General features: G+C 38.6%; 46 protein-coding genes (2 of these 46 cut by a window edge). 22 read left to right on the top strand and 24 right to left on the bottom strand.

The genetic code is table 11. The features are described from left to right. From CXF76_RS17180 to CXF76_RS17155, 6 genes are all read right to left on the bottom strand, one after another. Positions 1-353 carry the 5' portion of a Na(+)-translocating NADH-quinone reductase subunit C gene (locus tag CXF76_RS17180; protein WP_007584890.1) on the bottom strand. 400 nt of this gene lie to the left of the window's left edge, so 353 of the gene's 753 nt are visible here — the first part of the coding sequence; the start codon lies at positions 351-353; the stop codon falls past the left edge of the window. Further along, positions 346-1,548: an NADH:ubiquinone reductase (Na(+)-transporting) subunit B gene (locus CXF76_RS17175; protein WP_007584889.1), complete on the bottom strand. Its 1,203-nt coding sequence runs from the start codon at positions 1,546-1,548 to the stop codon at positions 346-348. Before CXF76_RS17175 ends, CXF76_RS17180 begins: the two co-directional genes overlap by 8 nt. Before the next feature lie 4 nt (positions 1,549-1,552). Then, complete coding sequence (locus CXF76_RS17170; RefSeq protein ID WP_024608762.1) at positions 1,553-2,896, bottom strand: Na(+)-translocating NADH-quinone reductase subunit A; 1,344 nt, start codon at positions 2,894-2,896, stop codon at positions 1,553-1,555. A gap of 363 nt (positions 2,897-3,259) precedes the next feature. Continuing rightward, positions 3,260-4,453, bottom strand: coding sequence for an enoyl-ACP reductase FabV (gene fabV, locus CXF76_RS17165; RefSeq protein WP_101164210.1), 1,194 nt, complete (start codon positions 4,451-4,453; stop codon positions 3,260-3,262). Between the two features lie 107 nt (positions 4,454-4,560). Next, positions 4,561-4,872: a BolA family protein gene (locus CXF76_RS17160; protein WP_007584885.1), complete on the bottom strand. Its 312-nt coding sequence runs from the start codon at positions 4,870-4,872 to the stop codon at positions 4,561-4,563. 62 nt (positions 4,873-4,934) lie between these two features. Further along, positions 4,935-5,546 carry an alpha-ketoglutarate-dependent dioxygenase AlkB family protein gene (locus CXF76_RS17155; protein ID WP_024589283.1) on the bottom strand — a complete coding sequence of 204 codons (612 nt, stop codon included), beginning with the start codon at positions 5,544-5,546 and terminating at the stop codon, positions 4,935-4,937. 42 nt (positions 5,547-5,588) lie between these two features. On the opposite strand from CXF76_RS17155, the gene CXF76_RS17150 reads away from it, so the two are divergent. The 4 genes from CXF76_RS17150 to CXF76_RS17135 are packed head-to-tail and all read left to right on the top strand — an operon-like array spanning position 5,589 to position 9,345. Further along, on the top strand, positions 5,589-6,731 hold the full coding sequence (locus tag CXF76_RS17150) for a methyltransferase (RefSeq protein ID WP_010555194.1): 1,143 nt from the start codon (positions 5,589-5,591) through the stop codon (positions 6,729-6,731). Continuing rightward, positions 6,732-7,292: a YajG family lipoprotein gene (locus CXF76_RS17145; protein WP_101164209.1), complete on the top strand. Its 561-nt coding sequence runs from the start codon at positions 6,732-6,734 to the stop codon at positions 7,290-7,292. A 2-nt stretch (positions 7,293-7,294) separates the two neighbouring features. Next, on the top strand, positions 7,295-7,915 hold the full coding sequence (locus tag CXF76_RS17140; protein WP_101164208.1) for a peptidylprolyl isomerase: 621 nt from the start codon (positions 7,295-7,297) through the stop codon (positions 7,913-7,915). A gap of 50 nt (positions 7,916-7,965) precedes the next feature. Next, entirely contained in the window at positions 7,966-9,345 is a 1,380-nt protein-coding gene (locus tag CXF76_RS17135; protein ID WP_007584875.1) for an AmpG family muropeptide MFS transporter, read from the top strand. 70 nt (positions 9,346-9,415) lie between these two features. Here the strand turns inward: CXF76_RS17135 and CXF76_RS17130 are convergent, their stop codons facing one another. Next, on the bottom strand, positions 9,416-9,655 hold the full coding sequence (locus CXF76_RS17130) for a helix-turn-helix domain-containing protein (protein ID WP_007584874.1): 240 nt from the start codon (positions 9,653-9,655) through the stop codon (positions 9,416-9,418). 452 nt (positions 9,656-10,107) lie between these two features. On the opposite strand from CXF76_RS17130, the gene CXF76_RS17125 reads away from it, so the two are divergent. Beyond that, positions 10,108-10,296 (top strand): hypothetical protein, encoded by a 189-nt coding sequence (locus CXF76_RS17125; RefSeq protein ID WP_010555198.1) that lies wholly within the window; start codon positions 10,108-10,110, stop codon positions 10,294-10,296. Positions 10,297-10,345: 49 nt separating this feature from the next. Here CXF76_RS17125 and erpA read toward each other — a convergent pair whose 3' ends face one another. Next, positions 10,346-10,684: an iron-sulfur cluster insertion protein ErpA gene (gene erpA / locus CXF76_RS17120; protein WP_002958911.1), complete on the bottom strand. Its 339-nt coding sequence runs from the start codon at positions 10,682-10,684 to the stop codon at positions 10,346-10,348. A 321-nt stretch (positions 10,685-11,005) separates the two neighbouring features. On the opposite strand from erpA, the gene CXF76_RS17115 reads away from it, so the two are divergent. The 5 genes from CXF76_RS17115 to CXF76_RS17095 all read left to right on the top strand — a co-directional run bounded on the left by CXF76_RS17115 (position 11,006) and on the right by CXF76_RS17095 (position 17,603). Further along, the gene (locus tag CXF76_RS17115) at positions 11,006-12,688 is read left to right on the top strand and encodes a chloride channel protein (protein ID WP_007584866.1); all 1,683 of its coding nucleotides are present in this window, start codon (positions 11,006-11,008) and stop codon (positions 12,686-12,688) included. A gap of 15 nt (positions 12,689-12,703) precedes the next feature. After that, a complete protein-coding gene (locus CXF76_RS17110; protein WP_007584864.1) occupies positions 12,704-13,138 on the top strand; it encodes a CopD family protein in 435 nt (144 codons plus the stop codon). A 114-nt stretch (positions 13,139-13,252) separates the two neighbouring features. Continuing rightward, positions 13,253-14,269 carry an aspartate carbamoyltransferase gene (locus CXF76_RS17105; RefSeq protein WP_007584862.1) on the top strand — a complete coding sequence of 339 codons (1,017 nt, stop codon included), beginning with the start codon at positions 13,253-13,255 and terminating at the stop codon, positions 14,267-14,269. 33 nt (positions 14,270-14,302) lie between these two features. Further along, complete coding sequence (gene hemL, locus CXF76_RS17100; RefSeq protein ID WP_024589288.1) at positions 14,303-15,583, top strand: glutamate-1-semialdehyde 2,1-aminomutase; 1,281 nt, start codon at positions 14,303-14,305, stop codon at positions 15,581-15,583. Between the two features lie 178 nt (positions 15,584-15,761). Further along, positions 15,762-17,603, top strand: a complete 1,842-nt coding sequence (locus tag CXF76_RS17095; RefSeq protein ID WP_101164207.1) for a methyl-accepting chemotaxis protein — start codon at positions 15,762-15,764, stop codon at positions 17,601-17,603. Between the two features lie 65 nt (positions 17,604-17,668). Here CXF76_RS17095 and mrcB read toward each other — a convergent pair whose 3' ends face one another. From mrcB to CXF76_RS17075, 4 genes are all read right to left on the bottom strand, one after another. Continuing rightward, positions 17,669-20,011, bottom strand: coding sequence for a penicillin-binding protein 1B (mrcB, locus tag CXF76_RS17090; protein WP_024589290.1), 2,343 nt, complete (start codon positions 20,009-20,011; stop codon positions 17,669-17,671). A 150-nt stretch (positions 20,012-20,161) separates the two neighbouring features. Next, a complete protein-coding gene (locus tag CXF76_RS17085) occupies positions 20,162-21,391 on the bottom strand; it encodes an ammonium transporter (protein ID WP_010555509.1) in 1,230 nt (409 codons plus the stop codon). A gap of 9 nt (positions 21,392-21,400) precedes the next feature. Next, a complete protein-coding gene (locus CXF76_RS17080) occupies positions 21,401-21,739 on the bottom strand; it encodes a P-II family nitrogen regulator (RefSeq protein ID WP_004587162.1) in 339 nt (112 codons plus the stop codon). 220 nt (positions 21,740-21,959) lie between these two features. Next, positions 21,960-23,183: a response regulator gene (locus CXF76_RS17075; protein WP_024589291.1), complete on the bottom strand. Its 1,224-nt coding sequence runs from the start codon at positions 23,181-23,183 to the stop codon at positions 21,960-21,962. A gap of 365 nt (positions 23,184-23,548) precedes the next feature. On the opposite strand from CXF76_RS17075, the gene CXF76_RS17070 reads away from it, so the two are divergent. Continuing rightward, positions 23,549-25,066 (top strand): S10 family peptidase, encoded by a 1,518-nt coding sequence (locus CXF76_RS17070; RefSeq protein WP_101164206.1) that lies wholly within the window; start codon positions 23,549-23,551, stop codon positions 25,064-25,066. Between the two features lie 39 nt (positions 25,067-25,105). On the opposite strand, the gene CXF76_RS17065 is transcribed toward CXF76_RS17070, so the two are convergent. The 4 genes from CXF76_RS17065 to CXF76_RS17050 form a co-directional block, all read right to left on the bottom strand. Then, a complete protein-coding gene (locus CXF76_RS17065; protein ID WP_101164205.1) occupies positions 25,106-27,337 on the bottom strand; it encodes an ATP-binding protein in 2,232 nt (743 codons plus the stop codon). Further along, positions 27,324-28,133, bottom strand: a complete 810-nt coding sequence (locus CXF76_RS17060; protein WP_024589294.1) for a phosphate/phosphite/phosphonate ABC transporter substrate-binding protein — start codon at positions 28,131-28,133, stop codon at positions 27,324-27,326. The genes CXF76_RS17065 and CXF76_RS17060 overlap by 14 nt, the downstream gene beginning before the upstream one ends. An 87-nt stretch (positions 28,134-28,220) precedes the next feature. Next, positions 28,221-28,886: an START domain-containing protein gene (locus tag CXF76_RS17055; RefSeq protein ID WP_024589295.1), complete on the bottom strand. Its 666-nt coding sequence runs from the start codon at positions 28,884-28,886 to the stop codon at positions 28,221-28,223. Continuing rightward, positions 28,887-30,410: a CYTH and CHAD domain-containing protein gene (locus CXF76_RS17050; protein WP_101164204.1), complete on the bottom strand. Its 1,524-nt coding sequence runs from the start codon at positions 30,408-30,410 to the stop codon at positions 28,887-28,889. 307 nt (positions 30,411-30,717) lie between these two features. Between CXF76_RS17050 and CXF76_RS17045 the strand changes: the two genes are divergently transcribed. Then, the gene (locus CXF76_RS17045; protein ID WP_002958928.1) at positions 30,718-31,323 is read left to right on the top strand and encodes a TIGR04211 family SH3 domain-containing protein; all 606 of its coding nucleotides are present in this window, start codon (positions 30,718-30,720) and stop codon (positions 31,321-31,323) included. A 32-nt stretch (positions 31,324-31,355) separates the two neighbouring features. Here CXF76_RS17045 and CXF76_RS17040 read toward each other — a convergent pair whose 3' ends face one another. The 5 genes from CXF76_RS17040 to CXF76_RS17020 all read right to left on the bottom strand — a co-directional run bounded on the left by CXF76_RS17040 (position 31,356) and on the right by CXF76_RS17020 (position 37,311). Then, the gene (locus CXF76_RS17040) at positions 31,356-32,417 is read right to left on the bottom strand and encodes a DUF21 domain-containing protein (RefSeq protein ID WP_024598984.1); all 1,062 of its coding nucleotides are present in this window, start codon (positions 32,415-32,417) and stop codon (positions 31,356-31,358) included. Between the two features lie 55 nt (positions 32,418-32,472). Further along, the gene (locus CXF76_RS17035; RefSeq protein ID WP_101164203.1) at positions 32,473-33,825 is read right to left on the bottom strand and encodes a magnesium transporter; all 1,353 of its coding nucleotides are present in this window, start codon (positions 33,823-33,825) and stop codon (positions 32,473-32,475) included. Positions 33,826-34,273: 448 nt separating this feature from the next. After that, on the bottom strand, positions 34,274-34,888 hold the full coding sequence (locus CXF76_RS17030) for an RIO1 family regulatory kinase/ATPase domain-containing protein (protein ID WP_231388419.1): 615 nt from the start codon (positions 34,886-34,888) through the stop codon (positions 34,274-34,276). A gap of 133 nt (positions 34,889-35,021) precedes the next feature. Further along, positions 35,022-35,537: a MarR family winged helix-turn-helix transcriptional regulator gene (locus tag CXF76_RS17025; protein ID WP_232785131.1), complete on the bottom strand. Its 516-nt coding sequence runs from the start codon at positions 35,535-35,537 to the stop codon at positions 35,022-35,024. Positions 35,538-35,643: 106 nt separating this feature from the next. Next, positions 35,644-37,311: a methyl-accepting chemotaxis protein gene (locus tag CXF76_RS17020; protein WP_101164202.1), complete on the bottom strand. Its 1,668-nt coding sequence runs from the start codon at positions 37,309-37,311 to the stop codon at positions 35,644-35,646. A gap of 485 nt (positions 37,312-37,796) precedes the next feature. On the opposite strand from CXF76_RS17020, the gene CXF76_RS17015 reads away from it, so the two are divergent. Genes CXF76_RS17015 through pelG form a run of 7 tightly spaced genes read left to right on the top strand, consistent with a single transcriptional unit; the run spans position 37,797 to position 49,459 of the window. Next, the gene (locus tag CXF76_RS17015) at positions 37,797-40,505 is read left to right on the top strand and encodes an endo alpha-1,4 polygalactosaminidase (protein ID WP_101164201.1); all 2,709 of its coding nucleotides are present in this window, start codon (positions 37,797-37,799) and stop codon (positions 40,503-40,505) included. After that, on the top strand, positions 40,505-43,792 hold the full coding sequence (locus CXF76_RS17010) for a tetratricopeptide repeat protein (RefSeq protein WP_101164200.1): 3,288 nt from the start codon (positions 40,505-40,507) through the stop codon (positions 43,790-43,792). The genes CXF76_RS17015 and CXF76_RS17010 overlap by 1 nt, the downstream gene beginning before the upstream one ends. 14 nt (positions 43,793-43,806) lie before the next feature. Next, positions 43,807-44,322, top strand: a complete 516-nt coding sequence (locus tag CXF76_RS17005; RefSeq protein WP_007584808.1) for a hypothetical protein — start codon at positions 43,807-43,809, stop codon at positions 44,320-44,322. After that, positions 44,319-45,617 carry a PelD GGDEF domain-containing protein gene (locus CXF76_RS17000; RefSeq protein WP_101164199.1) on the top strand — a complete coding sequence of 433 codons (1,299 nt, stop codon included), beginning with the start codon at positions 44,319-44,321 and terminating at the stop codon, positions 45,615-45,617. Before CXF76_RS17005 ends, CXF76_RS17000 begins: the two co-directional genes overlap by 4 nt. Then, the gene (locus CXF76_RS16995; RefSeq protein WP_101164198.1) at positions 45,614-46,597 is read left to right on the top strand and encodes a protein PelE; all 984 of its coding nucleotides are present in this window, start codon (positions 45,614-45,616) and stop codon (positions 46,595-46,597) included. The genes CXF76_RS17000 and CXF76_RS16995 overlap by 4 nt, the downstream gene beginning before the upstream one ends. Next, positions 46,590-48,107, top strand: a complete 1,518-nt coding sequence (gene pelF, locus CXF76_RS16990; protein WP_101164197.1) for a GT4 family glycosyltransferase PelF — start codon at positions 46,590-46,592, stop codon at positions 48,105-48,107. The genes CXF76_RS16995 and pelF overlap by 8 nt, the downstream gene beginning before the upstream one ends. Continuing rightward, on the top strand, positions 48,095-49,459 hold the full coding sequence (pelG, locus tag CXF76_RS16985; protein ID WP_007584803.1) for an exopolysaccharide Pel transporter PelG: 1,365 nt from the start codon (positions 48,095-48,097) through the stop codon (positions 49,457-49,459). Before pelF ends, pelG begins: the two co-directional genes overlap by 13 nt. A 48-nt stretch (positions 49,460-49,507) precedes the next feature. On the opposite strand, the gene CXF76_RS16980 is transcribed toward pelG, so the two are convergent. Further along, positions 49,508-50,482, bottom strand: a complete 975-nt coding sequence (locus CXF76_RS16980) for a DNA topoisomerase IB (protein WP_101164196.1) — start codon at positions 50,480-50,482, stop codon at positions 49,508-49,510. A 217-nt stretch (positions 50,483-50,699) separates the two neighbouring features. On the opposite strand from CXF76_RS16980, the gene CXF76_RS16975 reads away from it, so the two are divergent. Together CXF76_RS16975 and purU are read left to right on the top strand one after the other, a co-directional pair. Continuing rightward, the gene (locus CXF76_RS16975) at positions 50,700-52,586 is read left to right on the top strand and encodes a hypothetical protein (RefSeq protein WP_007584801.1); all 1,887 of its coding nucleotides are present in this window, start codon (positions 50,700-50,702) and stop codon (positions 52,584-52,586) included. A 205-nt stretch (positions 52,587-52,791) separates the two neighbouring features. Beyond that, on the top strand, positions 52,792-53,622 hold the full coding sequence (purU, locus tag CXF76_RS16970; protein WP_101164195.1) for a formyltetrahydrofolate deformylase: 831 nt from the start codon (positions 52,792-52,794) through the stop codon (positions 53,620-53,622). Between the two features lie 181 nt (positions 53,623-53,803). Here purU and CXF76_RS16965 read toward each other — a convergent pair whose 3' ends face one another. Both CXF76_RS16965 and acs read right to left on the bottom strand, forming a co-directional pair. After that, positions 53,804-54,454 (bottom strand): response regulator transcription factor, encoded by a 651-nt coding sequence (locus CXF76_RS16965; protein WP_007584799.1) that lies wholly within the window; start codon positions 54,452-54,454, stop codon positions 53,804-53,806. A 104-nt stretch (positions 54,455-54,558) separates the two neighbouring features. After that, positions 54,559-56,499: an acetate--CoA ligase gene (gene acs, locus CXF76_RS16960; RefSeq protein ID WP_101164194.1), complete on the bottom strand. Its 1,941-nt coding sequence runs from the start codon at positions 56,497-56,499 to the stop codon at positions 54,559-54,561. A gap of 440 nt (positions 56,500-56,939) precedes the next feature. Between acs and CXF76_RS16955 the strand changes: the two genes are divergently transcribed. Continuing rightward, positions 56,940-57,671: the 5' portion of a DcaP family trimeric outer membrane transporter gene (locus tag CXF76_RS16955; RefSeq protein ID WP_010554447.1), read on the top strand. The gene runs 435 nt beyond the window's last position; only the first 732 of its 1,167 coding nucleotides appear in the window; its start codon is at positions 56,940-56,942; the stop codon falls past the right edge of the window.

The following is a 57,671-nucleotide window of genomic DNA, read 5'->3' as shown; positions in this document are numbered from 1 at the left end:
ACACGTTGAATACCAGCAATATCTTTAACGCCTTTCTCTTGAAGAGAAACACTTAGCGCTGCATCATATTTGCTTTTTTCAAAATCAAAAATTGTTGGGTCTGTATCTACAAACTCACCTGTAGTCATGTTTACAACGCGCGCTTCGATTTTTGCATCAAATGTTTCTAAAACATTTTCAACTTTATCGATACCCGCAGCAGCCAAGATATTGCTTTGAATATCTTTGTTTTTATTAGCTTGCTGTAAAGGACGAAGCTGTACAGAAGCAAACGATACAATGATTGCACACACTAAACATAGTGCTACAACAACTGATAACGTTTTACCGATTGATTCGTTATTACTAGACATTACGTGCCAACCTCCGCTTAATATTAGCCTGCACTACAAAGTGATCGAACAGTGGAGCGAATAAGTTAGCAAATAAGATTGCTAGCATCATACCTTCTGGGAAAGCAGGATTCACAACACGTATCATAACCACCATAAAGCCAATTAATAGACCATATGCCAATTTACCTTTGTCAGTAAATGCAGCTGATACAGGGTCAGTAGCCATAAAGAACATACCAAACGCAAAGCCACCGAGTACTAAATGCCAATACCAAGGCATTGCAAATACAGGGTTAGTTTCTGAGCCAACAGCATTTAGTAAAAATGCAGTTGCTACCATACCTAGGAATACACCTAGTACGATGCGCCAAGAAGCGATACGAACGTAAATTAAGAACAAACCACCTACTAACAATGCAAGTGTAGATGTTTCACCTACAGAACCTTGAATGAAACCGTAAAACGCATTCCACCATAATTCCATGTTTGCAAAGTCTAGTTGCCCGATGAAAGCTTGGCCTAGCATAGTTGCACCAGAGAAAGAATCTACTGCTGTCCATACTGTGTCACCCGAGATTTGAGCTGGGTATGCGAAGAATAAGAACGCACGACCGGCTAAAGCAGGGTTTAAGAAGTTACGGCCAGTACCACCAAAGATTTCTTTAGCGATTACTACACCAAACGTAATACCTAACGCAACTTGCCATAAAGGGATCGTTGCAGGCAAAATAAGTGCGAATAATACTGAAGTAACGAAGAAACCTTCGTTAATTTCATGCTTACGCACAGAAGCAAATATTACTTCCCAAAAACCACCTACTGCAAATGTTACCGCGTAGATAGGTAGGAAGAAACATGCTCCATAGAACATCTTAGCGCCCCAGCCTGCATCAGCGGTTAATTCACCACCGAATAACTGGAACAAACCAACTTGCCACGTGTTTGCTAGTTCAAAACCTTGTGCTAAAGCACCTGCGGCCTGATGACCGATATTGAACATACCAAAAAACATAGCTGGGAACGTCGCCATCCACACTAAAATCATCATGCGTTTTAGGTCGATATTATCGCGTACGTGTGTCGCGCCTTTATTTACGTAGCCTGGTGTATAAAAAATAGTTGCAGCTGCTTCATACAGCGCATAAAACTTCTCATATTTACCACCGGCTTCAAAATTCGGCTCGATATCTTCTAGATATTTTTTTAAACCCATCTCTCTAGCCTTCCTTCTCGATCGTAGTTAAGCAATCGCGTAGGATAGAACCATACTCGTATTTGCCTGGACAAACGAAGGTACATAACGCTAAATCTTCTTCATCAAGTTCAAGCGCGCCCAATGAAATTGCACTGTCTAAATCGCGTGCAATTAAGTCACGTAATAATAGAGTAGGCAAAATATCTAGCGGCATTACGCGCTCGTAGCTACCAATTGGTACCATGGCACGTTTTGAACCCCCTGTTGACGTTGTCATTTTAAATAAACGACTCGGCGCAAGGTGAGAAAGGAATGTACGCGTTACAGAGAATTTATCACTACCTGGTGCAATCCAGCCAAACAATTCTTTTTCGCGACCCTCAAGTAAAACAGATACTTGAACGTGGTAACGACCTAAGAATGCATGAACACCGTTTGAAATAGAACCTGATAGAACAGAACCAGAAATAACGCGGTTATCTCCGTCTTCTAGCTCACCAGCCACTAAATCATCCAATGAAGCACCTAATTGTGTCTTCACTAAACGTGGGTTTTTAACGCGAGGACCTGCAAGCGAAATAACACGATCTGTGTAAATTTCACCAGTAAGGAATAGGTGACCATACGCAATAACGTCTTGGTAACCAATATGCCAAACTTGTTTGCTAACAGAAACTGCATCAAGATGATGGATATGAGTGCCAACGAGGCCAGCCGGATGCACACCACCAAACTCATGTACTTCTACTTGAGCTATAGATGAGCTAGGAACTTGGCTACCTGCTTTTTTACACACAAATACTTTGCCATCGGTCAAACGCGAAATAACAGCAAGACCCGCTTCAAATGCTTGCGCATTTTCGGCAATTATCACTGCAGGATCTGCAGCTAATGGGTTTGTGTCAGTTGCGGTCACGAAAATAGAACTAGGATTTGCATCCACAGCCGCTACTTTACTGAATGGGCGAACACGAAGTGCTGTCCATTGACCAGACTGGATAAGTACTTCTTTGGCTTTTTCACGCTCTAAGCTCGCAAGCTCGTCTGCTTTGAAAGAGTCAAAGGTGATTTGCTCACTGCCTGCTACTTCAATAACAACAGATTGCAGCACACGTTTAGCACCACGATTTATTTCTTTTACTGTGCCAGAAGCTGGAGCAGTAAATAGGACGCCTGGGTTCTTTTTATCTTCAAAAAGTACCTGGCCTTTTTTGACTTGGTCATCCACACGAACATGCATGGTTGGACGCATACCGATAAACTCTTCGCCAAGCACAGCTACACGTTTGACAGCAGAACCGTCATGTATAACTTGCTGTGGCGCGCCCTCTAAGGGTAAATCCAGACCTTTTTTTATATTGATCATACGCACTTGCATTACATTAAAGGAAAGAAACTGAAAAATCGTATCAACCACGTCGCCATTTGAGTTATTCCAAGTTATATCAAGGTACAAAAGAGCAGCTTGCTAGAAATATCAAACAAGCAACGTAGTAAAACTCATCACATATTGTCGAGATTTTAACATCATTTTAGATGACTATGCGAGTGTATTTATGAAAATTATACGACAGAAACACTTATTTAGTTTTGTTAAGTGATTTAAATAAAAATCAAGGTAGACCAAAGTGGTAGCCTAAGCAATTATCGTTCCTGATTTCATCGCAAATTAAACAAATCGCATAATACAAAAAAAGCCGCTATTGCGGCTTTTTATAACTAAATTCTGTTAGTCAATCATATTAGCAATTGGCTTAACTGAATCTATGTCTTGATCATAGTCAACACCGTCTATACCAAAACCAAATAAGCGTAAAAACTCATTATGGTAACCAACATAGTCTGTTAGCTCATCAATGCTGCTTGTATCAACACTATCCCATACAGCTTGAACGCGTGCTTGCACATCGTCTTCTAGCTCTTTATAGTTTTGGAATAAATGCCCACCGTCGTCAAAGCGAGGCGATTCACCATATAGGTTTTCACTAAATAATGCGTGAATTTGCTCAATGGTGCCTTCATACGTGCCATCTGCTTTCATAACTTTAAATAAAGCAGAAATATATAACGGCATAATAGGAATAGCAGAACTTGCTTGTGTCACTACTGCATTAAGTGATGAAACATACGCCTCACCATTTAAATCTTTTGTCGATTCTTTAATAGCAGCCGTTGCACGGTCTAAATCTTCTTTAGCTTTACCAATAGTAGCGTGTCCGTATATTGGCCATGTTAGCTCTTTACCAATATAAGTATACGCTGTAGTTTTAAAGTTATCGGCTAATACATCCGCTTCTTTTAATGCGTCAATCCACATTTCCCAATCTTCACCACCCATTACTTTAATAGTGTTGTCGATATCGCCTTGATTTGCAGCTTCAACCGTAATTTCATCAATTTCACGCTTTGATGTATTTAAATTTTTAGTGGTTACTGCATTACCTATTGGCTTAAGTGTAGATGAGAACACTTCGCCTGTATTTGGATCAGTACGACGAGGAGACGCTAGGCTGTAAATAATACAATCTACTTTACCCAAATCTGCTTTAATAGTGTCGATTGCTTTTTGCTTGATTTCGTTAGAAAACGCATCGCCATTAATATTTTTAGACCAAAGACCCGCTTCGTCTGCAGCTTCTTGAAAAGCAGCAGTATTGTACCAACCAGCAGAACCTGTTTTACGATCTGTACCTTCTTTTTCAAAGAAAATACCTAATGTTTTAGCACCACCACCAAACGCAGCAGTAATGCGCGATGCCAAGCCGTAGCCTGTTGATGCGCCAATAACTAATACATTTTTTGGTGCACTTTTTAATGCGCCTTGTTGTTTTACATAGTTAATTTGTTCTTGAACATGCTCTGCACAACCAGCTGGGTGTGCGTTTGTGCAGATAAATCCACGAATTTTAGGCTTAATGACCATTGATCATCCTATATCTTTTACAATAAAAATTAGCGCTAGTTTAAAGGCTAATACTAAAAACACTGATCTGATCAGTTAAACACTCATCAAATACTCTAAAACATTACTTAGCTAATTTTAGAGCCACCCATACAATTAGGTGAATCAGGCGCTTCACCGCCCTGCTCTGCATACTCATCGGGTGTATATGTATGAATAGCGAGTGCATGAATATGATTTGCTAACTCATCTTTTAAAATTTCATTAATTTCGCGATGACGTTGTAATAAACGCTTACCCGCAAAACCTTCGCTAACCACTACTACTTTAAAGTGTGATTCAGTGCCAGCACTGTGCATATGGCTTTCGTTAATCACGTTTAAATGTTTACACGCAATGGCGTTGCTTATTTTTTCTTGGATCTGTTGCTGCATTGACATAAAAAGACCGTTTTAATTAGCTAATTTATACACTTACTATAACAATTTAACGCAGCGATTGGCTAACTAAATTGCTTTTGCTTAATGTGCTTTATAAATCGGTAAGTTAAACTTATTCGCGGATGCGCAAGCGTGGTTTGCTTAGGTATTGCATGTTGATAATCTCGTTGGCTATGTCCATTCATTATTAAACAGCTGCCACTTTGTAATTTTAAGTCGGTTACTTTATTGCTCGCCTTGTGCTTTAACTTTAAAACCCGATCAGCTCCTAGAGAGACACACACAATTGTTGGTTTATCACCAAGCTCTATTTCATCATCACTGTGCCATCCCATCGTATCATTACCATCTCGGTAATAATTAACGAGCAATGAGTTTAGAGGCTGGTTTAAATGTGCTTCTAAACGCTTTCGCATATTAAGTAACAATTCATCCCATGGTTCTACTATTTGCTTACTACTTGAATAGCCGTATTCAATATTTAAATCACTCATGAAACATTGCAGCCGTGGAATAGGCCCCGTTTTGCCATAAACGGTTACATCGGGTTGCTGCCAACGTAGGTTTTTTTGCAAATAATAAAATAGATCGAGGCTTTTTTGTGCACTAAGTGCCCTACTTTGATAAGAAAAGCCATTTGGTAACTGTTGGGGGTTGGCGTTTTGCCGTTGCATGTTAGAATTTACCTACATTAGATTACTGATCAACGAACCATTATGACGACGCAAGCCCAGCTAGGCGATAAAACCTTTACTCTTGAACGCTTTCCATTGGATCAAAAAAACCGCAGCTTACAAGCGTGGGATTCGGCAGATGAGTACCTTATCAATTATGTTAACGAACATCACCCAGATTGTCGCTCATTGCTTATTTTAAACGATAGCTTTGGTGCACTTGCTTGTTATTTTAATAAGTTAACGGTTTGTTCAGTTAATGATTCTTATATTAGCCACCAAGCTGCGGCTTATAACTTACAAGAAAACAAGCTACCTACAGCAGAGTTTACGCAAGTAGATAGTTTGTCGGCATTACCAGAGGATGTTGATTTAGTACTTATTAAAATCCCTCGTAATGTGGGTTTTTTACAGTTCCAATTAAGTGAACTCAGTGAAGTACTTGCACCTGGTACGCCAGTAATTGCCGCAGGTAAAACAAAAGAAATTCATAATTCAACAATAAAATCATTTGAGCAATTTATTGGTGAAACAACAACAAGCCTAGCAGTTAAAAAGTCTCGTCTTATATTAAGCACAGCTAAAGGCGGATATAAAGCAGCAGACTTCCCTATAACATGGGAGCTTGAAGGTACTGAGTTTAATATAACAAATCATGCAAATGTGTTTTCGCGTGATTCGTTAGATATTGGTGCGCGCTTCTTTTTTAACTACTTACCAGAAACACCAAAAGCTAAAAGCATTATTGATTTAGGCTGTGGTAACGGCGTTGTTGGATTAATGACGCTTGCTCGTTGCCCTAATGCATCAATTACCTTTGTAGATGAGTCTTACATGGCAGTAGAGTCAGCCCGGTTAAATGTAGAAATTAACCTAGGCGATAAGTTTGATAACTGTGAGTTCATCGAAAACGATTGTTTAACAGGCTTTGAAAGAGACAGTGTGGATATGGTGCTTTGTAATCCTCCATTTCACCAAGCTCAAGCTGTTACCGATCACATTGCTTGGCAAATGTTTAAACAAGCAAAAGATACTTTAAAAGAAGGCGGCGAGCTGCGTATTATTGGTAATCGTCATTTAGATTATCACGATAAATTAAACCGTATGTTCGGAAACTGTAAGTTGTTAGGCTCAAACAAAAAGTTTGTCGTTCTAAGTGCAACTAAAAATAGTGGAATGCTATAAATGAAATTAACAAACATTATAATTGGGTGTTGTGTATTACTAATACTTGGTGGCTGTGCGAATCAGCCTAGCCAAGTAATACTCAATCCTGTTTATAAAAGTGGTCAAATAAGCACTATAAATAGTAGCTTAAGTACCAGCGTAATTGATTTACGTGGCGATTCGTCAACACTTAAACTTATTGAGTCAGACAAAACTAAAACCTTTGCAAGCCAAGGTCTTACTGAATCAGTTAAAAGTGTTTTAGACAGCGCCCTTAGCCGCAATGGTGCCAGCATTTCTAATTTAGCGTCTGTACGCTTTGAAGTAGATATTCATGCACTACAAGCTGTTGTGACCGAAAAACTTGTGAGCCATACCAGCGAAGCCCATATAGAGCTTGGCGTGCGCGTTATTCGCGCCTCAAGTAATTTTAGTAAAGTGTATAGAGGCAGTGCTAATTTAGAAGGTCCGTTTAGTCACGAGCGAGTAAAAATAGAAGGTCAGCTCAATAAGTTGACTGAGCAAATTATTACCCGCATTGTATCTGACCCTGAATTAATAGAATTTTTAGAAGGTTAACTATGAAACGACTTTTTTTAATCTGCTTAGGCCTATTTTTTAGTGTAAGTAGCTCGGCAGCCCAAGAAGGCCGCTTTGTGCAAAAAGACAATATTTTTCCACGCGTCGAAATCGTAACAACGATGGGCAGTATTGTTGTTGAACTGGACCGTTCAAAAGCACCCATTACGGTCAATAACTTTTTAACTTACGTGTCAGATAAGAGCTATCAAGGCAGTGTTTTTCATCGTATTGAGCGCGATGTAGAAAACGACCGCGACTTTGTTATTCAAGGCGGTGGATACGATAAAGACTACGACGGCTTACACGAAAATGACCCTATTTTTAATGAAAGCGGTAACGGTATGAAAAACGATATGTATAGCATTGCTATGGCGTATCAGGACCGTGAACCGCACTCTGGTACTCGTCAGTTCTTTTTTAATATGGATAACAACGATCACTTAAACCCAGGTAAAGATTGGGGATTCGCTGTATTTGGTAATGTAATGGATGGCTACGATACCCTTGATAAGATCATGGCTGTTGAAACAGGGTTTAATGAAAAGATTGGTTACGATTTTGTTCCTAAAAAACCGGTGATCATCTTAAATATTAAAATGCTTGAACAAGTTCCACTGTAATTTATTTAAGAGCAGCTTAGCTGCTCTGCATCAAAGCCAATGAAGGCCCTATGAGCAAATCTCTCTCTATTAGCGAATATTTTTCTTACTTTAAAGACAAACGCTTAATCCATATTTTTATATTTGGTATGAGTAGCGGCTTTCCGTGGGTATTAATTGGCTCTGTTATGTCGGCTTGGCTAAAGGATGAAGGGCTAAGCCGCAGCATGATTGGCTTATTCGGCATTGTATTTGGCGCTTACAGTATAAATTTTTTATGGTCGCCGCTCATTGACCGTACAAAACTCCCTATTTTATATAAATGGCTAGGCCAACGTCGTAGTTGGATACTATTTTGCCAGAGCTTTATTTTTATTGGCACCTTATTATTAGCAGGGCTTGATTTAAAAGCTAATTTAGCAATTGTTGCTGCAATTTGTTTGTTAATTGCCATTGCTTCTGCAACGCAAGACATTGCTATTGATGCATTCAGAATAGATACACTTAAAGCAAACGAATCTCACAAAGCAACAGCTGCAGCCGCTATGGCAACGTCTGGTTGGTGGACAGGTTATGCGCTTTTAGGTGCAATTCCATTTTATATGGCTGATATCCCCTCGCTCGACTGGCCACAAATTTATTACTTTTTAGCTGCTGTAATGCTGCTGCTAATGAGTGGAGCATTGTTTGCAAAAGAACCTGAATCAAATAGAGAAGCGGTACATGCAGAGCTTGAACGTGTGTACCTTGAAAAACTGTCCTCTACAAAACAAACCCCTCTTACAAAAACTGTTGCGTGGCTCGCGGTAACCGTTATTGATCCCTTTAGAGCTTTTTTTACTAAAAATGGCGTTAAAACGGCACTGGCATTACTTGCGTTTATTTTCTTATTTAAAATAGGCGAAGCGTTTTTAGGGCGAATGTCGATTGTTTTTTATAAAGAAATTGGTTTTAGCAATAGCGATATAGCTACATTTTCAAAGGTAGGTACTGCCGTACTTACAATCATATTCACCTTTGTTGGCAGTTTATTTAATCAAAAATATGGCATTGTTAAGGGTTTATTTGTTAGTGGCATTGCGATGGCGGCCTCAAACTTAGCCTTTTCATGGATTGCTTTAGTTGGCCCAGATTTAAGACTGTATGCCTTTGCTATTGTTATTGATGGGTTTACGCAAGCATGGTCGCTGGTCGCTATGGTGGCCTTTATATCGATGTTATGCGATAGAGCATTTAGTGCAACACACTATGCATTACTGGCGTCATTAGGGAATTTAGGACGAACGTTACTTTCGAGCTACAGTGGTGTAGTAATTGATGATTGGTTAATGGGAAATTGGTCGCTGTTCTTTGTTTTAACAGCCTTGATGGTTATACCTTCGCTGATATTTTTATACCTGATTAGGCATAAATTATATGAGCTTGAGAAAAATTATCATAAAAATATTTAATGCATCCCTGCATTAACGTATTGCTTAGCACTATCAAGTGCCCCTTAAAGTGTACTAAGCAATGTTTGAGTTAATCTACTTTTAGCAAGCTAAGTGCTTCATGTGGATCAACTTCTAGAGCTGTACAATAACGAACAAACTCAATCACATCTAAACGGCGTTCTTGATTTTCAATCTTGCCGATAAACGAATGAGGCGTTCCCAGCACTTGTGCTAGGCTTCGCATTGTATGACCCTTTTCGTGGCGCTTACTTTTAAGCCACTTTGTTAGCTTTGCATTTTCTTCAGAAGAAACTGTTTTGCCCATCATTTTACATCTCCTACTAGATGATTTGACGTACCTATTAAAGCAGTAGTCTCTATCAATAGCTGTAGGCAAGTAAGCAGTCATACCATATTTTCAATAGCAAGCTATTGCTTAACAAAGCATGTGTTGCTACTCACTCCACCAATATAGCTAAAAAACTACGCTAATAATGTGGTAAAGATTTGTTTTTATTGAGAATGAAATTTTGCCCGTCTCATTCTTGGATACATTATATACTATTAACACTTTGGTTAAATAACTAATTACATACTCGGTACAAATATGAACACGAGTGAATATTTATAAACGCTGAATATTGACCTAAGTACTCAAAAAGTATTAATAAATTAATTTCTAGTTATAAAATATTTAAATGAATTTTTATAACAATTTTGTTCCAATTTATCGTCACATGTTTATGATTAAGCAATAATTAGCACCAAAAAGGCCGAATAATGTTCAGACTTCTTTTTTTATTACCGATTGTGTTGTGCTTGGGTTGGTACTTTTTTTTGCGCCACAACGGCGTACCAATTAAACAAGGCAAAAAAGGCTTCATATACATTTTAGCGTTTTCTGCTTTTGTACTTGGCTTTTTTGTATTGATAATGCAAATAACCGAATACGCCCCAACCGATTTGTAGGCATTAAAAAAGCCGCAAAAGCGGCTTCATTCTATTTAGCGTTTGGCTGTTAAACGCTAAAGCTTGCACCACAACCACAGGTTGTTGTTGCATTAGGATTAGATACAAAAAAGCGTGCGCCTTCTAATCCTTCAGTGTAATCAACTTCACCGTCAACCAAATATTGAATGCTCATTGGATCGATAACGAGTGTTACACCATTTTTTACAATTTCTAAATCGCCAGGATTCGCTTTTTCATCAAAAGTAAAACCATATTGAAAACCAGAACAACCACCACCTGTTACATAAACACGCAGTTTTAAATCTGGATTTTCTTCTTCGTCGATTAACTGTTTAACGCGAACAGCAGCTGCATCGCTGAACTTAATTGGTAATTCTTCAGACATTTTAAAACCCTCAATATCGCAATGGCGTGATTATCTAATACCCGAGTGTTTTAATCAAGTATAGTAAAACAACTCTTTACTCTAAGTTATACCTATAAATTAGAGTAAAGTGGCTAAACATTAGCTCACTAAAATAATACTTAAGCAAACTAAAAGCGACCCTTGTAAACTATAAATTCATTAAAAATTTTAGTTATAAAAAATAGGTCTTAATCTTTACTGCAAATTGTTAATATAAGTTACGAAAAATTCAAAATCACAAGGACTTAACTAAACTCTTTTGCTAAAATGCTGCTGAAAAATGCGGCGAGGAAATAATGCATGTGGCTTGAGCAACTCAGGCGTCGACTGGCAAAACCTAAAACATCTGTACAATTATGCTTATTAGGCGTAGTTGCCGGATTAATTGCTGCATTTTTTATTATTTTATTTCGCTTAACTATTTTGTTTTTTCAAAGCTTATTTTTGGAAACACCTGACGACTTTACTACCCTACCCACTCTTGAACGCGTTTTAATGCCATTAATAGCCGCATTTTTAATTGCGTGCTTTGCTGCATTTACTGGCTTTAAACATTACCGTTTAGGCATTCCTTTTGTTATTCATCGTATTAAACGCCATTACGGGCAAATGCCTTTATACAATACGGTTAATCAATTTGTTGGTGGCGCACTTGCACTCATTAGCGGTTTTTCGGTTGGCCGAGAAGGGCCTTCCGTACATATGGGCGCAACAGGTGCGAGTATTTTAGCGGATAAACTACATTTACCGCATAACGCCATGCGTACTTTAAGTGGTTGCGGCGTTGCAGCAGGTATAGCCGCTTCGTTTAATACCCCACTTGCAGCCGTTATTTTTGTAATGGAAGTGGTACTTCGAGAATACAAAGTACACATATTTGTGCCAATCATGCTTGCTGCTGTTACTGGTGCACTCGCTACGCAGTTTGTTTTTGGTGAAGGCTCTGAACTTGCACTCATTACAATAGCGCCATTAAGTGGTTGGCATTACCCTTATTTAATATTATGCGGTATGGCGCTGGGCGCTATAGCATTTAGCTTTAATCAAAACTTAATGCTAATTATTAAAACATTTAAACCTTTAAGTATGTTTCCTCGTTTACTAATCGCAGGCTGTATTGCCAGCTTGATAGCTTACGCGGTGCCTCATGCTATGGGTTCTGGTATGAGTGCGATTACTATCGCGGTTGAATCGCCTGATAACGTAAAGCTGCTTACTACCATTTTAATAGCTAAACTACTTGCCACATTGTTTGCTATTGGTTTGGGTATTCCGGGCGGTTTAATTGGTCCGGTAATTGGACTTGGCGTATTAATTGGTACATTAATGGCCTTTTTTGCTCAATATATTAGCCCGGGTACTGATATTGCGGGTACGTATGGGGTTTTAGGTATGGCTGGATTATTAGCGGCTACACTGCATGCACCACTTGCTGCATTAACAACAGTAATGGAGCTTACATCATCACCTGAAATAATCGTTCCTGCGATGATAGTTATAACCACTGCATATGTAACTGCATTACAATTTTTTGGAAATCGCTCCATATTTTTGCAGCAATTAGATTTTCAGGGATTGCCGTACCATGTATCTCCCGCTACCGAAGCATTACAAAAAGTGGGAATAATGGATGATATGGATGAAGACTTTAAATTGCTTTACTCAGACGATAAAGAGCAAATAAAAAATACGCTTGATGCCATGGATAGCCAAACACCCTTGATTGTTTTTGACGAAGAAAATGGCTATCGCCTCGCTGAATACGATTTAACGCTAATGTCTGATGAAGCAATAAATATAAATTACATTAGCTTGCAGGGCATCAGCAGCCAAGCCACCCTAGCCGATGCATTCGATATACTAAAAGATAAAAGAAGTGGCGCGCTTTACGTTTATAACCTTTTAGATAATCAACAAATTATGGGGCTATTACGCTGGGATCAAATTCATCATATTTTAACCATTCGTAACAGCTTACTTTAAGCAATAAGGACTATTATGAGCGCATTATTGATTTATAAAACACTCCACATATTTTTTATGATTGCGTGGTTTGCCGGTATTTTTTACTTGCCTCGATTATTTGTATATCACGCAATGAGCGAAGAAAGATCATGTAACTCTATGCTTAAAGTTATGGAGCGCAGGCTACTTTATTTCGTAACCCCATTTGCTGTTTTAACGGCTGTATTTGGTGTGTTAACCATTGTTGAATATGGTCGTGATTGGTTTAAATACAGTATGTGGCTACATTACAAACTTGTACTGGTAATTATTTTATACCTATACCACGGCTACTGTTTTAAGTTATTAAGTGACTTTAAACATGACCGAAACACTAAAACAGACCGCTTTTACCGTATTTTTAATGAGCTCCCTGTTATTGCGCTGCTCATCATAGTGGCACTTGCGGTAATAAAACCTAATTTATAAGCGTTTCGGTGCATGTTAAACTGCGCTGCAATTTACAATACTTGCTATAACACGCGCGATTGCGTGCTCCATTTATGGATTATCGCGCCCATTTGATTGATTAGGAATTACCCCATGTTAAGTTTCCAAGGCGAACATATACTGTCTGTAAATCAGCTAGACAGAGACTGCATTGAACGTATTTTTGCAGTAGCTAAAAAAATGGAGCCTTATGCTAAAAAACAAAAGCAAACAACGGTGCTTAAAGGCGCTATTTTAGCAAATTTGTTTTTTGAACCAAGTACTCGCACGCGAGTTAGCTTTGGTACAGCCTTTAACTTACTAGGCGGTGGTGTACGTGAAACTACAGGTATGCAAAGCTCAGCGCTTGCAAAAGGTGAGTCACTTTACGATACCGCGCGCGTTATTTCAGCTTACGCCGATGCTGTTGCTATGCGTCACCCTGACGCAGGCTCAGTAAGTGAATTTGCTGATGGCTGTACTGTGCCGGTTATTAATGGCGGCGACGGTCCAAATGAGCACCCGACTCAAGCATTGCTTGACTTATTAACCATTGAGCGTGAATTACACCGTTTTGATCAAAATATTGATGGGATGCATATAGCGCTTGTGGGTGATTTAAAATATGGTCGCACAGTGCATTCTCTATCAAAGCTATTGTGCCATTATAAAAACGTAAAGTTTTCGATGGTCGCGCCTGATGGCCTACAAATGCCAACGAGCATTTTAGATGCCGTAGAAAATGCAGGACACAAAATTGAGCTAGTAAACAAGATGGAAGGTAATTTAGCAGCCGATATTGTCTACCAAACACGTATTCAAGAAGAGCGTTTTCCTTCACAAGAAGAAGCAAATAAATACCGTGGCGGTTTTAGAATTAGCCAATCTATTTACAGCGCTCATTGCAAACCTAACTCTGTATTAATGCATCCGTTACCACGCGATAGTCGCTTAGAAGCCAACGAGCTTGATAACGACTTAAACAGTAACGATAATTTAGCAATATTCCGCCAGGTACAAAATGGCGTATTAATTCGTATGGCACTGTTTGCTTTAACACTCGGCGTAGAAAATAAAGTCGATAAGTATGAAGTGGACGTACCTTGGTTTAGCCGCAAACGCGACAGCTAAACCCTCTTTAAGTGACAATTTATAGGATTTTTCATGACAATTAGCCAAGACTTATTTGAACGCGCTCAAGCCTCTATTCCAGGTGGCGTAAACTCGCCTGTTCGTGCTTTTAATGGTGTAGGCGGTACGCCGCTATTTATTACAAAAGCAGAAGGCGCGTTTACATTTGATGCCGACGGTAACCGTTATATTGATTATGTTGGCTCTTGGGGGCCTATGATCATGGGCCATAACCACCCTGCAATTAAACAAGCCGTGCACGAAGCCGTAGAAAATGGCCTTAGCTATGGCGCGCCAACTGAAGCCGAAATATTAATGGCTGAAAAAGTAAAAGAGCTGGTACCATCAATCGAAAAAGTACGCATGGTTAGCTCAGGCACTGAAGCAACGATGAGTGCAATTCGTTTAGCACGTGGCTTTACCGGCCGCGATAAAATATTAAAATTTGAAGGTTGTTACCACGGCCATGCTGACTCGTTATTAGTTAAGGCAGGCTCTGGTGCACTAACAATGGGCGTACCTAATTCTCCTGGTATTCCTGAGGACTTTGCTAAGCATACACTTACTGTATCGTTTAATAACCTAGATGAAGTAAAAGCTATTTTTGCAAAATACGCTGACGAAATTGCCTGTATTATTGTAGAGCCAGTAGCCGGTAACATGAACTGCATTCCACCAGTGCCAGGCTTTTTAGAAGGTTTGCGTGATGTGTGTGACGAATATAAATCAGTACTTATTTTTGATGAAGTAATGACGGGTTTTCGTGTTGCACTTGGCGGCGCTCAAGCTTATTACAACATTAAACCAGACCTTACGTGTTTAGGTAAAGTCATTGGCGGCGGCATGCCCGTTGGCGCGTTTGGTGGTAAAACCGAAATAATGGATTACATTGCGCCTGTGGGCCCTGTTTACCAAGCGGGTACTCTTTCTGGTAACCCTATTGCGATGGCTGCAGGTTTAAAATCACTTGAGCTATTATGTGAGCCAGGTCTACACGATAAGTTAGAAGCAACGTCTAAAGCAATTTGTGAAGGCTTTGAAGCTGGCGCTAAAAAAGCAGGCATTGCATTAACAACTAATTATGCTGGCGGCATGTATGGATTCTTTTTTACTGATGCTGAAAAAGTAACGACATACAAACAAGCTACTGAATGCGACCTAGAGCGCTTCAAACGTTTTTTCCACCTTATGCTTGAAGAAGGTGTGTACCTTGCTCCATCAGCATTTGAAGCTGGTTTTGTATGTGCTGCGCATACTGAGCAAGAAGTAAAAGAAACAATAGCGGCAGCAGAACGCTCGTTTGCTAAACTTTAAGTTAAAATTACTTTTTATATTTTATAAGCGCTTGTTTTTACAGTGTGTAATTAAGACTAAAGATTGAAAAAAGCCCGAAAGGGCTTTTTTTATTTGTAAAGTACTATAAATGAATGATAATTAAGCATAACAAGGTCTATTCACCTTTACCCTAATTACAAAAATACAAGAGAGCCTTATGTCAGGATTACGCCAATTTTCTTTTCCCGCTATCCAGCTAATGGCAAATTTAAAATACAAAACTAAAATCAGCTTAATGTTTGGAATTTTACTCGTTCCTCTTGCACTTAGTTTGTTTTTTTTAGTCTCATTATTAAGTGAAAGTATCGCTGTTTCAAAAATGCAGCAACAAGGTTTAAAAGGCTACAGGTCAATACTCTCAAATCAAATGCAGGGGGAAGCAAATAAAAATATAAAAATAGCTCGCTTACTCGGTTTTGATATAAAAGACGATCAAGCAAATGATGTACTTGAACTTGTTTCTATTCAGTCTAACTTAGCATTAGATAGCCAGTTAGCTAGTGCTTATGTAAACCGCTCTTTAGTCACGCCAATTCCTGCACTTATAATGCAAATAAACTCGACAGCGCAAAGCGCAAACACTGTTTTGGCAAGTAATCGTTTTACGCCAGATACGTTTATAGCACTTTCAAATTTTAGTAAGTCACTTCCTTTATACGAAAAACAACTCGATAAAATACTCAATGTAGCCACCAATGCAGATAAATCAGTAAATAAAGCGCTCATGCCCTCGTTAGATAATTTACACAGTGCTGTTGGTGCATTTAAAAAAGCGATAGATGAAAAACTACTTGAGCCAGACGATATTTTATTAACTCAATCAGAATTTACTAAACTAACAAACAATGTTCACAGCAGTATTAATCAACTTGTTAGTAAGAGTATTCCAACGCTTGAGAGCCTTATTGAAGCAAAACTGCAAACTCAACAGTGGACTCGAAATCTTGTTTTAGCTGCTTCATTAATTAGTTTGTTATTTGCATTTTATTTGATGATTGGTTTTTATTTTGCAGTTGTTGATACCATTAATCGCTTTGCTGATGCAGCGAATAGAGCCGCGAATGGCGACTTAAATGCAACTATCGATTCGAGCACTAATGATGAAATGGGAATTATTGCATCGCGCTACAACGCATTACTTAATGCATTTTCACATTTATTAATTGATGTTAAAGCAAGTACAGAAGAGCTATGCGGCGCAACTAAATCGCTATCACATGCGAGTAGCCAAACAAGCAATGATGTTTCAAAACAGCAAATCCGAGTAAATGCCATTTATAATGCACTCAGCGAAATGGCTCAAAACGCACTTGCAGTTGAAGAGTCAGCGCATCAAGCAACGCTTACCGCGCAAGATGCTGCTGCGCATGTAAAACAAGGTTCAGACAATACAATGGAGCTTGCTAAATATATGCAAGATCTACAAATTGAATTTGCAGAGAGCCAACAAGCGCTCGATAAGCTAGCACAAGATAGCCAAGAAATTAGCAAAGTAAGTAAAGGTATTAGTGAGATAGCCGATCAAACAAACTTGCTTGCACTAAATGCCGCTATTGAAGCTGCACGAGCTGGCGAGCATGGTCGAGGCTTTGCCGTTGTAGCTGATGAAGTAAGAACTCTTGCTCAGCGTACACAAACACAAACACAAGAAATTCACCAAATTATTAGCTCCTTACAACAAGCATCTGACGACACTCAGCAAAAAATGCGTTCAAGTGTTGAAAAAATGGAGCAATCGGTAAAAGCAGCCAATCAAACCAATGAAGTATTGCAAAGCGCAGAGCAAAGTATGGGCGACATTAAACATCAAGGTGAAGTTATTGCAGAGCGTGTTAAACAGCAGTCAAATGCGACAACACAAGCATTGAATGATTCGCAAGAGGTGAGTAATTTAGCAGATCAAACGCTAACATCAGCTCAATCAACGCTGCAAGATGCACAGCAGCTAAGTCGCTTATCTAATGATTTAACCAAATCAATGCAGTTTTTTAAATCTTAAGCGTTAACTACAACTCACAAAAAAGCCGCTAAATAAGCGGCTTCGTTGTTTAAAGTAGTCTTAGATTAACGAATACATTGTGGTCTTGGCTCAAACTCACTCGCTCTAAGTGGTAGCTGAATCACCTTGCCACATCCTGGTGGTGCCTGCTTACCCGTTTTCTCATTTACAAATGCCCAGCGTATTGATGGCGGACGCGTATCGGCTATTGCTTGTGGATTAAGTGGCTTTAAGTAGCGAATATATGCTTCTAATGCACCTACGCTGCCCGTTAAACCCGTGCTTTTGTTGTCGTCTCGACCAAGCCACGCAACAGTCACTGTATTTTGATCAAAGCCTGCAAACCAACTATCACGTAAATCGTTACTAGTCCCTGTTTTACCTGCTAGTTGGATTGATGGGAAGTGTAAATTTAAGCGTTTAGCAGTGCCGTCTTTCGTTACGCGTTTCATCGCGTATTTAGTCATATACATTGCAGATTTATCAAAACGAGGCTCTGCATTTACTTTATGCTTATAAAGTACTTTACCAACCGAGTCAGTTAATGCCGAAATTGCAGTAAGCTTTTTATATTCGCCATCTGCAGCAATTGTCGTATAAAGCTGAGCAACTTCAAAACTCGACATTTCAACAGCCCCTAAAAGCAACGATGGGTATTCGTTTATCGCCCCTTTAGCGCCTAATCCTTTTAGTGTATTCGCGACTTTATCAACACCTACATCGAGGCCTAAATTAACCGCTGGAATATTAATACTGTTACTAAATGCTTTATAAAGAGGTATTGCACCACGGTATTGATGATCAAAATTTTCTGGTTGCCACACTTTTCCCTGCTCATTTGTAACCTGTACTGGCGAGTCATCAAGCAAAGTAGCTAAATTATAATGTGGTAATTGCAATGCGGTTAAATACACAGCAGGTTTTACCAGCGAGCCAATATTACGTTTTGTATCTAAAACACGGTTAAACCCTGAATAACGAACATCGCGCCCTGCAACAAGTGCAGATACACCGCCCTTTTCTACATTAACAGAGATCATGGCTGCTTCTAGTTTTTCGGTTCTAGGACGATTCTCCAGGTACGGTAAGCTCTTTTCAATAGACTCTTCCATTGCTGTTTGCTTTTGTAAGTCAAAATAAGTAAATACTCTTACGCCTGCATCAAGTGTTTGCTGATCTGGCAATAATTCATTTAGTTCTCTGTTTACTAACTCTAAATAACCTGGATATGATTTTTGTAAACTCGCTTTCATTGGCGCAATATCAATTGGGCGATTAAGCGATGCACGGTACTCTTTTGTGCTAAGTAGCTTGTTTTCAACCATAAGGCGAAGCACTAAGTCTCGGCGCTCCATTGTGCGCTCTTTATAGCGACGTGGGTTGTAATAAGATGGACCTTTAACCATTGCCACCAGCAAAGCAATTTGATCGTACTCAAGCTCATCTACCGGCTTTGAAAAGTAAAAGTCAGCAGCAAGCCCCATACCGTGCACACCTTGGTTGTATGACTGCCCTAGGTATACTTCATTTAAGTAAGCTTCTAATATCTGATCTTTTGAATAACGATAATCTAAAATAAGGGCAATAAATGCCTCATTTATTTTTCGTACTAAAGAGCGCTCACGCGTTAGGTAAATATTTTTAGCTAATTGCTGAGTAAGCGTACTACCACCTTGAACGGTGCGCCCTGCTTTAATATTAGAATAAAGCGCGCGTAAAATAGAAAACACTGATACACCATGATGTTCGTAAAAATCACGGTCTTCAACCACCAATAGCGTATCTTTTAGCATTGCTGGAAACTTATCTAGTGGTACAAATTCTCTATCTTGTTTAGAGTCATTACCAATACGCGCTATTTGCACAGGCTCTAGACGAGCAGAATTTAAACGCCTACCAAACTTATCTTTAATGGTCGCAACTTTTTGCCCTGCAAAGCGAAGTTCAATAATATGTGATTCTTCAAGGCCATCATAAAATTCAAAATCACGACGATAAATCTTGATGCTATCTGCTGTTTTAACAAACTGTCCTGTGCGGCTTAATCTATTAACCGATGAATAATTTAAACGCTCTAGCTCAAACACTACTTCCTGGCTTGATAAAAATTGCCCCGGATAAAACTCCATAGAACGAGCATACACTTGCGCTGGAAGTTGCCATTTATTACCTTCAAATATACGCGTTGTTTTTGAATCTAAATAAATGAAATACATTGCCATTGCAATAAAAACAGCCAAGCTTAGTTTCCAAAACACTGACCATGTTTTTCTCATAAAAGAGCGTTTAACAGTGGTTTGCACTGTTTTTTTACTGCCCTTTGAGGTGCTTTTTTTTGTCTTGCTTGACGATTTACTTGCACGTTTAACTGCAGGTTTACTGGTAGGTGTTTTTTTATTGTCGGCCATTTAAGTGTAATTTATTCCAAGGGTTATTCACGAGTGTGAGCTTAGCATATTGGGTATATCGTAACATCCGAAAAGTTAACCCCCCCTGAAACAAAAAAAGCCCTACCGAAGTAGGGCTTTGTGTAAACACACTATTATTTAAATAAACTATTAGCTATTTCGAACAGAAACAAACTCTGGGTAGGCTTCAATACCACAATCGTGTTGATCCATACCGTTTAGTTCTTCTTCTTCGGTTACTCGTATACCCATTGTTTTGTTAAGCACAGTCCAAACAATAAATGATGCTACAAATACAAAGGCAAGAATACATACTAGACCCGTTAACTGATTAACAAAGCTTGCGTCACCATTGGTTAGCGGTACTAACATAATACCTAATGCGCCACACGTACCATGAACAGAGATAGCACCCACTGGATCGTCAATCTTAACTTTATCAAGTGCTATGATACTAAATATAACAAGTGCACCACCAAGTAGACCAAGTAGACATGCCATTAATGGTGATGGAGATAGAGGGTCTGCTGTTATAACAACTAAGCCAGCTAATGCACCATTTAAAACCATGGTTAAATCTGATTTACCCCAAAGTACTTTACATACAAACAGTGCTGCAATAGCACCCATTGCAGCTGCTGCATTGGTGTTAAGTAATATTTGGCCTACTGCAGTTGCGTTTTCTTTATCCGAAAGTAGTAATTGAGAACCACCGTTAAAGCCAAACCAACCCATCCATAAAATAAATGTACCTAGTGTAGCAAGTGGTAAGTTTGAACCTGGAATTGGGTATATTTCACCGTTCTTACCATATTTACCTTTACGAGCACCTAAGATTAATACACCAGCTAGTGCAGCCGCTGCACCTGCGCCATGCACAATTGCAGAACCTGCAAAATCAACAAAGCCCATTTCAGATAAGAAACCACCACCCCATGTCCAGTAACCTTCAATAGGGTAAATAAAACCAGTTAGTACTACAGCAAAACCTAGGAAAGCCCACAGTTTCATACGCTCAGCAACAGCACCCGATACAATCGACATAGCGGTTGCAACAAATACTACTTGGAAGAAAAAGTCAGATTCTAAAGAATGGTCAGCATCGGCAGCTTGTGTACCAATTAAAGCGCCTATTGAAGGAATAAAACCACCTTCGGCATTGTCTACATACATAATGTTGTAGCCAACTAATAAAAACATCGTACATGCAATTGAATATAGCGCGACATTTTTAGTTAAAATTTCAGCTGTGTTTTTAGAGCGAACTAAGCCCGCCTCTAACATGGCAAAACCTGCTGCCATCCACATTACTAATATACCTGATATTAAAAAATAGAAGGTATCGAGTGAAAACTTTAGTTCTATTATTGTATTTTCCATGAGACCCCCTTAAATTGCTTCTTCGTCTAGTTCGCCAGTACGGATACGAACAATTTGATCCAAGTCGTACACGAAAATTTTACCGTCACCAATTTTACCTGTTGATGCAATTTTAGTGATTGCTTCAACAACGCGTTGACAATTTTCAGTACGAGTTGCAATTTCAAGTTTGATCTTAGGAATAAAATCTACTTGGTATTCTGCACCACGATATAACTCAGTATGACCTCGTTGACGTCCAAAACCTTTAACATCAACTACTGTCATCCCCTCAATTCCTAAATCAGCGAGTGCTTCACGCACGTCGTCTAATTTAAATGGTTTTATGATTGCACTAATCATTTTCATAGCGGCCCCCTCGGACTCTTTATTGTTATCCTATTGGGTTAAACAATCCAACCTTTGTGCCACTATTTTATATCAATTAAAAACAGCCACTTAGTAAAAAATACAAACTCAAGATCAAAAAAAACGCACCAATTAGGTGCGTTAATTTAACAAGTCAGCTACATTGGTGCGTGCTATATCTCTATATATTTATCACGTACCTAGTTTTGTTTAAGAAGGGTTATACCACGCAGTTTCTGCCTTGGTTTTTAGCTTCGTATAATGCTTTGTCAGCAACACGCATAGCCTGCGTTAGACTAGTGTCTTGAAAGTCAGCCAAGCCTATACTGGTGGTAATTTTAATTGATTTATCGCTAATAGAAAAATCGTAACTAGCCATCTTTTTCCTAAATGCTTCAAAGTATTCACGACCGCGTTCTAGCTCTATTTCAGGTAATATTATGGCAAACTCTTCCCCGCCAACCCGTGCAACCGTAAACTTTGAAAACGTAGATCGTATTAATGAACCAACCTGCTTTAAAGCCTGATCGCCGCCTTCATGGCCTAATGTATCGTTAATGTTTTTGAAAAAATCGATATCAAGCAATGCCAAAGTATTTTTCTGGTTTTTACTTTTAAGGAGCTTTTCTGCATATTGATAAAAGTAGCGTCGGTTATGAAGCCCTGTTAAGTGATCCCTATGTGCGCTTTCTTTAATATCTGAAATTAACGACAGTTGCTCCATTGTTTGAAGTACTCGACAATGAAACTCTTCATTCATAAATGGCTTTGTTAAAAAGTCATTGGCGCCATATTTAATAAATCGTGCTGATAGGCCATGCTTTCCCGCGCCCGACAAGCCAATAATTGCTAAGTCGTCTCGTCCTCTAAAATTACGTACCGCTTTGACTAGTTCAAAGCCATCCATAGAGGGCATAGCATAATCGGTCATAAGTAGCTTTATATCAGGGTTAGCTTTTAATATTTCGAGTGCTTGTTGTCCATCATGGGCATCTGTTACATCAAACAATTGCTTTTCTAGCATTTGCTTCATTAACGAGCGGCTAAGTAATGAGTCATCTGCTATTAGTGCTTTACAGCCTTGATTTCTGAGTAATTGCGCAACGAGCTTAACGGCATAATGGTAAGAATCGCGATTATCTTTAATAACATAATCAACTACGCCCAATTCAAGCATTTGTTGGCGCTTGTACTCATCTATTTTTGAGGTTAAAACAACCGTAGGAATTTTTTTAGATAAAGTATATTTTGCAACTTCACCGTGCGGAGCATCTGGCAAAGTTAAATCAACTAACGCAAGCGTATAATCGTGCTTTTCTACGAACGTAGCGCATTCTGCTAAAGACCAAGCAAAATCAATTGCTACATCAAGGTATTGTGCAGTTAAGTGGCGAAGCACCTGCTGCACTACTTTACTGTCTTCAACCACTAATACTCTTTGCATAAAGCTTCTCTTTACCTTTAATTAATTTTGTAACAAAACGACAAATACAACGCTATTACTGCAATAGCATTAGTCATAAACATCCGGTGTAGAGTGCACTTATGTGCTTGAAAGCGTAATCCATTAGATTTTTTTGGTGATAGCCTGTATATAAAATCAATACAAGTAGGCCCGCAATATACCTGAATTCTGTGATTAACTAAATAAAGAAACCAAATCCCAAATAACTATAAAAGTGGTTAGCGTGCGTCTCTAAGCGCATTAATACCTTACTTAACTAGTATTATCGGCCACTAGTCTCAATACTTTTGTTATTTAACTCATTAATGTCTTTAATGGTGTATCAACAATAATAAGGACACCTAATGAAGCTTAGTCGTATTATCAGTTTACCGATAACTGTTATTGCATTAATAATCAGTACAAGCACGCTTGCCGATAACCAACGTCGTATTGATGTAGACAGCAAAGTTGTTACTCAACATAAAGCTAAAATCAACGGTCAACGCTTTAATTACACCGTTGCCACAGGCACACAACCTGTATGGGATGATAAAGGCGACGCGGTTGCGACATTGCAATACACCTACTATACACGCGACAAAGTTGACGACAGGACAACTCGCCCATTACTTATTTCATTTAATGGCGGGCCAGGTTCGGCTTCTGTATGGATGCACCTTGCTTATACTGGCCCTCGCGTATTAAAAATTGATGACGAAGGCTATCCAATTCAACCTTATGGCGTAAAAGACAACCCATATTCTGTACTTGATATTGCCGATATTGTTTACGTAAACCCTGTAAATACAGGCTACTCTCGCGTACTTGAAAACGAAAAAGGCGAACTTCCTTCTAAAGCAAAACAAAAAGAGATATTTTTTGGTGTTAATGCCGATATTAAATACCTTGCTGAGTGGTTAAATACTTTTGTAAATAGAGCTGAGCGCTGGCGATCGCCTAAATTTTTAATTGGTGAAAGCTACGGTACAACACGTGTATCAGGTCTTGCTCATGAGCTTCAAAATAGTCAATGGATGTACATAAACGGTGTTGTTCTCGTATCACCTACTGATATTGGTATTAAGCGCGACGGCCCGATTAAAGCCGCTAACCGCCTACCTTACTTTGCAGCGACTGCTTGGTATCACAAAGCACTTAACGCCGATTTACAAGCTAAAGATCTTGATGAGTTATTACCTGAAGTTGAAGAGTTTACTGTAAATGAGTTAATCCCTGCGCTTACTAAAGGTGGCTTTATTAATGCTGATGAAAAGCGACGCATAATTACAAAAATGGCGCACTACGCTGGCTTATCAGAAAAATTTGTTGAACAAAATAACTTAGATATTCCAACTCAGTTTTTCTGGAAAGAGCTACTACGTGAACGTGGTCAAACTATAGGTCGCTTAGATTCTCGTTATTTAGGAATGGATAAACGCGACGCAGGTGAGTCCCCAGACTACTGGGCTGAACTTACCTCTTGGTTACACTCTTTCACTCCTGCAATTAATCACTACTTACGTGAAGAGTTAAACTATAAAACTGATGTAAAATATAACTTATTTGGTAATGTCCATCCATGGGATAGAACCGGTAATAATACAGGCGAAAATCTACGTTTAGCAATGGCGCAAAACCCTTACTTAAACGTGATGATCCAATCAGGATACTTTGATGGCGCAACCAATTACTTTGACGCTAAATATACGTTATGGCAATTAGACCCAAGCGGTAAAATGAAAGACCGTTTGAGCTTTAAAGGCTACAGAAGCGGACACATGATGTACCTTCGCCACGCTGATTTAGAAAGCTCTAATAACGATTTACGTGACTTTATACAGCACGCTTTACCCAAAAAAGGGCAAGCGGCTAAATACTAATATACCTAAAACAAAAAATGGCTCTTTAAGAGCCATTTTTTATGTGCGTTTTTCATATCGTAAACAATAGCTTTTAAGTTGTGTGACTACATCGTTAAAGCGCTCTTCCAGCTGCTGTATATATTCATTTTTGACTGTTTCGTTTTCTGCCTGTGTTTCTATCTGCTGGCATATATTTGCCAACTCAATAGCCCCCACAGACTTTGAAGACGACTTTAATGCATGAGCCTGAAAAGCTAAATCAACATAGTTTTTACTCTTAGCATACGCGTTAGCTAATTTAATTTGCTCCCCTGCTGTTTGTAAAAACGCATTAAATACCATGCAATGTACGCTAGGATCATCACCAAGCATTGCTTTTAGTAGCGTAATATCTAATTGATCAAAACTATCTGAAGCTATATTTTCACCATCTGATTTTTCTGAACGTGTATTGACCATAGTTTGAGAATGCTCCATCAATAACGACTTTAATTTAACAAGCTCAATGGGCTTTGTTAAAAAGCCATTCATTCCACAAGCATAACAATTATCTATGTTGTTTTTGGTAATGTTGGCCGTAATTGCAATTATAATCAGTTCATCAAAATGAGTGTTTTCGCCTATTTTTTTGGCTAACCCTAACCCATCGAGTAAGGGCATTTGAATGTCGGTTAGTAAAAAATCAAAGCGTTTATTTTGTATGGCCTCCCAAGCTTGCTCACCGTTACTTACAAAAGTAGAGCACACTCCAAGCATAGTTAATTGCTGTTTTAACACTTGCTGATTTGTAACTTGATCTTCTGCCACTAAAACCTCAAGCGTAGGAAGCGTTACCGCATTTAAGCTTTGCTGTGTTATTTGAGGGGCTTGCACTTGTGCTGGCAAGTCAGTTTGATCAAAACTGTTAAAGTTTAGCGTAAAACAAGAACCTTTGTGCTGCTCGCTTTGTGCGCTCAAAGACCCTTGCATACGCTCTACCAGCTGCTTAGTTATCACTAAACCAATACCGGTTCCATTTACTTTACTGGTTTCAGCGCCTAAGCGGTCAAAAGGTTTAAATAGGCGAGAAATGTCATCTGGAGAAAATCCACATCCGGTATCTATTACATCTATTTCGCATTGTTTATTACTTAACACCCGACAATTAATATTAATGCTGCCATTTGGTTTGTTGTATTTAATCGCATTTGAAAGCAAGTTAAGCATCACTTGTTTAAAGCGGCGCTGATCAATATAAATACTCAATCCTTCTAAGGACTCAAAACCGTGAGTTTGCAGTGTTATTGATTGCCCTTTAATAAGCTCAGTGACAAGCTCTACTGACTCTTCTAATATGCTTTTAATAGGCACATAAGAAAAACTAAACTGCATATTACCCGACTCAATAGCCGTTAAATCAAGCACATCGTCTATAAGTAATAGTAAATGCTCTCCAGCTTGATAAATGCTTTTCGCGTTTTCTTTTTGTACTTTATTAGCATTCTCATCATATCCATACAGCTGGGCTAAGCCTAAAATTGCATTTAATGGAGTTCTTAATTCGTGGCTCATACTGGCCATAAAATCTGACTTTGCTTTACTTGCAGACTCAGCTTGAATTCGTAATGCATTTAATTTTTGATGGTTATTCGCAACCTCATCAACCATATTATTAAATGCATTTATTACACTGCCCACTTCATTTTGTTGTTGTTTGTCTATATGGCAATCAAAGTCGCCTTTGGCTAAACGTGAAAACCCAAGTTTTAGCGTCCTCAAAGGCGATGTAACCCTGTAATCCACCAGCCAAGCTAAACCTATAAAAACGATAACTAAAATAATAAATTGTATATATATTAAGGTGTAATGAAGTTTTGAAGATTCGTTAATTTCATTCGTAAAATTAACAACCAAGCTAATATTAGCCAGCGGTTTGTCTAAAAACTCCACCTGTTGAGATAACAGCATGTCGCCGTTTTCATTTGCTCCAACCCAATTCTCAAGCGGATACAATTGGTTTTTTGAATCAACATCAACAATTTTAATACTTTTCCAATTAGGGCGAGTTTGAAGTTGACTGTCTATTTCTTCATATAGCTCTGCATATTGCCTAGTTAACAACGGAGTCGTTATAGAAGTCGACAACTGCGCTAAAGAACGCTGAGCAGCCTTTGAAAGGCCATCGTTTACCCAACGCGCTTGCTCAGGTAAGGCGTAAAACATAAAAAGACAGGCCATAAGCAAGCCACAAAGCAATACCACAATAAAGCTTTGCGCCCTTAGGCTACGAAACCCTCTAATTTTCAACATAAAAAGAGCGTAAGCCCCACTGAGTTAACTGCTGATACTCAGCTAAAGTTGCAATATTAGGTTTAATAATTGGGATACCTGCAAGCAAATGTTTATGCTCTGGGCTTTGCCCTATATCTAAAATAGCTTGTTGCACTTTTAACTGTATTGCAGCATCAACCCTTGGGTGGGCGACAATTGGGTGGCGACTAATTTCACGCGTTTTATAAAGAATTTTGAGTTTATTTTGTAAGCTTTCTGGTTGTTGTTTAAATGTGCCCATTACACCACCGCCCGCCATTGTTGAGTGCAGTGCAACATTTAAATATACCGATGGATGAGTTTGGACATATACAGGCTTTATTGTTAGCCCGTATAACAATGCTAAATCAGCTCTCATTAATAATGACGCACCTAATGCGTTAGGTGCAGGGAATGCTATTTCGGCGCCCTCTAGTTGACTTAAATTATCAATATCACTGTCTTTGTTTACGAGCAAAATACCTTGCAGCTTTCGCCCTGCATCTTTTATTAATGGTAAATATCCCTGTTTTTCGTATGCTACAACACTATGCCATGGGTTCATGTATGCAAAGTCGTACTCGCCATTAGCAAAGGCTTTTTCAAATACAGGAATAGACTCAACTGTAATTAGCTTTATTGTTACTCCCGTTTGCTTACTTACTTGCTTTAACAAAGGTTGCCAAATAGTATTTAGCTTTTGCGGCTCGTATTGCGGCACTACACCAAAGGTATATTCTTGAGCTAATAAGAATGAGCTGTGTATCAAACATAATATAGCCACTAAATACTTCATCAATTCTCCAAATAATAGCGTGTCATTATTGCTTAAGCGTAGTTAAAGACTACTCAACACACCATTAAATTATTATATATTCGATATTTAGCATTGACCTGCTTTGATTACAGGTAGTTTTGGAGTGTATTTTTTATCTGTGAGCATATGATGCAAGTTCATAAATGTGGTGTAAGTACTTTTCAATCCGACCTTATTGCTTAGCCAAGTAGGTATTGCCCCATCAGGCAAAGCATATACTTGGTACTCAATATCAAGGCGGCCTTTGTCCTCACTCAGTAGCCAGCGTGCATTTAAAGTAGTAATTCTTATAACGCCATTATTTCTGGGCAGCTTATTAGGGCGAGCATTAATAAGCAATTGGCTTTTATTTGCAGTTAACTGTGAATAACAAGAATAAGTAATGCTATCTCTATCTCTAACAGGCCAAGGAGAATTAAAATAACTGTACACTAAATTTTCTGATGGGCTTATGTGCTTAATAACCTTTACCTGAGATATATTTTCGAGCCATTGGGGTGCGGCATCGGTATCACTAAGTAATTCTAAAAACTCATTGGTGGATACGCCTGTCACGCTCATCTGCGCTTTTACTTCAAAGGTATTATCACTGTGGCTTTGATAATACACACTTACGCCATTTTTGTTTTTATACAAATGCCACATGGGCTCAGCGTAAGTGTTAAAACTAACTAATAAAAAAATAACGAATAAACACTTTTGCAATTGAATTTTATTACAAAAGCGCATCATTTATTTTTGCCAGTAAGGTTCTATGTCAAGTGAAGCAAGGCGACTTTGCTCCATGGCACTGACCAAATATTCAGACTTTTGTTCAAGCCATGACTGGATTTTAGCAAGCTGTTCGTCTTCTTGCCCTGCACATAATTGCTTTAAATACTCAAGCGTACTTAATTCATAAATACCATGAGAAATATCAAGCCAAGGCAATCTAAACTCTAGGCGTTCTTCTTTATCAAATAACGATCCTAAACAGTTACCGCTCAGTAGGCTATTTTCAAGCTGAGTTCGCAGGTTTAAATACGAAGCGACATCGAGTGTTTGCTCCTTTGGAAGCAACTCGTGCAGGTTTTTCCAGTCTTTATTAAAAAGCCTATTGGCAATAGACGACACATTTTGCTCAGCCGCTTGAAGCTCTGCTTGCCCCCAGTCTTTACGCCATTGCTTATCGATTAACCAGGTAGTTAACGATAGTAATAAACGATTATAACGTGCGCTGTGAAACAGTGCATTTATATCGTCAATGCTTGGCTGTAACTCTTTTAAGTCGCCAATGACTTGAGCAAGTGCTGGCGCCGCATTAATTTTTTTATAAAAAGCATGGCGTTTAGACGTGTAGGTTTTTAATTGAATCGCGTTTTCTACCCACGCTAACTCACTTAATAACCATTTAAGTTCGGTACGTAAGTGCTCTGTACTTTCGTTAGATACTATATCGTCGTATAGCCAAAAAGTATGGCGGATTAAACTGATACCGTCAGTTACGCGTTTAAGTGTTTTTAAACTTGGCTTATCGAAATAGCATTGCTCGTGCTTTTGTACAAAGCGAATGCCAAAGTTCATGGCTTCAACTAAAGCACGTTCTTGAGTAGTCGACTTTGGTAATTGTACAAAACCAATAGATTTGCTTGGCATTAAAGGTTTTTCATCAGCAAGTCGATAACCACGCGCGGCCTTAGAATACAAACCTAAGCGTATGCAGTTTTGGCTAACTAGTATATCTGCAAATGCAAACAGCTCATTACGACTGCCCTCAACAAGCTCAATTTCTAGCTCGCTAATAATTTCAATTTTACCCGAAGCCGCAATTTCACCTTTATCGAGTACGACTTCAATTTTAGCGCCACTTTCGGTTTCAATTAACCAAGTACGACGAATAAAGTTAGTACTAAATATTGGATACAGGTTTTTTGAGATGGCGCTTATTTGCATGCCATGAGGCCAAATATCAGCATCAAACGCCATTAAATTAGGGCGGCTTGATTCAATTGGTAAATTGTACTCTGGACGTTGGTGTAAACCACCTACCACTTCACCTGCAAGCTTTATAGTTTGCTCGCATTCGCTGTCAGAACAACGCGTTCTAAAGCCTATATCAAGCGCTCTAAGCTCTCTGCTTGGCGTATCGTAGTATGCATTTTGTAAGCTGCGAGACGGTTTATTCTTCACCGTTTTTGCAAATTGAGTAATTAACGAGGGGATCAGTGGAATAACGGCATCTGATACCAAAAATTTCAGTTCTATCTCAGTATCCATTCGGTTTGCGGATTACCTTTAAAATAAATAAGTGCTCAAAATAAACAAAGCGCCTTAACAATGCAAATTTTTTAACCTTATTTTAGGGCCTGATGACCTTTGTGGATTAAATTTCGTTCTATCTAGGAGCAATTTAATCATAGCGTGAGGCTTGTAACCTAGTGGACTCGATAACTACTCCTGCGTTACCGTACTGGGTTACAATATCAGTCTTGCTATTGATCTATTTAATCCATACTATCTAACTACTTATGTGAAATAAAAATCACGTTCATAACGGACGCAGTTAGATCAACAAGGTAGATAAATGCTAAAACATTGTTTATTAGGGCTACTTTTAACAGCCACCACATTCATGAGTTATGCACAAGAAGCACAACCTGCAAATTCAACGAATGCAAACACCGCTTATATTATCGATAATCTATACACTTTTATGCGCTCTGGGGCGAGTAAAAATTATCGACTACTCGGCTCTGTAGATGCTGGAACAAAGTTAACCTTGTTATCAAATGAAGAAAACGGCTTTATAAAAATTAAAGATGATAAAGACCGCGAAGGCTGGATAGAAACTAAGTTTATTACTAAAACAGCGGGCTTACACCAACAGTACAAAACACTAAGTAGCGAAATGAGCACTATGCAAGAAAAGCTACGCCAAGCTCAAATAGAACTTCCACAGCTACAAGAACAAAACCAAACTTTAACAGATCAAAATCTGCAGTTATCTGCTCAAATTACTAAGCTTAAAACAACGCTAGAGCAAGAGCGCACTCAAAAAGAAGCTGCTAGCTCAAAAGAGAAACGCCAGCTACTGACTTACGGTGGTGCTATTGCGTTTTTAGGCCTGTTTTTAGGTATTATATTAACGATAGTGCTGTCACGTCGTAAGCGCTACGAAGGTTGGGCGTAAAGCTCCATCCAACTAAATACAAAAAAGCCGCTTTATAGCGGCTTTTTATTCTCTGTATTTTCATGCAGTTCGAGTTTTGGTGCACTCATACCTTTGAGCAACCGACCAAATATATCAGCGCCGGTAATAATGCGTTTCACGTCGCTCCACACTAATACCACATCGTGATCAATGGCCCCATCAAACGATTTATCTAAAGAATGATTAGCTCGTATTTTTAAAATCACTTCACTCAAACGCATCGCTTCATCAGCAACAATTATAGGTCTGTGACAATAATGATAAGGGTCAAACGTATCTGGCTCAAATAACGCTGATCTTAAAAAACCGTCAGCATCTACCACTAATAAAGGCCAACCGTCTTCATTGGTAATGATCACCCAGTTATAACCTGACTTATGTAGTTTGCGTAAAAACTCATTATCAGTTGTTAATGTAAGGTCTGGGAAAATAGGTAAATCAAGCTTAGTAGGCAAAGCAATAATAGAGTCTGGATCAATTACCTCACCCTCTTTGGTTACGCTTATTTCATCTAAGCTAAAAAAGTTAAGTGCGCCTATTCCCTCAACATGTTGAACATCAGCTTCTTCAGCCTCTATGTGTTTGCGAATAATACCTCTGAGCTCACTTTCAGCAAAGTACGTAATCCCCTCTTTGCCTAACCATGCATCGAGTATTAAAGCCGTTGGCTTAGCAACTATATAAAATAGAATCTGATAAAACTTAATTAACGGCGAAAGTAGGCTCGCCATTTTTAACGCATTACGCGAAAAATAGGCCTGCGGTGTTATTTCACCAATAATAGTAATTGCGATAGTTGAGAATAAAAACGAACTTGCGCCCATTAATACCGAATCAGAAAGTAGTGTAAGTAGTACGTTAATACCTACGTTGCCCCACAAAATAGTCGACAATAAAAAGTTAGAGTCGTTTCGAAGGGCCATGACTTTTATGGCCGCCTCGTTCCCTTTTGCACTTTCCATTTCAAGCTGAAGCCTACTTAGTGAAAAAAACGCTAAGTTTAAGCCCGAAAATATTGCCGATTGTGAAATACACAAAGCAATTGCACACCAAATCATGACTTCAAAGGTCATTGTATTTTCCTGTTAGTAATACCAATTCACTTAATTAAGCGAATTGGTATAAGGCTTATAAAAGCAATAAACTGCCTAAACCTAAAAAGGTAACAAACCCAACAATATCGGTAACGGTAGTTAAAATTACCGAACCAGATAACGCAGGATCAATTTTCATTTTGTCTAAAATAGACGGAATAACAACACCTGCTAGTGACGCGGCCACTAAATTCAATAATATGGCTACCGTAATCGTAATACTAAGCATTAAGTCGTTAAACCATAAAAAGGTAAGTAGGCCGATTACAAACGCCCATACCAAGCCATTTACAGCGCCAACACGCAGCTCTTTTTTAAGCAACGCATTACGGTTTGAATCTGTAACCTGTCCAAGCGCTAAACCTCGCACAATAACGGTTAATGTTTGACTACCTGCAATTCCCCCCATAGAAGCGACCACTGGCATTAATACAGCTAGTGCTACAACTTGTTCTATCGTTGCGCCAAATAAACCGATAAACCACGACGCTAAAAAGGCAGTTGCTAAGTTAATACCTAACCATATACCACGGTTTTTAGCACTTTTTCGCACACTTGCGAACAGGTCTTCGTCTTCACGTAAACCACCGGCTTTAGCGGCTGCTTCATCAGCAACTTCTTGTCGTAATTCATAAGCAGAGGCAATGGTTAATCGCCCAAGTAATTTGTTATCAGCATTAACCACTGGCAGTGCCATTTTTTCACTGTGGATCACCACCTCTGCCGCTTCATATAAATCATCATCAGCATGGAGCAATGAAAAGTCATGATTTGCCAATGTCATTAAGTTATCGGTGTCGCTGGCTTTTATTAAATCATTTACCGCAACCTCACCTATTAAACTACCCTTGCGGCTTACTAAATAAATAACTTCACTGTATTGCGGTAAACCTTTGTGTAGCAATTTTTTAGCACCACCGGCTGTTAGCTTCTCCGATACTTTTAAAAAGTCAAAACCTAACCAGTGACCTAATTGTTCTGGCGGGTATTGCTGCGCTAAATCATATTGTTTGGTTTGCGCTTCATCGAGTTGCTTTTTTGCATACTCAACAAATCGCTCTGGTATAACTTCTTCAAGTTCCAGTAGCTCTTCTACATTAACTTCATCAAGAAGTTTAAAAGCCTCAGTGTCTTCTAGCGTTTGCAGCAACCACAAACAACTATCTTCACTTAAATTAACAAAAATTTCGTGTTGCGTGTCTTCATCAAGCAACTGCCAAATTTCAAGTCGTTGTTCTTTTGGTATCGCCTCAAAAAGTAATGACAGGTGCTCTGTTGAAAGCGTTAACTGCGCATCTGCTAATAATTTATTTTTGCGTTCTGTTGTATCGCATTGCAATAAATCATTTATGAGCTGTGGAAGTTGGTCTACCGGATACTCAATCATCTTAAAACCTTAAAATTTAAAAGCGCACATTATTTATAGTCTACTTGAACAATAAAAAATTGCAGAAAAAACGTGAACTTATTAAGCATGCGCAAGCTATTTTTGCGCATTGTATGGGCAAACTAAATGCAGTACTAATATTTATTTTAAAAAATTAAAAAAACAGTAAAAGGAATTGTTTTTGAGGGATTAAACAACAAGTAAGCAAACCAAAGGGATTACTTATAATAAAAAAAATCCCATATTAGCTAGGCTAATATGGGCAAAATCACACAATGAATTAGGTGTTTTTAAATTACGGTTTATGCTTTAAATTAAAGTCTATCAGTAATATTTCGTACTAAGTCAGAATCTACAAATTGAGTAATAAGTGCAGCGCCCCACGCATAGCCTCGCTGTATTGGGTAACCTTTAAAAATCCAGCGTTTACGCACGTGATTAAAGCGCTCTAAATAGTCTTGTTTTTTTGTGGCAGAGGTTGCTCACCCAATTTATTCCATGCTTTATATACGCCTGACATGTCAGATCCTCGCATAAAGCGTTGCAACCAACGTGGAAAACGAGAAAAGCTAATAGTGGACTGAAAATCAATAAAATAAGGTTTACCGTCTGCGCCGCATAAAATATTACCCATATTACGCAAGTCTAAATGCACGATGCCTTTGCGATGCATTTTTGCTACTTGACGCTCAAGCTCACTAAAAAAGTTAACAGGTAGTGTTTTGTCTTCATGAATTAAAGCGCGCAGTGGCGTGCCTTCAATATAGTTATAAGCAACCGCTATCGGCGACAATCTACAAAAGCGGTTAGCAACTGCATCAAGCTCAGCTAAACGGCTCAACCCCTTGTACTCTTGATTTACCGACATTCGTGCAAATGTTTTGCGGATAAACCACGGGCTTTGGCTAAAATCTTTAACAATTAAATCAAATTCATTATCTTTATATCGATACACAATCGCGTTAGCAAAACGTCCCTTATGGACAACACTTAAGTGATGTTGCATAAAAGTATGTTCTGGATATTGCTGCTGTAATTGTACTAACAAATTATTTTCAATCATAACAAACCTAACAAGATGATAACTTTAATTGCCTAGGCAACTATATTATCAAAGTTAGATTCTGCGCACAATCAGATCAACTAATTAGCACGCTAACTTTCTATTGAAACAGTATCGCTATTTTATTGATAATCTACTTTTGGGGCGAGTCTGGCAGTGAATCAAGATTATTTATAGCTTTGAATAGTAAGTCGATTATTTGGTTTTTTTCTGGCTCTGAAAAACCACTTAATGCTTGCGCATAGACTTCGTTCACTACAGGCATAATTTCAGGACAAAGAGCTTTACCTTTTTCACTTAAACACAAAATAGTTGAGCGCTTATCAAGCTCACATTGCGTTTTAATAATGAGTCCTTTTTCTTCAAGTCGGTTTAGTAAGCGGCTCATAGCGCCACGATCATAAACCATATACTCGCAAAGTCCTGCAAGCGTATTAACCGACTCTCTCGCAAGTAGTACAACCACAATATATTGCGCAGAAGTTAAGTCCATAGGAAGTAACTTGGCATCAACATGAATGGCTAATCTCGAACGTAAAAAAGAGACTAAACGCCCCAAATCTTGCTCTGGCGCTAACTCTTCTCGAGTACAACGTTTAATTGATGGCATGTTTTGCATGGTTATTTCACTGTATAGGTATATTTGCATGCTGATAGACCTTAACGCATGCAAAAAATTCAATAATTTTTATAAAAAATCGCCCACAAAAATAAAGCCGCTATTAGCTGCTTTTAGTGTAGGGCTTTGAGCTTTGTTAAATCTTAAACTGGCCAACTAAGTGTCCTAAGCTTTCACCACGCCCAGCTAAATGCTGACCTACCGAAGAGGTAGTTTTACTTGAAATAGTTAGCTCATTAACTATTTCTTGAATAGCAAATACATTACGGTTTATTTCTTCTGTAACGCTACTTTGCTCCAGCGCCGCTGTCGCAATTTGCGTACTCATATCGTTAATTGATCTAACTGAGCTTGTTACCGCGCCTAAACTTTCTGAAATAGCACGAGAGGATTCAACAGAGCGATTACAACTACTTTGGCTTGCTTGCATTGCTGCAACTGCATCTGATACTAAGTTATGTAGCTCACTCAACATTTCACTAATCTCTAATGTGCTAACTTGAGTACGACTTGCTAGGCTTCTTACTTCATCAGCAACAACTGCAAACCCTCTGCCTTGCTCACCTGCTCGCGCAGCTTCTATTGCAGCGTTGAGTGCAAGTAAGTTTGTTTGCTCAGCAATTCCACCAATTACACTTAGTACGCTATTAATCTTTTTAGATTGATCACTGAGTGAATCAACCTGTTCAGCAGCTAGGTTAATTTCGCCCATTAAGTTTGAAACCTCACTGAGTGAAATATCAACACACTCTTGAGCTTTAGCAACTTCTTGCGTTGCCGCTTGAGTTGACTCTGCCACTTGGTTTGTATTTTGAGCCACCTCATGAGAAGTAGCCGACATTTCGGTAATAGCCGTCGCAACAAGATCTGTTTCATGATTGTGATTAAGTAACTTGTCTTCAATTAATCGTGTTTGTGTATTTATGTCACCAGAAGCTGTCTTTACATCGTGTGTTACATCAACCACATTAGCAATAATGCCATGTAACTTACTTACAAACATATTAAATGCTTCGCCAAGTTGACCTATTTCATCGTTAGTATCAATGTCTAGACGCTTAGTTAAATCGCCCTCACCTTTTGCAATATCGTCAAGGCTTTGCGCCATGCGCTGTATTGGTTTTACCATTGTGTTTGCGGCAACTAACGCACATATAATTGTTAAAACAACCCAAAACAAAGCAATTAATAATAAGGTCATTACCTTATCATTCATGTGCTCTTGCATTGTTGTTTGGTATTTAAGTAGCTCTGCATCTATATCATCCATATATGCGCCAGTACCAATCATCCAGTTTGTGCCTGGTATCATTGCTGCATAGCCCATCTTTTCAACTAAGCCTGTGGTATTTGGTTTTTGAAAATGATAGTTAAAAGCGCCGCCGCCTTTTCTAGCTTGATCTAATAAGCCCACTATTATTTTTTTACCGTTAGGGTCAGTCATCCCTATTTTGTTTTGCCCTTCAATAGCATCACCTAGTAATGCATGAAAAACACTAATGCCATTGGTGTCGTATATAAAAAAGTAACCACCTTGACCAAATGTTAAGTCTCTTAAAGCGTTTTTAGCATCTTGCTCAGAGCCATTTGCTAATTGATAGCGAACAATTTTGCTAGCAATTTCAATTTCGGTACTTAGTAACGTTTGCTTGTCACTTATTAACTTAGTTTGAAATGCTTCAAAATTTTGTTGCTGATTTTTATTCTCTAAATAATAAGAACTCAGCATTAAGCTGATCAAAAGTAGCATTAGCGGTAAAATAGCTAGTAACAGCAATTTGTTTTTCAAGCTTAAATTACTCATTTTTTCTCCGGGGTGTATAAATGCATATATAACGACAATTGCCAAAGTTATATTACGACTGTTTACTATGTTTTATTGGGTTTAAAACATAGTTAATAAAAAATTTGGTGGGAGTATACTCATACCATGCTCTGCGTGCTGATATTATAGTCACAAGGGAGGTATTTGAACACTAAAAACACTGCGACCTTTGTATTAATCTATATATTATTTACCACCCTTTTTGTTATATTCAAAATTCTAACGGCTGTATTGATCTAAAATTAATTTGATAGCGTGTTAAGCGGCCCAATTGCTTCGTATGTAATGAGTTAAGTCATTAGCCATGTTAATATTGGTTTTAGGTTCATATAAATAATGAATATATAGATATCAAACTTCCATTAACATATAATAGTCCTATATTCCTAATACCAAACAACTAGATAAAAATTGGAACACATCACTTTGAGTCACAGTTATAATCAAATAAAAATGAATTATTAATGAAGTATATTTTATACCTTGCACTTTTAGTGTCGGCTCACGCATTCGCAAAACCTGTAAATAATAGTATCGCTTTTTACTACTCAGCGCCGATGCCACTAGCCGAAATGACCTTTTATTCTCGCGTTGTAGTTCAGCCTAACCTTGTGACTGAGCACGAACTCAATTGGTTTAAACAGCGTGACATAGCTGTTTATGCTTATTTAAGTGTTGGTGAGTCGTTTCTTGAAAGTGAGTATTCACTCGCAGTTAACCCTAATTGGAATAGCCACATTGCCGATTTAACATCTACGCATTGGCAACAGCATGTGCAAAATAACGCAGCTACTTTAAAAGCACGAGGCTTCAGTGGCTTGTTTTTAGATACTCTAGACAGCTATCAACTTTTAGATGATAAGCACAGTAAATCAGACCAACAAAATGGCTTAGTCGCAATTATAAAAAGTCTGTCTGGCACGTTTAATAAACACCTTATCCTCAACCGAGGCTTTGAGTTACTACCTAGACTTACCGGTTTAGCCAGTGATTTAGTGGCTGAAGGTTTATATAGCCATTACAACCCAATCAATAATAGCTACAAATTAACCACCGAGAACGATCAAGCTTGGCTAAGTACACAATTAAAAACGGCACAAAAGCTTGGTTTTAAAGTACAAGTTATTGATTATGCACAGCCTGACAACCGTCTTGCTATGGCGCAAAAAATAAAACAGGCAGGTTTTATTCCCTGGGTAACTGATGGGCACTTACAAACATGGGGTACATCAACTATATCACCAGTACCAAGACGCATCCTCATTCCGTACAACAGTAACGTTAAGCCACTCATTTACACTACCGTACATTTAAAGCTTGCGACCATGATTGAGTATTTGGGGTACATACCTGATTACATAGATATGGCAAAGCGCGATTTACCTTTAGTTGATCCTAGCTTACATGCTGGTATTATTTCGTGGACCTCAAGCGACGCATTTTACACACCCACACTAAACAATTGGCTTGAAGCTAATTTAGGTGTGGTGCCAGAGCTTATTTTAGGCGAGTTACCACAATCAACTAAATTATTATTAAGCTTAGGTATTGAGTCGTTAAGCACACTACCTGAAGGTCCATATAAACAAGATAGCTTTGCACCTTGGCTCAAAGGGGAGTCCACAACACCTCCCCCTATTGTTAAACCATACTTACTCAAATTATCAACTGATGCGACTCCTTTAATTACAATAAAATCATCGGATGACACAATAGTTGTACAAGCTGCTAAAACTAAATATGGTGCAGTAGTAGTTGCTCCTTGGCTAATTGATACATTTCCGATGGAAGGCAGCAAATGGGTTATTGATCCGCGTACATTGCTTACTCAAGCAATGGGGTTACCACCTATATTAGTGCCAGATACAACCACCGAAAGCGGCAGGCGAATGCTTACTTTGCATATCGATGGAGATGGATTTACAAGTGTTGCCCACTATGCAGGTAAGCCTTATTCAGCAGAAGTAATTCGAGATGAAATAATTAAACACTACAAACTACCGTTAACGTCATCAGTGATCCAAGCTGATATTGAAGAAGGCGGTATTCATTCTAAACAAAGTGCCAAACTCGAAGGCATTGCGCGTAGTATTTTTAACCTGCCTTACGTAGAAGTTGCTTCACACACTTATAGTCATCCCTATTTTTGGACAGCACTATCTGGGCGAAAAAAAATAGATGAAGACGACACAGATTACGGTTTTCATCTAGACGTGCCTGGCTACAACACAATTAGCCTTAAAAAAGAAATTACCGACTCGATAAAGTACATTGATGAAAAACTCACACCTAAAAATAAAAAAACAGTGATGATGTTATGGTCAGGCGATGCAACACCAGGCCCTAAAGCGCTTGAACTGGCTCGTGATGCTGGTGTGCTAAACGTAAATGGCGGCAACACTGATGTAAATTCCGATAACCCTAGCCTTACACATATATCCCCTATCGGTCGCCCTGAAAGAGATTTGCTGTATCAAATTTACGCCCCCATATTAAATGAAAATGTTTACACAAACTTATGGCATGGCCCTTATTACGGCTTTAGACGCTTAACCGAAACATTCGAAATAACAGAAAAGCCATATAGGTTAAAACCTTACACTATTTATTATCACTTTTATTCAGGTGAAGTTCTTGCGGGCTTAGACGCTCTTAAACACAACATTGATTATGTTTTAGCAAGGCCAAATACACCGGTGCATTTAAGCCACTATGCAAAAGTAGCAAAAGATTTTTACTTTTCTGCACTTGCTAAAAACAGTAATAATGAATGGTTATTTAGCTCAAAGTACATTCGTACTCTGCGCATACCTAGCGATTTTGATGTGCCAAACATAGCTCAAAGTGAAGGAGTATCTGGTGTAACTGAAAAAGGTGACTACATACATATTATAAATAACATAGCTCGCCTTAGCTTTGATCATAGCCAAAATAGTGAAAAACCTTATTTAGCATCTGCAAATGTTGTTATTAATAACTGGCAAGTTAACGGACCGGTTAGTTTTAAAGCATGGGTGCCCGCTTCACTTGATTTAATTAATGCACGTTCTTGCGAATTTGTATCTAATTTGGGTGAGCGCTTCAAAGGTATTAATCGGGGTAAAATAACACATTTTAAAATACCTACAGGTGACTTTTATGGTTACCTTAACTGCAACGGATCTGCTCTATAATGAATACTAAAAAGCGCCCTCAGTTAATTTCTATAAAAACAATATTAGCGATACTAGCTGTAAGTTGTTTTGCACTTTATGCGTTATTTCCCCATACCTTATTTTTTGAAGATGATGCACTTTCACAAGATTATACCTTTGAGAAATCTTACCTTAATGCAGCGCTCAATACAGAGCCCGACAACGAAAAGCTTCGCGCTAAATTGGTTGAGCTACATATAGGGCTTAGTGAGTATTCACAAGCCACTAACGAGCTTGAAAAGCTACCTAGAGGCGAGCGCAAAGCAACACTTGAAATAAAGTTGCTTTACTCATTATGGCTAGCAAGTGGTGCTAAAGTTGACGACCGCTTTGAAGAGCTATCATTAAAAATAGGAGCTCATAAAAATTGGAACGAACAAATACTGACAATTGCAAAAGCCGTTGGGTTAACCGCAAAAGTTGCTCAGTATTATCAAAAAAATAAACAGCCACTCCTTGCAGCCGATTACTGGTTAAGCGCAGGGGAACCTGACAAAGCACTCGCAATTTATAAAACAAATATAAATGCTGACATTGCAGTTAAAGCGATTGAAACTGCACTGGGCGCAAATAACCCGATTCAAGCTTATGCATGGTGGAAAACCTATGGTGACAAAGCCGATGTTAAACGCACCCTTTATTTAGCTAACCTAGCTGGCAATACAGAAGATGCAGCTCAAGCCATTGAAAGCTTATTAAAAGCTGAGCCAAATAACACCGACTACTTAACAAAAGCAATGCACCTGCGTTTAGCAAATGGAAATGCAAAAGGGGCTGAACAATTACTCGCAAAATTATTACTACAGAGCCCAGATGACAAAGAGCTACACTTACTAAATTGGAAGATAAAACGCTGGCAAAACAAGCCTAAAGAAGCGCTTCGAGAATTTAAATGGCTAATGTCTAACAAAGCCGTAACCCCTGCGATGCTTACCGACAGTATTAACGATGCCACCGCTTTATATTTATACCAAGATGCTAATGATATATACGAATACAAGGCGCAAAACAGAAGTCTGAAAGGCAATGGTTTTGCTAATTGGATGCAAGCTAACGAATTTATTGGTAACACAAAGCAAGAGTTAAACAATATTGAACGCTTTGAGCAAATAAATGGTAAAAGTGCATTATCACAATATTGGAAAGCAAAAGTACTTCACGATACTGGTAATTTAAAAGCCTTAAGAGTCTTGTGGCCTACATATAAAGGGCCTAAAAATGAAGAAGATTTACTTTGGATTGCCCGCGCATTTTGGCTAAACGATGACTTTGCTACAGCTCTGCAAGTGCTAAAAAGTAAACAACAAAGTTCTGATGATGAGTTTTGGAGCGCCAATGTAGACATGGCAATGCGAGTCCAAGACAAAGCTCATGAGCTATATGCATTAGAACAGTTACAAAAAATAAGCCCTTTAAGCGTAGGCGACATGCTGCACTACCAACAATTACGCTTTGAAGGTCGGCCTCAGGAGCTTCTTGATTATTTATGGAAAAGCGAGTCGCAAACTGACCGTCAATTGATTCAAATTGCATTATTAAGTACACAAGTAAATGATGCTAAATCAGTTGCACGTATTCATGCTGAACTTGATAAGCAGCGCTACAATAAAGCCCTCTACCCTGCTTGGTTAATTCTTTCAAATTGGTATCAAAACCAAAGTGATTTAAATTCAGCTTATACAACTTTAAACCGCGCTGCTAAATTAAGCGAATATGACTCTGATGTTGTGCTTGCACAAGGTTGGTTAGCGCTGCAAATGCATGACACTGTAATGATTGGCCGCATTTTAGCTCGCTATTCTCAAAGCGATCCTTCCTATGCGTGGACCCAGCTATTAGCAAGCTTATCTATTTATGATAAATCATATAACAGTGCTTACTTTTATTTGCGTAAATTAGCCATTGCAGATCCAAGTGACTTAACAACACTGGTTAACTTAGCCGATGTAATGAAACAACTTGGCTACTATGCAAATGCTGCTGAACTTAATCACTATTTACTGCAACACTTACCTAAAGATAAATATGCATACAGAGGCTTAATGTTCCGCTGGGCGGGCACGATGGCTGTTCCTCATTTAATGCAATTAAACACAATGGAAGAACTTGCCCCCGACACTATTGGTGAGCCCCAAACAAACTGGTGGTTAGCGCGCAGGGCTGCACAAAAATTAGAGCCATGGCAAAAACTACAACTTTATATGACCAACGGCGAATTTAATAAAGCGAAACAGCTTATCGCTGAAGGTTCACTAAGCAAATTAGATGAGCTAAACGCCCTACTCTATTTAAAACAACCCTATGCCACCATGCAACGTTGGTACGAAGAACTCACTGGCGAGGCAAATGAATCGCAATTGAGTTTACTCAGAAATGCACGCGCATCCTATTTTAGAGCGCTTGAAATAAACCTATCGCCAGAGGCTGGTTTAAACAGTAGCCAGTACGATGTAAACGTTTATTTTCCTTATGCTAATGGGCAATGGAAATTAAGTTTAAGTAATCAGCAAAATCTTGATAACAACGGATTACTGTTTGCGATAGAAGATAAAATGACATTTGGTCGTTGGTATTTTGATGCAAAAATAGATTCTCACCAAGGCAGCTTAGTTAGCCGTCAAGGTTTTAGCTTGGACTCTCGTTATCAATGGGATTCGCGTACACAGGTAGGTTTAAAGCTTGAATATAATGTTGAAAACCGCCAATCAGAAGCGCTACTTAGCTATGCTCAGCTAGATAAAGCCACGGCCTATGTTAACTACAATATTGATGGTAGACAAAACGTACAGCTATCAGCAGCAGCGATGTCTTTTTCTCGAAGAAGCGATGGAAGCTCACTAATAAATGGCCAAGAATATAATGCACGTTACCAATACAGCATTTTAAAAGACCGCCCAATTTGGAACGCTTATTTTAGTGCGCAATGGCAAGACTTTGAACGTGTTAATGCCTTAATAAATACAGATGCAAGTAGACGACCGCTAAGAGTTGACCTTCAACCATTTAGACGTTTTGCACTAGGGACCTCATTTGCTTCAACTGGTTCTTTAGAACCTCCTTATTTAGGCGCAAGCCCTTCATGGTTATTTGATATAAGTACTGGCTATCAAACACTTAACGATACAGTAGATGTATCAGTTTCAAGTGGCGCTGGTTGGTCTGTACTGGGCGATGATTTATTTAAATTACAGCTGGGTTACCAAAGTAGTAATAAAGTGGGTAACTCAGATACACAATTACAATTAGGTTATTACGTACATTTTTAATGTTAGGAGAGAGTATGTTTCGTTTAATTATACCGTGTTTGGTATTACTATTATCAGCATGTACCACCAGCAGAGTTGCTGATGATGTAGAGCTTAGCCCTTCAAAAATTGTGGCATTAATGCCACTTGTTAATCATGCTCAAACACCGCTTGCAGGTGAGCGTGCTGAAGATATTTTAGCCAGTATTTGGCAACAAAATAAATTACCAACTCTTATACGCGCACCTCGCGTAAACACCAAAGAGCTTCCACCACTGGACGATCAATACCGTTTAGACAATGCTATGCAGTGGTTAAGCACTCAACAAGCTGACTATGTACTCACAGGCAGCATTGAAGAGTGGCGCTACAAAGCTGGGCTTGACGGCGAACCCGTTGTTGCACTTACATTATCACTCACTGAAAATGGACAAACAACGCCGATTTGGACGGGTACTATTGCTAAAAGTGGTTGGGGCCGCGATAGCATTGCAGCAACAGCACAAGATGTGATTGCCGATTTAATTTCTTATATAGAGGTTAGTGAGTGAAAACACATTTCCTTAGACCAAGAGACGTTCCTGAGCTACAAATATGGGCTGAGGTATTTATATTTACCGCGCTTGCTTTAGGGCTGCCTGTATTATTTAACGCAGAGGACCCATTTTGGACTGAGGGAGGGTTTTCGTGGCCTGTACTTGGCCCACTTTTAGTTTCTCTACGTTATGGCTTTTCAAAAGGCTTTATTAGTATTTTATGTTTGCTTGTTGGTCAACTTTTTTTACTTCAAGCAAATATTTTATCACCACAAAGCGACTTCAATATTAACGCCATGATTGGCTACATTATTGTAATTATGATCACTGGCGAATTTAGGGATGTGTGGGAACGTACTAATCAACAACAAAGTATTCAGCTTGAGTACGTAACCGATCGCCTTGAAACATTTACTCGTCAGTATCACTTAATTAATTCATCTCACGATAGAATAGAGCAAATGCTTGCTGGCCATACGTTAAGTTTGCGTGAATCGCTACAAGCAGTAAGAACCTCTATCGGGCTATTAAAAGAAAGAAGGCTTGATAGCGCAGCGCAAAAAATAATCGACCTATTCGTTGAATATGGTTTATTAGAAAGAGCGGGTTTATATAAAGTTGAAAACGACACTGTTTTAGAGCCTCCACTTGCCTCTATTGGCCAAATGGGTCAAATAGCTGAAAATGATCCTCTTATATTAGCGATGATTGAAGAAAAAGAATTAGTATCAGTAAAAGACGCAAAAACTGCGTTAGGTATAAGTAAATACCATATGGCAATCCCACTTATCGACGTAAATAATACAATTTACGGCGCTATTTTAGTTGAAAGAGTACAATTTTTTGCACTTAAAAATACAACTCTAACATTACTTGCTGTAATGGCTGGGCATATAGGCGACCTACTGCGCCATGAAATAACAAACCCAGTAATGACGTATGAAGAGTCTCCATACTTTATTCGCCAAGTTAAACGCGCGAATAAAGAAGCAAAACGATACAATATTCCATCGCAGCTGCTAAAAATAAAAGCCAATAATATTACTGATAAATCGACTCAACTTATGAGTTATTTAAGTGAAGCACGCCGTGGTTTAGACATTTATTTGTATGATAATAAAAATCAGGTATTACTGCTATTAATGCCATTAGCTGATGAACTTGAAAAAGCAGGCTTTATTGCCCGAATGAACACCTGGTGTAAAGAGCGCACGGGTAACACTTTAGCTGAGCTTGATATTGTTATTGAGCAACAACTTGCACTACCAATAAGCTCAGATGATATAAAGAGATTGGTTTCACTTTCATGATTATAATTATTGTAGCGGCTATTTTAGGGTGTATTTGCCAGTACTTTGCACTAATAGAAGTACTGGAAACACCTAATTGGTTTTTAGCTATATTATTGCATGCTATTGCTAGCATCCTTTTTGCTATTGTTAGTTATGTTTTTATACCTAAAAAATACAAAACGACTCCTTATAGCTCTTTGTTACTCATGTTTTTATTATTGTTTACATTACCCGTACTTGGAATTATAGGTGTTGTAGTAGCGCTTACGTTTGCTCTTTGTAAACCTCTCAAAAACGACGAGATAGAAATAGAAGAGCATAAAATACCTGAGCTTCCTTTTGAAGCCAGAGCAATATCAGCAAACCCGACCTATTCTATTGGCGGACTTAAAGCAATTTTGAAGCACGCTAATGAGCCAAATAAACGTTTAAGTGCTGTAATGGCAGCTCGTCACATGAGTGACTCACAAGCAATTCCTATTTTAAAGCTAGCACTTAAAGATTTAGAAGATGATATTCGGCTACTCGCCTACTCAACCCTTGATGGTAAAGAAACCAAACTCAACGAAAAAATCAGTTTGTATCAGCAAGAAATAGCCGTTACGACTAAGCAGCCTAAATTGAGCCATTTACAAAAACAGCTAGCCGAACTGTATTGGGAACTTAGCTATTTGGGTTTAGCCCAAGGTGCACTGCGTAAATATGTTTTAGAAAAAGCAGAAGCACTTGCAGAGCAAAGTATTGAGCACGTAAAAACACCTGCAACCTTTATATTTTTAGGCCGTATATCTTTAGCCTTAGACAAATACGAAATAGCCCATGAGTACTTACTTAAAGCAACTGAGTTTGGTATGGCAAGGCGTCATGTTCTCCCTTATAAAGCCGAAGTTGCCTTTTGTATGAACAAGTTTGACGACTGTAAACGCTACTTAAAAGAACTCCCAGAACAACCTAAGGGCAGTGAATTACGTCATTTGCAGGAGTATTGGCATGAGTAATAAAAATGCAGACATTTTACTGCTTTTGGAAGGTACCTACCCTTACGTACGTGGTGGTGTATCTAGTTGGGTTCATCAAATAATTGAAGGGTTACCTCATTATAACTTTGAGCTTGTTTTTATAGGTGGAGCACCAGAGCATTATGGCGAGATTCAATATACTTTACCTGAAAACGTTACCAAGCTGCATGTTCATTATTTAGTGGAAAATGACACTTCTGAAATAAAAGCTAAGCATGGCGTTAAATATAAAAAAGAGCTCTTTGATTTCTGGCAACAACTACAAAATTATTTTAGAGATTGTAACGAGCCTATCCCGACTGAATTGTTAAAATTTGCATTTGAAACTTTGGCTAAAAAAGACGGTATTAACGAAGCCGACTTTTTATATAGTGAATCATCGTGGCAAGTGCTCACTAATTACTATTCAACTTTTTGTGATGAATCCTCTTTTATTGACTTTTTTTGGTCATATCGCAATTTATATAAACCGCTATTTAAAATAGCCGAAATTGCACGTGGACTTCCAAAAGTTAAACTTATTCACTCAATATCTACCGGGTATGCTGGTATTTTAGGATCTGGTGCCAGTGTAATAAGCGATACTCCCTTTTTGTTGACCGAACATGGTATTTACACCAAAGAGAGAAAAATAGATCTTATTCAAGCCAGTTGGATCAAAGAGTCTGAACAAAGCCTAGGTAAAAACTTAAATACCGAGATGGGCTTTATTCGCCGAATGTGGATCAGCTTTTTTGAGCAAATAGGCCGAACAACATACCAAGAAGCAGATAAGATCATTTCGCTATACGACGGTAACAGACAGCGCCAAATAAAAGATGGTGCAGCGCCTGAAAAAGCATTTGTTGTTCCTAATGGTATTAAAACAGTGCGCTTTATTGAAGCGCTTGATCAGCGTCCAAAACAGATACCGCCGGTTGTTGGGTTAATTGGACGTGTGGTGCCTATAAAAGATATTAAAACCTTTATACGTGCGATTAAAGAAGCGCAATCGATATTACCAGAGGTCGAAGGCTGGATCATCGGCCCTTATGAAGAAGATCCGCAATATTACAAAGAGTGTGAACTACTTGTAGGCAGCCTTGATTTACAAAACAGTGTTAAGTTTTTAGGTATGCAAGATATTACCAAAATTTTGCCTAAGCTCGGAATTGTTGCTTTAACCTCGATTTCCGAAGCGCAGCCTTTAGTACTTTTAGAAGCAATGGCGGCCGGTGTGCCTGTACTTGCTAGTGATGTTGGCTCGTGCCGCGAAATAATCGAAGGCGGAACCGATGAAGATAAAACATTAGGTAAAGCCGGTGAAGTTGTCTCAATTGCTTCACCTAGCGAAACAGCACAACAAATATCAAACATGCTAACAAATGAGCAAGCTTGGCTTGAGTATCAAAAAAGTGGTTTAGACCGCGTACAAAAATTTTATGACGAGAGCCACATGTTTGCCCGCTACGATAAACTTTATAAGGATACAATAGCATGGCCGGAATAGGTTTTGAGATACGAAAAATTCTCAAAAAAAATACCCTGCTCTCAGTTTTTGAAGCATACGGCTACGCAGGTTTAATAGGCTCAGGCCCCTGGCTGCTCTCTATTGTAGCGTTAATGCTAATTGGTATTTTAAGTTTAGGAATTGTATTACCTAAAGTACTTATTATTCAATTTTTAACGCTTGTTACCTACATGATGGCCGCCTCACTTATTTTAACGGGTGGCTTGCAGTTATTACTAACTCGGTTTATTGCCGATTTGTTTTTTCAAAAAGAAGAGGCAAAAGTACTCCCTAATTTACTTGGTGCGCAACTTGTAACAACAATAGCTGCGTTATTGGTGGGCTTAGCTGTATGGCCTATGCTCCCTATACCTGTTGTTACTAAGATTATAATTTTAGGTGCCTTTGTAAGCTTATGTAATCAGTGGCTTGGTGCTATTTTTCTATCAGGTATGAAAGAATACCGGTTAATTTTAATTACCATGCTAAGTGGTTACGCCTTTATGGTATTGCTTGCATATTTATTAAGAGACTGGCAGTTAGACGGCTTGTTTTTTGCGTTTTTTGCTGGCGAAGCACTCCTCTTTTTTAGCTTTTTATTTATGATTATTCGCCGCTACCCGGGTGAAAAACTTATAAGCTTTGACTTTTTAAGCAATAAAAAAGTGTATTACAGCCTATTCTTTTGTGGTCTGTTTTATAACATTGGTGTATGGGCTGATAAAATCATTTTTTGGTATTCTCCAAGCACATCAATTCAAATTATTGGCACATTAAGAGCAAGCCCAATTTATGACTTACCTATATTTTTGGCTTATTTGTCTATTATCCCCGGTATGGCGGTATTTTTAGTAAAAATGGAAACAGACTTTGTAGAAGAGTACGACCGTTTTTACACCGCTATTCGTGGTGGCTCATCTCTTGAAGAGATCTACATATTAAAAGACAGTATGATCCAAACTGCGCGTGCCGGTTTATACGATATATTTAAAATTCAGGGTATTACCGTTGCCTGCTTATTATTATGGGGTGAGCAAATACTTACCTTTATTGGCATTGATCCAAACTATAAAACGCTTTTATTTATTGATGTAGTCGGTGTAGGCGTACAAGTTATATTTTTATCTATTTTAAATATTTTGTTTTATTTAGATAAACGCTCAACAGTGCTATTTTTAGCGGGGTTATTTTTGGTAATCAATGTTGTTTTAACTTTGTTATCAATTGCTTTTGGACCGCAGTTTTATGGCTATGGCTTTGCATTAGCGACCATTATTACCTCGGTAGTAGGATTGTTTTGGCTTTCAAAACAATTTGAAGATTTAGAATACGAAACGTTTATGCTGCAATAGCATAATATAAAAACTTAGCATAAAGGCTGTAAGCTACAGCCTTTATCGTTACGTTAAAAGCTCTAATAAACCGCGCTCAAACCGACTAAGATACTTTGTTTTACGGGGTAATTTAAAATTGTCGCGCCAATGAGTTTGTTCTGATTCATTTTTCTTACAAAGCTCAATAACATCAGGGTGAATATAAGAATTACGCGCTATTGTTGGCGTATTCCCAAGCTTTGAAGACACTTCATCAAGCATTGTTTTTAATGTAATAGCGCCTTTTGCTTCATACACTTCTTTAAAAGCAATCACACTTGCTCGCCATGTTCTAAAGTGTTTTGCGCTAAATTCTTCACCCATTATATTTTGAATATACTGATTGATTTCAGTCGAAGTAACGTTAGAGCGCTCCCCCTCTTCTATATATTGAAACAAGTGTTGCCCGGGTAAGTCCTGAAGCTCCTTAATAACACTACTCAATGCTTTATCCGTTATATTTACTTCCCTTTCTTTACCTGACTTTGCACGGTATTTTAATCTAATATTTTTACCTGTTAATTTTGCATGCCTTGATCTTAGGGTTGTCGCTCCGAAACTTTTATTTTGTTTTACATTACGTTCATTCCCCACCCGTAAAGCACCTAAATCCATTAATCTAACAATGGCTGCTAAAGTACGTTCATAATCGAGCTCATCACCTTGCAATGCTTCCTTTAATTGAGCCCTAAGTAACGGCAGCTTATGTCCAAACACACTACAAGCTTGATACTTTTTAGCATCTTGTTGTTGTGTAAATAATGGATTATATCGGTACTGCTTTCGTCCTTTACTGTCGTAACCTGTTGCTAAAATATGCCCATTTTCTTCAGGGCAAAACCATACACTTTTATAAGCAGGCGGGAACGCGAGTGAATTTAAGCGCTCAATAACGGCCTTCTCTTTAATTATTTTTCCTATTGGGTCAAAATACTGCCAATGTTTGTTTTTTTGCTTTCGGGTAATTCCGGGCAAACTATCATCAACGTAAATCAATTCCATCATTCCTCCTCAAGCATTTAAAAGAGATATTGTTAACTCGCTTAAGCTTATATTTCAAAGCATAGAATGTACCACTTTAAAATAACCTTAAACTGAACGACTTTATTGATATATAATCAAAAATTGAGCAAAAACAAAAATACGATATATATAATGGTTATTATAACTACGCTTATATTCTCCCTTAATTGGGCATGCTGTTTAAAAGGAGCATTCAATGGCTTTTGATTATGGATCGATTGATCTTGGACTAAAAAACCCCTTCAAACTTGAAGGTAAAGTAACAGCTGTAAGAGGACTCATCGAGTCTATAGCGGGTATTAGTTTACTTGTTATTGCTGCGGGCTCAGTAAAAGAAGATACAACCGCTGGATGGATTTTAATGGTGTTTGGCATGCTTATTTTAGCATTCGGCATTCGCTCACTTTCAAGTGGTATTTATGCAACTCTTAAGTATTTTGTAGGCAGAAACCACCCTACTTCACTTGCTTATAACTACAGTAAATCACAAGCATCAACCGCCAAAGAAGAAGAAAAAGAAGTAGCCTACACCGCGCAATCACTCGAAGAAATGCTGGTTGGTCGTAAAAACAGTACGTTTAAAGAGCCTAATGGTTTTTTATCACGTTTACTTCACAGCTTAATCCCTAAGTTATTATTCCTACCTTATCCTATTCGTAATGTTGCTCAGCGCTTATTTGGCTCATGGGTAAGTACCCTTGTTGCACTTATTGCTTATGGCCTTGTGGCATTTGTATCTTTATCGGGTTTTACCGGTGAAGCAGGCGAATTAGCATTTCCTGTTTATAGTGCCATATTAATGTTCTACGTGCTTTTTTCGTGGCGCTCTACGGGTAAACCTATTTCTAGAAACGCTGAAAAAAATATTGAAGCACTTGGTACCGGTGCACTCGCTAAAATTATTTCTTTATCTTTTATTCTACCAATCGCTATTGGCCTTTCTATGTCATGGCTGATGAAAGAACAACACATTAGCAAACAAGAAATAGATGGCTGGATTGAGCAACTACCTAGTCTTCATGCTGGCATGTACTTAATTGCGATTATTGTATTAGCCACTCTGAGCTGCGCAATTGCTTTTATTATGATTAAAGCGCGTTTAAATGCAGTTACCCCTTCTGCTGAAGTATCAGAACTACGTGAAAACTGGCAAGAGTCTGTTCATCCAGACGAAATTTTTATAAACCTAGACAATCTAGTAATGGCTAACCGTCGTTATAAAGAAGTACCTAACAGAGTTTATCGCGAATTAGATCCTAAGCTTCAAGAACAAATTGAAGGTAAAGGCGGTTTTAAAGGTGAAATGATCCAAGAGATTCAACCTAAACTGCACTCAATAGACTTAGGTAAAAACTTTACGCTAGCAAGGTTACTTGCTTTAGTAAGTGGTAACTTGCTTTATATTATAGCCTTAGCGTTTACTGTGTTTTTAGCGTATTCGTTTATTAATATTTATCATTACGTTGACGCTGCAAATATTAGTAGCTTTAAACAAGCATTTAATAACCAACATGTTATTCAATTTAGTGAGCTATTAATGACAAGCTTTCACTTATTGCTAATAGGTATACTTATTAAAGCATTTGCGCAATTGCTTACAAATACAGCTCATCTATTTTTTGCTGAAATGCAGTTTGAATCACTACTAGTGTACTTTAAATGCGAAGGCACATTTACTGAGTCTAAAATATCAACAGGTACTGGTATTCACGATAGTACTCGCTCAGAAAATACTTTAGTACGCAGTAGCATAACGCCTTGGATTATTGTTTCTCGTGTTATTTCTACTACGTTTGCAGCAACAGGTATGAAAAATCTTGAACATCCTCGCCATATTATGGAAATGCATAAAGACGAAGGACAATTGCAAGCAATCAAAAAAGACGTTATCGCGTTCTTGAAAGACCGTGAATCTATCGCCTCAATCACCAGTGAGCGTGATTTAGGTAATGCGTCACAAATACATCAATTAAATCAGCAAACGCGTGCTATACCTACTCAGCAAGCGATAGCTAAAGATGACGAAGAAGCTGCAGGGTATTTAAGACAAGAAGAAAACTTATCTCCCGAGCCAAAGGGTTAATTAACTTAAACTCTGGGTTATTAGTATTAATGCCACCTTGTAAATTAGGTGGCATTTTTTTTAACCTCTATTCAATACTTTTTAACTTTATTACCTCTTTTGCACTCAACAACATGATTAATATTGGATTAGTTCACAAAGCCCTTGCTTTATGTGCCAAAACACAAATAATGAAAGGATTAATTACAGGGTAAGAATGAGGACAATGAGCTATATACTAACCACCCAATGTGCTGATGACGTAGGCTTAATAGCTAAAATTACAGGGCTTTGCCATAAAAGTAATTTAAACATTACGCGTAACAACGAATTTGTAGATAAAGACGCGCAGCGATTTTTTATGCGTACAGAGCTTACAGGCGAGCCACAAAGCGACTTTTTAGATCAACTACGCGCACTGTTGCCACAAGGCGCTAAACTTGCCCTACATTGCGGTGCAAAAACTAAAGTAGTTTTACTTGCAACTAAAGAAGCCCATTGTTTAGGTGGTATGTTGCTAAAGCAATTTGAACAAACTCTTAATATTGAAGTATTAGCCGTTATTGCTAACTACGCTGATTTAGAGCCTTTAGCAAAAGGGTTTGATGTGCCCTTTCATGTTGTATCGCACGAAGGACTAACTCGTAGCGAGCACGATCAAAAAGTAGGTGATTTAATTGCCAGCTACAACCCTAATATTATTGGTCTTGCCAAATACATGCGTATTTTAAGCCCTGAATTTGTGGGTCGCTTTGAAGGCAAAATAATTAATATTCATCATTCATTTTTACCCGCATTTATAGGTGCTAAACCTTATCATCAAGCATTTGAGCGCGGCGTAAAAATCATTGGTGCTACCGCTCACTTTGTGAATAATGAGCTTGATGAAGGCCCTATTATTTTGCAGGATGTAACAAGCGTTACACATGCTAATACCGCCGAAATGATGGCTAAAATGGGTAAAGATGTAGAGAAAACAGTGTTTTGTAAAGCACTCCAACTTGCATCAGAGCATAAGCTATTTATTAATGGTAATAAAACTGTAGTGTTTTCTTAGCATTGTACCAATTCGCTTAATTAAGTAGTTTATTTTGAGGTAATAAAACAGTGTTGATAACAAGGTATGCATTTTGTTATTAACCTGAATTCTGATTAACTATTCTACACATAAAAATATGCCAGCATTGTTGCTGGCATTTTTTTGCTCATAAATAAGCAAGTGACTTTTTAAATGTAAATTATGCCTGCTCTATTGGCTCGAGTTTTAATTTCGCGGCAATTAAAACTGCTTGGGTACGATTGTACACGCCGAGTTTTCTAAATATGGCTGTAATGTGTGCTTTTACTGTTGCTTCTGATATGTGCAGTTCATAAGCAATTTGCTTATTAAGTAAACCTTCGTGCAGATATTGCAGCACTCGGTATTGTTGAGGTGTTAATGAGGCAACTTGCGCTGCTATTTCTCGGTCTTCACCTTCAATTTCAGCTACTTTGTTTTTTAACTCTTTTGGTAGCCATGTATCGCCTTCAAGTATTTGGTTAATTGCACTGGCAATATCATCAGACGATGACGATTTAGGAATAAAACCCATAGCGCCGTAACCCATTACTTTAGAAACTATATTAGCGTCTTCACTACCCGAAACAACGGCAATAGGTAAGCTTGGGTATTCTTCTCTAATACGAATAAGACCATATAAATCACCATTACCTGGCATGTGAAGGTCTAGCAGTAATATATCAAGATCCTCTTGCTCACTTAACACTTGCAGTGTGCTGTCAAAATCGGATGATTCAAAAACCTCTAAACCTTCAAATTTTGCGCTCAATGCGCCCTTTAGTGCTTCACGAAATAACGGATGGTCGTCCGCTATTAAAAACTGACTCATGGTTCACTCCTAATAAATTCGGCTGCCAGTTAGGTATAAAACCCTCACTGACAGCCGATATACTACGTTTAGAATCAACTTGTAATCAAGTTTTTAACGCACATTTAACGATTTAATCTGTTCTCGATTAGTTCATCGACTACAGATGGATCTGCAAGCGTTGACGTATCACCGAGTTGTTGGTGCTCATTTGCAGCGATTTTACGTAAAATACGACGCATAATCTTGCCTGAGCGCGTTTTAGGTAAACCTGGAGACCATTGAATCATATCTGGTGATGCTATTGGGCTAAGCTCTTTACGAACCCAGTTACGTACCTCTTTGGTTAATTCATCGCTTACTGTTACACCTTCGTTAGGCGTAATATAAACATAAATACCTTGGCCTTTAATATCATGCGGGTAACCCACTACTGCTGCTTCTGCTACTGCTTCGTGCGCAACTAACGCACTTTCAATTTCGGCAGTACCTAAGCGATGGCCTGATACGTTAAGTACATCGTCCACACGTCCTGTGATCCAGTAATAACCGTCTTCATCACGACGACAACCATCACCTGTAAAGTAAACACCTGGGTAGGCGCTAAAATAAGTTTGTTCAAAACGTTCATGGTCGCCATAAACAGTTCGCGCTTGCGATGGCCAGCTATCTAAAATAACTAAATTACCGTCCACAGCACCTTCAAGGTTATTCCCCTCAGCATCAAATAATGCTGGCGCAATACCAAAAAATGGATGTGTCGCAGAACCTGGTTTTGTATCAGTTGCACCCGGTAAAGGCGTAATCATTATGCCACCGGTTTCTGTTTGCCACCACGTATCAACAATCGGACAATTAGATTTACCAATACTCTCGTAATACCACGTCCATGCTTCTGGATTTATTGGCTCACCAACCGAGCCTAAAATACGTAAACTATCGCGATTTGACGAAGCTGTTGGCTCATCACCTTTCGCCATTAGCGCACGAATTGCTGTAGGCGCAGTATATAAAATAGTTACACCGTGTTTATCAACAATTTCGCCCATACGTCCTGCAGTTGGATAAGTTGGTACACCTTCAAATAATACTTGTGTACAACCGTTTACTAATGGCCCGTATGCAATGTAACTGTGGCCTGTGATCCAACCTACATCGGCACTACACCAATACACATCGTCTTCTTTTAAATCAAATACGTATTCATGTGTCATTGATGAGTAAACTAAGTAGCCACCAGTCGTATGCACAACCCCCTTCGGCTGACCTGTTGAACCTGACGTATATAGAATAAACAATGGATCTTCAGCGTTCATTGGCTCTGGTTCACACTTTGCTGGTAAATCAGCAACTAAGTCATGCCACCATATATCGTGCTCATTCCAATCAACTTCACCGCCGGTTAATTGGTGCACAATAACATGCTCAATTGAGGTTACAGTTTCTTGCGCTACCGCTTCATCTACATTTGCTTTTAATGGAACACAATTACCCGCTCTGCGCCCTTCATCTGAAGTAATAACAACCTTGGCACCCGAATCCCGAATACGATCTGCAATCGCAGAAGGTGAAAAGCCACCAAATACAACCGAATGAATAGCACCAATACGTGCACAAGCTTGCATAGCATAAACAGCTTGAGGCGTCATAGGCATATAAATCGCTACACGGTCACCTTTTTGAACACCTAGCTTTTTTAAACCATTGGCAAACTTGGCTACTTCATCATGCAATTGTTGATAAGTAATATTCTCACTTTGAGATGGGCTGTCACCTTCCCAAATAAGCGCCGTTTTATCTGCTTTGGTTTTTAAGTGACGATCGATACAATTGTACGAAGCATTAAGGTAGCCATCCTCATACCATTTAATATTTATATGGCCTTTGTCGAATGATGTGTTTTTAACTTTTGTATAAGGAGTAGACCAATCAAGACGTTTGCCATGCTCACGCCAAAAACTTTCTGGGTCATCAATAGATTGCTTGTAAAGCATATTATATTTATTTTTATCTACAAGAGTCGCATCTTTAATATGCGCAGGAACTGGGTAGATACTTTGTGACATCTTAGTCTCCATTTAAATTACTTGCCTTAAGCTTTTATCAAGGATTACTCAGCAGTGCTACATTAAGTATTAGACCTTAGTTGTACACCCCTTCAATTTCCTCATTTGTAGTTTATAATCCTTCTGCTTTCAATTTTTTTACATAAATAATACAACGCGTTAAATGTAAGTAAATACAAACTAATCTGCTCTCAAACCTTAGTCTTATAGACCAATAGGTAATTGAGTAAATATTGCACATATTCAACAGTGTTGTCGTACTCCAATAAAGATATTTTGTTGTACTTACTAAAATGCTTTATTTAACGAATGAAAATAGAAAGTGAATTGAAAGCCAAATTAACAACCCTTTTTATTCGTAAGTAATACTCGTAGCAAGTAATACAACCTTACATGAAAAAAAAGTAACAAATAACAAGTAGCCTATAAAGGACACCACAATGAAATTTACCCCATTAAAAACATTGGCAGCAAGCGCTGTACTATGTGCACTATCAAGTACTGCATACGCGGCAACTGCTGCAAAAATTGGTGATACCGAATTTACTTACGGTGGATATATTAAACTCGACTCTATGTGGAGTGATTATTCAGCGGGTGCGCCTGCAGGCTCAAACGTAGGTCGTGACTTTTACGTACCAAGTACGCTAACAGTTGGCGACGATAACAGCTCAGATGCTGTGTTTGATATGCATGCTCGCGAGTCACGCTTTAACTTTGGCACAGCCACTGTTATGGATAACGGTAAGACCGTTAACACTAAAATTGAGATTGATTTTTTAGCCTCAGCTGCTGGCGGCAATGAACGTGTATCAAACTCTTATGCTCCACGTATTCGCCATGCGTTTGTGACATACGACGGTTGGTTATTTGGTCAAACATGGTCTAACTTTCAAAACGTGGGTGCCCTTGCTGAAACGCTTGATTTTGTAGGCCCAGCTGAAGGCACTATATTTGTTCGCCAATCGCAAATTAAATATACCACTGGCGCATGGTCTTTCTCATTAGAAAACCCAGAAAGTACAATTTCTACTACTAGCGGTATGGTAGTAACTGATGATGCATCATTGCCTGACTTTACAGCTCGTTACACACACAAAGCTGATTGGGGTAACATTGTTGTTGCAGCGCTTGCTCGCCAACTAACTTATAAAGTAGGCAGTGTTGATGCA

The sequence above is a fragment of the Pseudoalteromonas sp. 78C3 genome, from assembly GCF_002836695.1.
GTDB classification, from domain to species: Bacteria; Pseudomonadota; Gammaproteobacteria; order Enterobacterales; family Alteromonadaceae; genus Pseudoalteromonas; species Pseudoalteromonas arctica.
This window is presented reverse-complemented; position numbering and strand designations above follow the sequence as displayed.

Coding starts and splice junctions, on each gene's coding strand:
- CXF76_RS17175 (WP_007584889.1), bottom strand. CDS start 1,548: ATGGGTTTAAAAAAATATCTAGAAGATATCGAGCCGAATTTTGAAGCC.
- CXF76_RS17170 (WP_024608762.1), bottom strand. CDS start 2,896: ATGATCAATATAAAAAAAGGTCTGGATTTACCCTTAGAGGGCGCGCCA.
- fabV (WP_101164210.1), bottom strand. CDS start 4,453: ATGGTCATTAAGCCTAAAATTCGTGGATTTATCTGCACAAACGCACAC.
- CXF76_RS17160 (WP_007584885.1), bottom strand. CDS start 4,872: ATGTCAATGCAGCAACAGATCCAAGAAAAAATAAGCAACGCCATTGCG.
- CXF76_RS17155 (WP_024589283.1), bottom strand. CDS start 5,546: ATGCAACGGCAAAACGCCAACCCCCAACAGTTACCAAATGGCTTTTCT.
- CXF76_RS17150 (WP_010555194.1), top strand. CDS start 5,589: ATGACGACGCAAGCCCAGCTAGGCGATAAAACCTTTACTCTTGAACGC.
- CXF76_RS17145 (WP_101164209.1), top strand. CDS start 6,732: ATGAAATTAACAAACATTATAATTGGGTGTTGTGTATTACTAATACTT.
- CXF76_RS17140 (WP_101164208.1), top strand. CDS start 7,295: ATGAAACGACTTTTTTTAATCTGCTTAGGCCTATTTTTTAGTGTAAGT.
- CXF76_RS17135 (WP_007584875.1), top strand. CDS start 7,966: ATGAGCAAATCTCTCTCTATTAGCGAATATTTTTCTTACTTTAAAGAC.
- CXF76_RS17130 (WP_007584874.1), bottom strand. CDS start 9,655: ATGATGGGCAAAACAGTTTCTTCTGAAGAAAATGCAAAGCTAACAAAG.
- CXF76_RS17125 (WP_010555198.1), top strand. CDS start 10,108: ATGTTCAGACTTCTTTTTTTATTACCGATTGTGTTGTGCTTGGGTTGG.
- erpA (WP_002958911.1), bottom strand. CDS start 10,684: ATGTCTGAAGAATTACCAATTAAGTTCAGCGATGCAGCTGCTGTTCGC.
- CXF76_RS17115 (WP_007584866.1), top strand. CDS start 11,006: ATGTGGCTTGAGCAACTCAGGCGTCGACTGGCAAAACCTAAAACATCT.
- CXF76_RS17110 (WP_007584864.1), top strand. CDS start 12,704: ATGAGCGCATTATTGATTTATAAAACACTCCACATATTTTTTATGATT.
- CXF76_RS17105 (WP_007584862.1), top strand. CDS start 13,253: ATGTTAAGTTTCCAAGGCGAACATATACTGTCTGTAAATCAGCTAGAC.
- hemL (WP_024589288.1), top strand. CDS start 14,303: ATGACAATTAGCCAAGACTTATTTGAACGCGCTCAAGCCTCTATTCCA.
- CXF76_RS17095 (WP_101164207.1), top strand. CDS start 15,762: ATGTCAGGATTACGCCAATTTTCTTTTCCCGCTATCCAGCTAATGGCA.
- mrcB (WP_024589290.1), bottom strand. CDS start 20,011: ATGGCCGACAATAAAAAAACACCTACCAGTAAACCTGCAGTTAAACGT.
- CXF76_RS17085 (WP_010555509.1), bottom strand. CDS start 21,391: ATGGAAAATACAATAATAGAACTAAAGTTTTCACTCGATACCTTCTAT.
- CXF76_RS17080 (WP_004587162.1), bottom strand. CDS start 21,739: ATGAAAATGATTAGTGCAATCATAAAACCATTTAAATTAGACGACGTG.
- CXF76_RS17075 (WP_024589291.1), bottom strand. CDS start 23,183: ATGCAAAGAGTATTAGTGGTTGAAGACAGTAAAGTAGTGCAGCAGGTG.
- CXF76_RS17070 (WP_101164206.1), top strand. CDS start 23,549: ATGAAGCTTAGTCGTATTATCAGTTTACCGATAACTGTTATTGCATTA.
- CXF76_RS17065 (WP_101164205.1), bottom strand. CDS start 27,337: ATGTTGAAAATTAGAGGGTTTCGTAGCCTAAGGGCGCAAAGCTTTATT.
- CXF76_RS17060 (WP_024589294.1), bottom strand. CDS start 28,133: ATGAAGTATTTAGTGGCTATATTATGTTTGATACACAGCTCATTCTTA.
- CXF76_RS17055 (WP_024589295.1), bottom strand. CDS start 28,886: ATGATGCGCTTTTGTAATAAAATTCAATTGCAAAAGTGTTTATTCGTT.
- CXF76_RS17050 (WP_101164204.1), bottom strand. CDS start 30,410: ATGGATACTGAGATAGAACTGAAATTTTTGGTATCAGATGCCGTTATT.
- CXF76_RS17045 (WP_002958928.1), top strand. CDS start 30,718: ATGCTAAAACATTGTTTATTAGGGCTACTTTTAACAGCCACCACATTC.
- CXF76_RS17040 (WP_024598984.1), bottom strand. CDS start 32,417: ATGACCTTTGAAGTCATGATTTGGTGTGCAATTGCTTTGTGTATTTCA.
- CXF76_RS17035 (WP_101164203.1), bottom strand. CDS start 33,825: ATGATTGAGTATCCGGTAGACCAACTTCCACAGCTCATAAATGATTTA.
- CXF76_RS17030 (WP_231388419.1), bottom strand. CDS start 34,888: ATGATTGAAAATAATTTGTTAGTACAATTACAGCAGCAATATCCAGAA.
- CXF76_RS17025 (WP_232785131.1), bottom strand. CDS start 35,537: ATGCAAATATACCTATACAGTGAAATAACCATGCAAAACATGCCATCA.
- CXF76_RS17020 (WP_101164202.1), bottom strand. CDS start 37,311: ATGAGTAATTTAAGCTTGAAAAACAAATTGCTGTTACTAGCTATTTTA.
- CXF76_RS17015 (WP_101164201.1), top strand. CDS start 37,797: ATGAAGTATATTTTATACCTTGCACTTTTAGTGTCGGCTCACGCATTC.
- CXF76_RS17010 (WP_101164200.1), top strand. CDS start 40,505: ATGAATACTAAAAAGCGCCCTCAGTTAATTTCTATAAAAACAATATTA.
- CXF76_RS17005 (WP_007584808.1), top strand. CDS start 43,807: ATGTTTCGTTTAATTATACCGTGTTTGGTATTACTATTATCAGCATGT.
- CXF76_RS16995 (WP_101164198.1), top strand. CDS start 45,614: ATGATTATAATTATTGTAGCGGCTATTTTAGGGTGTATTTGCCAGTAC.
- pelF (WP_101164197.1), top strand. CDS start 46,590: ATGAGTAATAAAAATGCAGACATTTTACTGCTTTTGGAAGGTACCTAC.
- pelG (WP_007584803.1), top strand. CDS start 48,095: ATGGCCGGAATAGGTTTTGAGATACGAAAAATTCTCAAAAAAAATACC.
- CXF76_RS16980 (WP_101164196.1), bottom strand. CDS start 50,482: ATGGAATTGATTTACGTTGATGATAGTTTGCCCGGAATTACCCGAAAG.
- CXF76_RS16975 (WP_007584801.1), top strand. CDS start 50,700: ATGGCTTTTGATTATGGATCGATTGATCTTGGACTAAAAAACCCCTTC.
- purU (WP_101164195.1), top strand. CDS start 52,792: ATGAGCTATATACTAACCACCCAATGTGCTGATGACGTAGGCTTAATA.
- CXF76_RS16965 (WP_007584799.1), bottom strand. CDS start 54,454: ATGAGTCAGTTTTTAATAGCGGACGACCATCCGTTATTTCGTGAAGCA.
- acs (WP_101164194.1), bottom strand. CDS start 56,499: ATGTCACAAAGTATCTACCCAGTTCCTGCGCATATTAAAGATGCGACT.